The 55127-nt window shown below is 56.3% G+C and carries 57 protein-coding genes; 29 read left to right on the top strand and 28 right to left on the bottom strand.

Going from position 1 to position 55127, the window contains the following annotated elements:
• The 5 genes from B5D61_RS27160 to B5D61_RS00025 form a co-directional block, all read left to right on the top strand.
• Positions 1-326, top strand: a 326-nt coding sequence (locus tag B5D61_RS27160) for a transposase (protein ID WP_139372966.1), incomplete at its 5' end; no start/stop codon positions are given.
• An 83-nt stretch (positions 327-409) separates the two neighbouring features.
• Positions 410-1303: an SPFH domain-containing protein gene (locus tag B5D61_RS00010; protein ID WP_078811248.1), complete on the top strand. Its 894-nt coding sequence runs from the start codon at positions 410-412 to the stop codon at positions 1301-1303.
• Positions 1304-1338: 35 nt separating this feature from the next.
• Positions 1339-1536, top strand: coding sequence for a type II toxin-antitoxin system antitoxin (locus tag B5D61_RS00015; RefSeq protein WP_078811249.1), 198 nt, complete (start codon positions 1339-1341; stop codon positions 1534-1536).
• A gap of 91 nt (positions 1537-1627) precedes the next feature.
• Positions 1628-2002 carry an NADH-quinone oxidoreductase subunit A gene (locus B5D61_RS00020; protein ID WP_078811250.1) on the top strand — a complete coding sequence of 125 codons (375 nt, stop codon included), beginning with the start codon at positions 1628-1630 and terminating at the stop codon, positions 2000-2002.
• A 17-nt stretch (positions 2003-2019) separates the two neighbouring features.
• Positions 2020-2337 carry a Dabb family protein gene (locus B5D61_RS00025; protein ID WP_078811251.1) on the top strand — a complete coding sequence of 106 codons (318 nt, stop codon included), beginning with the start codon at positions 2020-2022 and terminating at the stop codon, positions 2335-2337.
• An 89-nt stretch (positions 2338-2426) separates the two neighbouring features.
• On the opposite strand, the gene B5D61_RS00030 is transcribed toward B5D61_RS00025, so the two are convergent.
• From B5D61_RS00030 to B5D61_RS00045, 4 genes are all read right to left on the bottom strand, one after another.
• Positions 2427-3473, bottom strand: coding sequence for a hypothetical protein (locus B5D61_RS00030; protein WP_078811252.1), 1047 nt, complete (start codon positions 3471-3473; stop codon positions 2427-2429).
• Positions 3474-3716: 243 nt separating this feature from the next.
• Positions 3717-4004 carry a DUF1330 domain-containing protein gene (locus B5D61_RS00035; protein WP_342753350.1) on the bottom strand — a complete coding sequence of 96 codons (288 nt, stop codon included), beginning with the start codon at positions 4002-4004 and terminating at the stop codon, positions 3717-3719.
• A 185-nt stretch (positions 4005-4189) separates the two neighbouring features.
• Positions 4190-4573, bottom strand: coding sequence for a VOC family protein (locus tag B5D61_RS00040; RefSeq protein WP_078811253.1), 384 nt, complete (start codon positions 4571-4573; stop codon positions 4190-4192).
• A 46-nt stretch (positions 4574-4619) separates the two neighbouring features.
• Positions 4620-5429 carry an SDR family oxidoreductase gene (locus B5D61_RS00045; protein ID WP_078811254.1) on the bottom strand — a complete coding sequence of 270 codons (810 nt, stop codon included), beginning with the start codon at positions 5427-5429 and terminating at the stop codon, positions 4620-4622.
• A gap of 134 nt (positions 5430-5563) precedes the next feature.
• Here B5D61_RS00045 and B5D61_RS00050 point away from each other — a divergent pair, with 134 nt between their 5' ends.
• On the top strand, positions 5564-6499 hold the full coding sequence (locus tag B5D61_RS00050) for an AraC family transcriptional regulator (protein ID WP_078811255.1): 936 nt from the start codon (positions 5564-5566) through the stop codon (positions 6497-6499).
• Between the two features lie 353 nt (positions 6500-6852).
• Here the strand turns inward: B5D61_RS00050 and B5D61_RS00055 are convergent, their stop codons facing one another.
• The 6 genes from B5D61_RS00055 to B5D61_RS00080 all read right to left on the bottom strand — a co-directional run bounded on the left by B5D61_RS00055 (position 6853) and on the right by B5D61_RS00080 (position 13760).
• Complete coding sequence (locus B5D61_RS00055; RefSeq protein WP_078811256.1) at positions 6853-8061, bottom strand: hypothetical protein; 1209 nt, start codon at positions 8059-8061, stop codon at positions 6853-6855.
• A complete protein-coding gene (locus B5D61_RS00060; protein ID WP_078811257.1) occupies positions 8061-9776 on the bottom strand; it encodes an adenylate/guanylate cyclase domain-containing protein in 1716 nt (571 codons plus the stop codon). Before B5D61_RS00060 ends, B5D61_RS00055 begins: the two co-directional genes overlap by 1 nt.
• Positions 9777-9793: 17 nt before the next feature.
• Complete coding sequence (locus B5D61_RS00065) at positions 9794-10438, bottom strand: carboxypeptidase regulatory-like domain-containing protein (RefSeq protein ID WP_078811258.1); 645 nt, start codon at positions 10436-10438, stop codon at positions 9794-9796.
• A 118-nt stretch (positions 10439-10556) separates the two neighbouring features.
• Complete coding sequence (gene nagB, locus B5D61_RS00070; protein ID WP_078811259.1) at positions 10557-12443, bottom strand: glucosamine-6-phosphate deaminase; 1887 nt, start codon at positions 12441-12443, stop codon at positions 10557-10559.
• 162 nt (positions 12444-12605) lie between these two features.
• Complete coding sequence (locus B5D61_RS00075) at positions 12606-13244, bottom strand: bifunctional 4-hydroxy-2-oxoglutarate aldolase/2-dehydro-3-deoxy-phosphogluconate aldolase (RefSeq protein WP_078811260.1); 639 nt, start codon at positions 13242-13244, stop codon at positions 12606-12608.
• A gap of 153 nt (positions 13245-13397) precedes the next feature.
• The gene (locus tag B5D61_RS00080) at positions 13398-13760 is read right to left on the bottom strand and encodes a putative quorum-sensing-regulated virulence factor (protein ID WP_245846409.1); all 363 of its coding nucleotides are present in this window, start codon (positions 13758-13760) and stop codon (positions 13398-13400) included.
• A 97-nt stretch (positions 13761-13857) separates the two neighbouring features.
• Here B5D61_RS00080 and B5D61_RS25535 point away from each other — a divergent pair, with 97 nt between their 5' ends.
• Positions 13858-14607: a hypothetical protein gene (locus B5D61_RS25535; RefSeq protein ID WP_139372967.1), complete on the top strand. Its 750-nt coding sequence runs from the start codon at positions 13858-13860 to the stop codon at positions 14605-14607.
• A 16-nt stretch (positions 14608-14623) separates the two neighbouring features.
• On the opposite strand, the gene B5D61_RS00090 is transcribed toward B5D61_RS25535, so the two are convergent.
• The 3 genes from B5D61_RS00090 to B5D61_RS00100 form a co-directional block, all read right to left on the bottom strand.
• The gene (locus B5D61_RS00090) at positions 14624-15091 is read right to left on the bottom strand and encodes a hypothetical protein (RefSeq protein ID WP_078811262.1); all 468 of its coding nucleotides are present in this window, start codon (positions 15089-15091) and stop codon (positions 14624-14626) included.
• A gap of 102 nt (positions 15092-15193) precedes the next feature.
• Positions 15194-15835 carry a hypothetical protein gene (locus tag B5D61_RS00095; protein ID WP_078811263.1) on the bottom strand — a complete coding sequence of 214 codons (642 nt, stop codon included), beginning with the start codon at positions 15833-15835 and terminating at the stop codon, positions 15194-15196.
• Between the two features lie 55 nt (positions 15836-15890).
• Positions 15891-16682, bottom strand: coding sequence for an alpha/beta hydrolase family protein (locus B5D61_RS00100; RefSeq protein WP_078811264.1), 792 nt, complete (start codon positions 16680-16682; stop codon positions 15891-15893).
• Between the two features lie 150 nt (positions 16683-16832).
• On the opposite strand from B5D61_RS00100, the gene B5D61_RS00105 reads away from it, so the two are divergent.
• The 5 genes from B5D61_RS00105 to B5D61_RS00125 are packed head-to-tail and all read left to right on the top strand — an operon-like array spanning position 16833 to position 21282.
• Positions 16833-18473, top strand: coding sequence for a peptide chain release factor 3 (locus B5D61_RS00105; protein ID WP_078811265.1), 1641 nt, complete (start codon positions 16833-16835; stop codon positions 18471-18473).
• Positions 18474-18528: 55 nt separating this feature from the next.
• On the top strand, positions 18529-19071 hold the full coding sequence (locus B5D61_RS00110) for a hypothetical protein (protein WP_139372968.1): 543 nt from the start codon (positions 18529-18531) through the stop codon (positions 19069-19071).
• A gap of 10 nt (positions 19072-19081) precedes the next feature.
• Positions 19082-19408: a putative signal transducing protein gene (locus B5D61_RS00115; protein ID WP_078811267.1), complete on the top strand. Its 327-nt coding sequence runs from the start codon at positions 19082-19084 to the stop codon at positions 19406-19408.
• A gap of 21 nt (positions 19409-19429) precedes the next feature.
• Positions 19430-20656 carry a redoxin domain-containing protein gene (locus tag B5D61_RS00120; protein WP_078811268.1) on the top strand — a complete coding sequence of 409 codons (1227 nt, stop codon included), beginning with the start codon at positions 19430-19432 and terminating at the stop codon, positions 20654-20656.
• Positions 20653-21282 carry a tetratricopeptide repeat protein gene (locus tag B5D61_RS00125; RefSeq protein WP_078811269.1) on the top strand — a complete coding sequence of 210 codons (630 nt, stop codon included), beginning with the start codon at positions 20653-20655 and terminating at the stop codon, positions 21280-21282. Before B5D61_RS00120 ends, B5D61_RS00125 begins: the two co-directional genes overlap by 4 nt.
• 52 nt (positions 21283-21334) lie before the next feature.
• On the opposite strand, the gene B5D61_RS00130 is transcribed toward B5D61_RS00125, so the two are convergent.
• Entirely contained in the window at positions 21335-21991 is a 657-nt protein-coding gene (locus B5D61_RS00130) for a class I SAM-dependent methyltransferase (RefSeq protein WP_078811270.1), read from the bottom strand.
• 123 nt (positions 21992-22114) lie between these two features.
• Between B5D61_RS00130 and B5D61_RS00135 the strand changes: the two genes are divergently transcribed.
• Entirely contained in the window at positions 22115-22615 is a 501-nt protein-coding gene (locus B5D61_RS00135; RefSeq protein ID WP_078811271.1) for a hypothetical protein, read from the top strand.
• Positions 22616-22617: 2 nt separating this feature from the next.
• Here B5D61_RS00135 and B5D61_RS00140 read toward each other — a convergent pair whose 3' ends face one another.
• The 6 genes from B5D61_RS00140 to bamE form a co-directional block, all read right to left on the bottom strand.
• The gene (locus tag B5D61_RS00140) at positions 22618-23001 is read right to left on the bottom strand and encodes a type II toxin-antitoxin system death-on-curing family toxin (RefSeq protein ID WP_245846410.1); all 384 of its coding nucleotides are present in this window, start codon (positions 22999-23001) and stop codon (positions 22618-22620) included.
• 17 nt (positions 23002-23018) lie between these two features.
• Positions 23019-23249, bottom strand: coding sequence for an AbrB/MazE/SpoVT family DNA-binding domain-containing protein (locus tag B5D61_RS00145; protein ID WP_078811273.1), 231 nt, complete (start codon positions 23247-23249; stop codon positions 23019-23021).
• Between the two features lie 60 nt (positions 23250-23309).
• On the bottom strand, positions 23310-24533 hold the full coding sequence (trpB, locus tag B5D61_RS00150; protein ID WP_078811275.1) for a tryptophan synthase subunit beta: 1224 nt from the start codon (positions 24531-24533) through the stop codon (positions 23310-23312).
• A 78-nt stretch (positions 24534-24611) separates the two neighbouring features.
• A complete protein-coding gene (locus B5D61_RS00155; RefSeq protein ID WP_078811277.1) occupies positions 24612-25196 on the bottom strand; it encodes a 5-formyltetrahydrofolate cyclo-ligase in 585 nt (194 codons plus the stop codon).
• 109 nt (positions 25197-25305) lie between these two features.
• Positions 25306-25563 carry a hypothetical protein gene (locus B5D61_RS00160; RefSeq protein ID WP_078811278.1) on the bottom strand — a complete coding sequence of 86 codons (258 nt, stop codon included), beginning with the start codon at positions 25561-25563 and terminating at the stop codon, positions 25306-25308.
• A 126-nt stretch (positions 25564-25689) separates the two neighbouring features.
• Positions 25690-26037 (bottom strand): outer membrane protein assembly factor BamE domain-containing protein, encoded by a 348-nt coding sequence (gene bamE / locus B5D61_RS00165; RefSeq protein WP_176159143.1) that lies wholly within the window; start codon positions 26035-26037, stop codon positions 25690-25692.
• A 171-nt stretch (positions 26038-26208) separates the two neighbouring features.
• On the opposite strand from bamE, the gene B5D61_RS00170 reads away from it, so the two are divergent.
• Positions 26209-27165: an ABC transporter permease gene (locus B5D61_RS00170; protein WP_217698863.1), complete on the top strand. Its 957-nt coding sequence runs from the start codon at positions 26209-26211 to the stop codon at positions 27163-27165.
• Entirely contained in the window at positions 27158-28144 is a 987-nt protein-coding gene (locus B5D61_RS00175) for an ABC transporter permease (RefSeq protein ID WP_078811280.1), read from the top strand. Before B5D61_RS00170 ends, B5D61_RS00175 begins: the two co-directional genes overlap by 8 nt.
• A 640-nt stretch (positions 28145-28784) precedes the next feature.
• Here B5D61_RS00175 and B5D61_RS00180 read toward each other — a convergent pair.
• From B5D61_RS00180 to B5D61_RS00190, 3 genes are read right to left on the bottom strand one after another with little or no spacing between them, the layout of a single operon-like run.
• Complete coding sequence (locus tag B5D61_RS00180) at positions 28785-29699, bottom strand: ThuA domain-containing protein (RefSeq protein WP_078811281.1); 915 nt, start codon at positions 29697-29699, stop codon at positions 28785-28787.
• Between the two features lie 47 nt (positions 29700-29746).
• Positions 29747-30682 (bottom strand): YndJ family transporter, encoded by a 936-nt coding sequence (locus B5D61_RS00185; RefSeq protein WP_176159144.1) that lies wholly within the window; start codon positions 30680-30682, stop codon positions 29747-29749.
• Positions 30679-31236, bottom strand: a complete 558-nt coding sequence (locus tag B5D61_RS00190) for a DUF1990 domain-containing protein (protein WP_078811284.1) — start codon at positions 31234-31236, stop codon at positions 30679-30681. Before B5D61_RS00190 ends, B5D61_RS00185 begins: the two co-directional genes overlap by 4 nt.
• Positions 31237-31325: 89 nt before the next feature.
• Here B5D61_RS00190 and B5D61_RS00195 point away from each other — a divergent pair, with 89 nt between their 5' ends.
• Together B5D61_RS00195 and B5D61_RS00200 are read left to right on the top strand one after the other, a co-directional pair.
• Positions 31326-31988 carry an HAD family hydrolase gene (locus B5D61_RS00195; protein WP_217698864.1) on the top strand — a complete coding sequence of 221 codons (663 nt, stop codon included), beginning with the start codon at positions 31326-31328 and terminating at the stop codon, positions 31986-31988.
• Entirely contained in the window at positions 31985-33406 is a 1422-nt protein-coding gene (locus B5D61_RS00200) for a DUF2851 family protein (RefSeq protein WP_078811285.1), read from the top strand. Before B5D61_RS00195 ends, B5D61_RS00200 begins: the two co-directional genes overlap by 4 nt.
• 24 nt (positions 33407-33430) lie before the next feature.
• Here B5D61_RS00200 and B5D61_RS00205 read toward each other — a convergent pair whose 3' ends face one another.
• Positions 33431-34153 carry a sensor histidine kinase gene (locus B5D61_RS00205; protein WP_078811286.1) on the bottom strand — a complete coding sequence of 241 codons (723 nt, stop codon included), beginning with the start codon at positions 34151-34153 and terminating at the stop codon, positions 33431-33433.
• Between the two features lie 334 nt (positions 34154-34487).
• Between B5D61_RS00205 and B5D61_RS26030 the strand changes: the two genes are divergently transcribed.
• Complete coding sequence (locus B5D61_RS26030) at positions 34488-37124, top strand: hypothetical protein (RefSeq protein ID WP_078811287.1); 2637 nt, start codon at positions 34488-34490, stop codon at positions 37122-37124.
• A gap of 19 nt (positions 37125-37143) precedes the next feature.
• Here the strand turns inward: B5D61_RS26030 and B5D61_RS00215 are convergent, their stop codons facing one another.
• A complete protein-coding gene (locus tag B5D61_RS00215) occupies positions 37144-38079 on the bottom strand; it encodes an amidohydrolase family protein (protein WP_078811288.1) in 936 nt (311 codons plus the stop codon).
• A gap of 147 nt (positions 38080-38226) precedes the next feature.
• On the opposite strand from B5D61_RS00215, the gene B5D61_RS00220 reads away from it, so the two are divergent.
• Both B5D61_RS00220 and rph read left to right on the top strand, forming a co-directional pair.
• A complete protein-coding gene (locus tag B5D61_RS00220) occupies positions 38227-39042 on the top strand; it encodes a hypothetical protein (RefSeq protein WP_078811289.1) in 816 nt (271 codons plus the stop codon).
• A gap of 51 nt (positions 39043-39093) precedes the next feature.
• Positions 39094-39879, top strand: a complete 786-nt coding sequence (gene rph, locus B5D61_RS00225) for a ribonuclease PH (RefSeq protein WP_078811290.1) — start codon at positions 39094-39096, stop codon at positions 39877-39879.
• A 46-nt stretch (positions 39880-39925) separates the two neighbouring features.
• Here the strand turns inward: rph and B5D61_RS00230 are convergent, their stop codons facing one another.
• Positions 39926-40816 carry a polyphosphate kinase 2 family protein gene (locus tag B5D61_RS00230; protein ID WP_078811291.1) on the bottom strand — a complete coding sequence of 297 codons (891 nt, stop codon included), beginning with the start codon at positions 40814-40816 and terminating at the stop codon, positions 39926-39928.
• Between the two features lie 271 nt (positions 40817-41087).
• Positions 41088-42392 (bottom strand): M20 metallopeptidase family protein, encoded by a 1305-nt coding sequence (locus B5D61_RS00235; RefSeq protein WP_217698865.1) that lies wholly within the window; start codon positions 42390-42392, stop codon positions 41088-41090.
• Positions 42393-42496: 104 nt separating this feature from the next.
• On the opposite strand from B5D61_RS00235, the gene B5D61_RS00240 reads away from it, so the two are divergent.
• The 9 genes from B5D61_RS00240 (at position 42497) to B5D61_RS00280 (ending at position 52879) form a co-directional block, all read left to right on the top strand.
• Positions 42497-43417 (top strand): D-alanine--D-alanine ligase, encoded by a 921-nt coding sequence (locus tag B5D61_RS00240; RefSeq protein WP_078811293.1) that lies wholly within the window; start codon positions 42497-42499, stop codon positions 43415-43417.
• A gap of 144 nt (positions 43418-43561) precedes the next feature.
• Entirely contained in the window at positions 43562-44551 is a 990-nt protein-coding gene (locus B5D61_RS00245) for a cell division protein FtsQ/DivIB (protein WP_078811294.1), read from the top strand.
• Between the two features lie 6 nt (positions 44552-44557).
• Positions 44558-45772, top strand: coding sequence for a cell division protein FtsA (gene ftsA, locus B5D61_RS00250; protein ID WP_078811295.1), 1215 nt, complete (start codon positions 44558-44560; stop codon positions 45770-45772).
• A gap of 61 nt (positions 45773-45833) precedes the next feature.
• Positions 45834-47732 (top strand): cell division protein FtsZ, encoded by a 1899-nt coding sequence (locus B5D61_RS00255; protein ID WP_078811296.1) that lies wholly within the window; start codon positions 45834-45836, stop codon positions 47730-47732.
• A gap of 15 nt (positions 47733-47747) precedes the next feature.
• Positions 47748-48560 carry a polysaccharide deacetylase family protein gene (locus tag B5D61_RS00260; protein WP_078811297.1) on the top strand — a complete coding sequence of 271 codons (813 nt, stop codon included), beginning with the start codon at positions 47748-47750 and terminating at the stop codon, positions 48558-48560.
• A gap of 13 nt (positions 48561-48573) precedes the next feature.
• Entirely contained in the window at positions 48574-50577 is a 2004-nt protein-coding gene (locus B5D61_RS00265; protein ID WP_078811298.1) for an ABC transporter substrate-binding protein, read from the top strand.
• A 10-nt stretch (positions 50578-50587) separates the two neighbouring features.
• On the top strand, positions 50588-51505 hold the full coding sequence (locus B5D61_RS00270; protein WP_078811299.1) for a hypothetical protein: 918 nt from the start codon (positions 50588-50590) through the stop codon (positions 51503-51505).
• A 21-nt stretch (positions 51506-51526) separates the two neighbouring features.
• Entirely contained in the window at positions 51527-52372 is an 846-nt protein-coding gene (locus B5D61_RS00275; protein ID WP_078811300.1) for an ABC transporter ATP-binding protein, read from the top strand.
• 45 nt (positions 52373-52417) lie between these two features.
• Positions 52418-52879 (top strand): DUF2726 domain-containing protein, encoded by a 462-nt coding sequence (locus B5D61_RS00280; protein ID WP_078811301.1) that lies wholly within the window; start codon positions 52418-52420, stop codon positions 52877-52879.
• Positions 52880-53302: 423 nt separating this feature from the next.
• On the opposite strand, the gene B5D61_RS00285 is transcribed toward B5D61_RS00280, so the two are convergent.
• Complete coding sequence (locus tag B5D61_RS00285) at positions 53303-55042, bottom strand: ABC transporter ATP-binding protein (RefSeq protein WP_078811302.1); 1740 nt, start codon at positions 55040-55042, stop codon at positions 53303-53305.
• Positions 55043-55127 lie beyond the last annotated feature (85 nt).

The following is a 55127-nucleotide window of genomic DNA, read 5'->3' on the forward strand; positions in this document are numbered from 1 at the left end:
CAGCTTTTGTCACTTACATTGAGCAGGTGCTCTGCCCGACGTTGAGATCGGGAGATATCGTGGTCATGGACAATCTGTCGGTGCATAAGAGTCCAGAAGTCCAGAGGCTTGTCGAGGCGGTGGGAGCCGAGGGGCGCTTCCTTCCAGCTTACTCGCCGGACCTCAACCCGATTGAGAAGATGTGGAGCAAGATCAAGAACTCGCTGCGCAGCCTGGAGGCCCGCACACCGGAGCAACTAGATGCAGCCATCAGCGTAGCGTTCTCAAAGGTCACCGCCAAAGACGCCATGGGTTGGTTCGCTTCTTGCGGTTATAGTATTATTTAATATGCTCTAGGGTAAAAATTATTCTCGCATTCAAATATCAAAGTGATATCACTTTGATATTCAATTCAACCCGACACGCTTTTATGAGCACGCCCACTCCTCGCAGCACGGAACGCACGATTAGCACGGCCAGTGGTTGGCCGGTTTTGTTCTTGGTCCTTTTGACATTGCTGGGCGCGGCCGCGCTGATGCTGGTCAACATTGCGGCGGATAAACCGTCAGCGGGTCAGATCATCGTGGCCATTTTGCTCGTTCCGGTCTTGGGAGTCGTCACCAAGGGCTTTTTTACGCTTCAGCCGAATGAGGCGGTGGTGCTTCTGCTCTTTGGGGCTTATCGGGGCACGGAAAAGCGCGCGGGCTTTCACTGGACGAATCCCTTCTATACTCGAAGCAAAGTTTCTCTCCGCTCGCGTAACCTGAACTCTGAGCGGCTGAAGGTGAATGACAAGCGTGGCAACCCGATCGAAATCGGGGTGGTGGTGGTCTGGCGTGTGGCAGATACGGCTCAGGCGGTTTTCGATGTCGAAAACTGCAACCAGTATGTCTCCATTCAGAGTGAATCAGCTGTGCGTCACTTGGCTTCCACCTATGCCTATGATCATGGGGAGGACAATGAGATTACCCTACGCAATGGTGGTGACGAGGTGGCCCAGGCTCTCCAGCAGGAGCTGCAAGAGCGGCTGAGCAAGGCGGGCGTGAAGGTGGAGGAAGCGCGAATCGCTCACCTCGCCTATGCCCCCGAGATTGCTCAGGCCATGCTGCGCCGTCAGCAGGCCGAGGCCGTGATCGCTGCCCGGCAGAAGATCGTACATGGGGCGGTGAGCATGGTGGAGATGGCGCTGAATGAATTGGCTGAAAAGCAGGTGGTCAGCCTGGATGATGAGCGTAGAGCCTCCATGGTCAGCAATCTGCTCGTGGTGCTCTGTGCCGAGTCAGAGGTGACTCCGGTGGTGAATACAGGCACGCTTTACCACTGATTTAACCTGATCTAATCCGTTCTTTCTATCCCCCCATGGAAAGCCGCAAATCCTTCCTTCTACGCATCAACCCTCAGCTCTGGAAAGAGCTGGAGGGCTGGGCCGAGGCGGATATGCGCAGTGTGAATGCTCAGATCGAATTCATCCTGAAACAGGCGGTGCAGCGGCGGAAAGGGAGCGGAAAACCGCCCTCGCTACAGGAGGGATCAGAGGCAATTCCGAAGGAGAGCTGAGCGGGAAGACCTCCGCGAAAGCCTAAACCGTGGTCGCCAACTTGACGCCTCCTCCCGGTTCGGCTAATACTCCGCGCCCCTTTTCCCCGTCATGACCGAGAATTATCTGCCCGTCCTTTTGCAAGTGCTCATCGCGAGCGGTTTTGCTGGCGCTACCCTGCTGGCATCCGTGATTTTCGGCAAGGCGGCCAAGCGCAACAAGCTGAAGGACAGTGCTTATGAGTGTGGGATGCTGCCCCTGACCGAGGGGCAACCACGTTTCAGCGTGAAGTTCTACATCGTGGCGATGCTGTTCGTGCTGTTCGATATCGAGGTGGTGTTCCTCTATCCAGGTGCCATCATCTATCGGGATTACCTCGCCGTTTACGGCACGGGCATTGCTTGGGCAGCTCTGGGTTTCATCTCCATCTTGGGAGTGGCCTTCCTCTACGCCTGGCGCAAAGGTGCGCTGGACTGGAAGAACTGAACCCGCGCTTTCCTCACATGATCGCTTACCTCAGCCTCTATAAACTTAGACCCGAGGTCACCGAGGAAAAGCTGGAGGACATGATGTCCCGCACGCGCATGGCTCTGCTGCGGGTGCCTGAGGTGCTGACGGTGAAAACCGGCAAGCGAGTCAACCCATCCGATCCCTACCCCTGGTTCGTGTATGTGGAGGTGGAGAGCATGGATAAGCTGGCGATTTGTCAGGACGATCCGCACTACATCAAGTTTCGTGAAGAAGTGATCCGGCCCCACGTGGCGGAGCAGGAGGCGACGGCTTTTGAAATGGAGCCGCGCAAGGATGTGAAATACTCCTGATCCTTGCTCTGACAGGAAACAAAAACCACAAAACACCCCGGCACAGACGTCTGTGCTCGGGGTGCTGGGGGCTCCGGGGGGAGATTCGTTCAGTTAGCGCGGCGGAGCAGCATGGGGGTATCACCGCTGGCTGTAATCGAGCCGATTTGATTGGCGGCTATGACGTCGAAGGGAGAAGCCAGGGACAGGGCAGGACCTGCCAGCACACCATTGCGACGCACACGGAAGCGGATGAGGCCTTTGGTGATTTCGGCGCTGGCTTCGTCGATGGTGAAAACCACGGGAGTCATGTTACCGATCTGGAGGGTCGGATTCACTGTCAGGCGGCCGTCATCGGTCACGACCATGCGGTTGAACTGACCGCCGAACTGAAGATTCCAAGGTGTGCTGGTAGCGTTGCCACCCATGCGCAGAACTTCCGTGACGGTGAAAGGTTCGATGGTCAGATCCACACGTTTCAGGAGAGTGGTGACAGTCGTTCCTGGGGTGGTTGGCAGCTTCACGGATTCCTGAATGGAAAACAGCGGCTGGCGGGTGATTGAGGTCAGAGTGGACTCCGTGACGAAAGTCAGATTCAGGGGCAGAGCGGTGCGGGTGCTGAGCACGCGGGAGATGAAGTGAGCCTGACCCGCCGGGATGACGGTGTTGGCAGGCAGGAGTTCTGTGCTGCCTGTTTTGACACTGCCAATGTCCCACTGGGCGGTATTGATGACGCTAATGCCTGGGGATCTCTTGCTCAGAGACACCACAGAGAAGCTGGACTGCACGCGGCTGCGAAGCTGGCTGCCGCTCATGAGCGTTGTCGGGCCGGTGATCGCCAGATTCGGGATGGTGAAGCGGATCAAGGTGGGTGTGACGTAGATCACCGGGGCTGACACAGGCAGGCCGATGGTGGTGCGGAATTGAATGTGGGTAACGGTCAGAGGCTCTGCAATGACGGCTCCACCGTTGGTGATGCGATCTGAAGCAAGGTTGGCCAGGACGGATTCGCCCACGGGTGCCGAAGCAGGGACGAAGGAGGTGATGACCGGGATGCCGGTGGGCGATACGGTGCTCTGAGCCGATAGAGATTGGCTGAGACCCACGGCGAGCATGAGCAGGGTGTAGAACTTCAGAATGGAGGATGTTGTTTTCATAATCGTGCGCTATTTGAGTGAAGAGGGGCTCATTCATCGAGCGAGCCTTGGTTCACGGGGCAGATGCAAGGCCGCCCACGAACTTGCGCAGATTCTGAAAATAATTTTTTCATAGCCTCATGAGAGGAGCGCGGATGCGCTTATCCGCCTTTTTCACATAGAGCAGAGCCACGAATATCGAAGATGCGGTCAGATCCTCCCTGTTCATCTACGGGATTCGCGTTCACGCTGCCTTGCCAGAACTCAGTCCTGGGGTGTTGTGCCCTCTACCAGAATGCCACGATAGACCGCGCCTTTGACCCGATGCTCCCGGGCTTTTTGGTAGGCAGGGCTGTGATACCAGGCCCGGGCCGCCTCCATGCTGGGAAACTCAGCAATCACGACTCCCTCTGTGCTTTCGCCTTCCCACACTTCATGCGGTCCATATCCGGAGAGCACCTTGATGGGGTGCCCTTCCAGGGTGGCCGGTGCCTCTTTCCAGTAGGCTTCCAGCTCGGCCCGGTCGAGAGTCTTCTCACGGGTGAAGACGATATAAGCAGGCTTCGTGGTAGGGGGCTTCTGCCCTGGCGGCTGTGCTGAGGATGCTTCAGCTCGAGATACTTTCGTGGATGGATCGCAAGCGACCAGTGTCATGGCGGCGAAGATGGTGCCTGCGATGAGGAAGGGTTGTTTCATCACTATCAATGCGTTCAGGGTTCTACAGGGTCCCGGTGGAGTTATGCCACAGGCTCGGTGCACACGGCTTCAATGTTGCAACCATCTGGGTCAAAGACATAGGCGGAGTAGTAGTCAGGCCCGTGGTCGGGAGTCAGTTCCGGCTTCCCGTTATCCCGACCTCCTGCAGCAAGGCCAGCCGCGTAAAATTCCTCCACCTGCACCCGAGTTGAGGCCGTGAAGGCAATGTGGCACCGGGTCACTTGCGTCGCGCCCTCTTGGATAAAGAAATCTAGCCCGCCCTTGATGCCAAAACCAACGCCCTTTGTCCCTGTGCTGGACGTGTACTCCGGGGTGGCCGAGTATCCGAGCGGTGCCAGCGCCTTCTGATAGAATTCCAGACTGGCGGACAGATTGCTGACGGTGATGATGATATGGTCAATCATAAATAAAGTGTTTTATGTTAATAGTTTGGCTGTTGTGCTTTCTTGGTTAGGCGGTCGGGACCGTGCCGCCATCAATGACATATTCCGTCCCGGTAATGGAGGTCGCCCGAGGCGATACGAGAAACGCAATCAGGTCGGCCACCTCCGCTGGCTTCGCCGGACGCCCCACGGGGATACCGCCCAGGCCATTCATGACGATCTGCTTTGCTCCTTCGTAGTCCGTGCCCGAACTCTCTGCGATGCGTTGGAGAAAGGGGTCGGCTGCTTCCGTCTCTACCCATCCCGGCGACACGCGCACCACGCGAATGCCCTTGGGAGTGACTTCCTTCGAAAGGCTCTTGCTGTAGGTGGAGAGCGCCGCCTTGGCCGCTGCATAGGCAGTCGTGGATTCCGGCAGTGGGAGCTCGTGCTGGATGGATGTCACATGCACGATGACACCTGAGCCTTGCTCAATCATCGCCGGAAGCAGCGCCCGGTCTATGCGGACAGCACTCATCAGGTTCAGGTTGAGTTCGCTTTGCCAGACATCGTCATCGAGCTTAACGAAGCCACCGGCCGGTGCGTTTGAGCCGCCTACGACATTGATAATGATATCCACTCCTGCGAGAAGCCGATGCACCTCGCCCGTGACCATGGCACACCCCTCGGCAGTGGCCACATCCGCGGCAACGTAGTGCACACCCGGCACCGGATTTCGCGGTGCCTCACGTGCGGTGGTGACAATCCGAGCCCCCAGACCATGCAGAGTTTCCAAAACGGCGGCACCAATGCCCTTGGTCCCCCCAGTGACAAGGACACGGCGGCCATGGAGATGAAGGTCAAAACTGAATCTAGGATTGTTATTAGTATTGTTCATGAGATAAATCGTTTGGTTGACGGGTGACTTTTATCTCGCCAAGACTGGAAAAACAATGGCAGTAAGTCCTAAATTCTGGTCCAAAACGCCAAAAGAAGATGCATTTTCTGTCTTTTTAGGCAATTGCTAGTCCTATGGATGTTCTCGCTCATATGATGTCCCTCATGCGGACCAAAGCCTCGCTTTACGGACGGCTGGAGTTCACTGCTCCTTATGGATTCCGATTCCCCGCCAAAGACGGCATCTGTCTCATGGTGACACGAGGTTCATGCTATCTGGGTGTCGATGACTCACCGCTGGTTTCTCTGGTGGGCGGCGACTTCGTTCTCATGCCGACTCCTGGCCAATACACCATTCGCAGCAGCCCTGAGGTGTCTCTACGCCCCTGCGAAGAAGTAGCATCTGCGGAGGAGTTTCACCGCACCCGCCTGATGTGCTTTGACGGTGGCCAGGGGCCTTCCACTTCGATCGTTGCGGGATGCTTCTCGCTGTCCACGACGGAGAGCAAGCTACTGGTCAAGCATCTTCCCTCAATCGTTCATCTGCAAGGCTCTGGGAGCCACATTGAACCGTGGTTTCAATCGACCTTGCAATTCATCGCCGCGGAGGTGTCCCAGAAGCTGCCGGGTGGCACTGCCATCGTGGACCGGCTGGCGGAGGTTCTTTTTGTGCAGGCGATGCGATCCCGCATCGGCTCCTCAGCCGCCACGGACAAACCAAGCTGGCTGCGGGCTCTAGATGATCCGCAGGTAGGCCGGGCCATCGAACTCATGCACGCAGAGCCGGAGCGACAGTGGACCGTCGATGAACTTAGCCAGTGCGTCGCCATGTCGCGCTCGGCGTTCGCGGAGCGGTTCCGGAGGTTAGTGGGAGAGACGCCCATGGACCATCTCACCCAGTGGCGTATGGTGAAGGCTGGCCATATGATGAGGGCCAAGCCGACGATAAAGCTCGAGGAAATCGCCCTGGCAACGGGCTACGAGTCGGAGAGCTCCTTCGGCAAGGCCTTCCGCCGAGTCATGGGCGTTTCCCCGGGTAAATATCGCTCCATGAACAACGCTGATATCTAGGCTTCTAATTCCAACAGTGCCTGCCCTTCATCCCTAGATTGTCTAAAAGGGTAAAATGGAAGGCGGTTGCCTTCTTTGGGAGGAATCAAACAACTCTTGTGCCGCTTTGCTGGGGCGCCTATCCGATGATCGATTGGAGAATCTCTATACTTTCAAGGCAACATGGAACGTTACCCATTCCAACTCTTTATACAGCCACTGCCGAAAAACTGGCAAAACAGGCCCACTGACTGCAACTCGTTGCAAAGGCCAAAATGTCGCCGTCCCTTGATCTGCAAGGGATGGCAACAGGTTGCAACACTGTGCAAAAGATGCGCATATAACAAGAGTGCCCGCGCTCCTCTCAGGACACTCTAGAACTTCACCGTGATCTGAGCGGCGAGGAAATGATTACCTTCCTCATCACGGCCTGAACGTTCCGCGATGCTATACTGCAATTTGGCTTGGAACTGACGGCTGAAACGATAGCCAACAGAGACATCCGCGCGCCAGCCATCGAGATCCCAAGCCGTGCCCGTGCCTGGGACATTGCCAAACCAACTTTGATTCCAACGTCCGGCGATCCACCATTGCGAGTTCAGTTTGTATTTGGTTTCGAGAAATCCGCTGAAGACACGCACTCCTCCGACATTGGGAACTTCAAAACGGCTGGTCATGAGTTCACTCCACACCTGCCAGGCTCCATGCGACCATGCGGCATCCAGGCCAAAGGTGGTTTGATCAAAGTCGCGGTAGTGACTGCCCGCAGGGAGGGTGCTTTGGGCTTCCTTCATCAAGTAGGGGCCGTGGCTGAAGGAGCCTCCCAAATTCCACTCCGGTGCCGGACGCCAACCAAGCCGCCCGGTATAAGTGGTGCTGTCCCAACCATTTTCGACGACGTCCCAGGAACGCGGCGCGGATGAGAGAGACGCATTCTTGATTTCAAAGGCATAGTCCACCGGTCCGAGTTGACCGAAGACGGAGGCACCGCTGGCATACGAAGGTCCCCAGATGAGGGGAAGCCAAGTCCGGCGGTTGTCCGGCAGGAAGCGGCGATTGAGAAACCCAGCCAAAGGCACGGCACCATCATCACTGACAGGAAGCATGTCATTGTAAGCCATTGGGGCTGTAATGAAAGGGTTCTCCCAGGAGAGCCGACGCTCCGTCCATGATCCGAAAGCTGTGGCGAATTTGCCTAACCGAAAGTTAATGAGATCATTCGAGGTGGGTTTCCACTCCACAAAATATTCGTCCAACCGTGTTTGCCCATCCGCAGCGAAGCCAGGATCGAAACCCCGATCTGTGCGCATTTGGAGATGAGCCCGCAGATGCTCGGTGGCTTGAAGATAGAGAAAGAGGATCAACCGAGGATTGAAAAACACCTCGTCATCCGTGTCCAACAAACCCATGGCGGGAGTTTCTGGGACATAAAGTTCCAAATCCAGTAACCCTGACAGATCGGTGCGGAACGTTGGATCTGGTGTCGCCAGGGTGAGGGCTCGATCCAGATTTTCAAGCCATCCCTGAGCGCGCAGGGAAGCTGTCGTGAGGGTCAGGAAAAGAAGAATCAGGATTGTTTTCATCACACGGAGGGCGTGGGTAAAACTTGAAAAGCAGGAATGGACTCGGAGAAACCTTTCAGCTTCAGTGGTGAAAGTGCCCGTGTCGAGATCGTGGGTGGAATCAGGGCCTGCGTGGCGACATCGATCACGATTTCACCCGCAGCCGCAGAGCTACAGAGCCGAGCGGCAAGATTCACATGCTCACCGACGACGGTGTAGTCAGCACGCTTCTCGGCACCAATGCAGCCAGCCACGACTTCTCCGGTGGCGATGCCGATGCCGATATTCAGAGGATGGCTGGCCTCAGTGTTGAGGCGCTGTCTTTCAGCCAGCATCTCCACGGCGCAGCGGACAGCATTCTCGGCATCGGAGCCATGTGTGGTCGGCGCACCAAATAGGATCATGATGGCGTCTCCGGCAAATTGATTGATGACGCCATGCCAACGATAAACGATCTGAGTCAGCGCTCCCATGTGGTGATTCAGCACGGCGATGACATCGCGTGGATCGCGCCCGGCACTGAAGGCGGTATAACCGCGGATATCGCAGAAAATGACAGTGACTTTTCTCAGTTCGCCCCCGAGCTGGATGGACCCCGAAATAAGCTGTTCCGCCACTTTGGCATCGGCCACCATACTTAGCACCGAGTGATAACGTTCCTTTAATGCCAAGCCCTCGGTCATGTGATTGAACGAATCATTGAGCTGCGTGAGTTCATCGGAACTGGCTTGCGCCAATCGCACCTGGAAATTACCCGCACGCACCTCTTGGGTTGCTTGAACCAAGTCTTGGATGGGGCGTGATAACTGCTCGGCAAACCAACCGCCAGCCCAAGAGGCCAGCAGCAATGCGACACCGCCGATGCCGATGATCTGCCAAAGCAAGGTCTGCTGGCGCGCCTGAAGATCAGCGAGTGAAAAGACACTGACCAGCCAAGCCGGAGGTAAACGCGAACCTGCATTGAGCAGATGTAATTGCACGAGGTGATCAATGCCTTGATCCCTAAAGGAGAAGCGAATTTGGTGAGACTCCGGCCCGGCTTTGATTTTTTCCGCGAGAGCGTGGGTCAATGATTGAGGAAGCCTCGAGCCAAAGGCTTGCCCATTACTCCAAAGGGCGGATTCCACATGTGGAGCCTGAGGATTGTCTCTGGAAGACTCCGGCATGAATCGGGCGGCATTCTGCCCCAGAAACAAGGTCCCGACGGTTTGATCGAATTTCCGAATCTGCATCCCCAGCACGCGGTGCAGTTGGGCCTTGCCTTGCGCATCTGGCAGGTGGACAAAACCGGCCTGGGCCTCCTCCAGATCTTCCGGGATGGCTTTGGCATAGTCGGTCAGTTGCTGAGCGAGAGCTTTTTCTTGAGCGTCTGCTAGCTGACCACTCCGGCTGTCTTCGGGCGGATGCATGATGCCGCTCTGTGTGCTGGCGAGCCGGAAGAAGTCGAATTCGGCCAATCGCAATTCATCGGCCGCCACATTGTAGGTCTCTGGATCACCCTCTTCCAGGGCTGCGAAGAGTCGCACCGAACTGGCCAGCTGGGCCGCTTGTTTACGTGCGGTGGCAAGTTGAGTGTCTTGTTCCCGACGAAACAGATCCATCTGCTGCTCAAACAAGGTATCGACCATGCCTTGATAGGCAGCGCTGTTCTGAGACTGAGCGACCCACAAAACTCCTGCCGTCGTACCTGCGACCACGACGACGATGGCTTGCTGGAGCTTGGCTCGAAAAGTCATGGGGAGCTGGCGACGAATTAGCGAGCAAGCTGCACAGTGGTGCTCTTCCGGTCGATGACGGTCACTTTTTTCTGGAGGGTTTTTTCTGAAGGCAGCAAGGCCTTGATCTCATATTCGCCTGCGGGCAGGCCTGTAATTTTGAATCGTCCTTGGTTATCCGTGATCGAAAACCAGGGTGTATCGAGAACGAGGACTCGACAGCGCATGTGCTGGTGGATTTCGCAGTAGATTTTGACGAGGCCCGGTTTGTCAAAAGTGATTCGCGGGCTGGGTTCTGATTTGCGAAAGCGTCCAAGGTCGAAGCGCCGAATCTTCGAGAAGCTGAAGACGTTGTGAAATTCATCGTCTTCATTGGGGAATTCCGCGCTGGCACCCGTTTGCAGAGCAACGATGGAGGGGCGGAATTGATAGCCGTTTTGCCGAATGCGCACGACTTCCCCGACACGAGTCCTGGGGTAAGTGATCCCGGGGCTTTCGAGCCAAACGATAGCAAGACCCGACTCTTCCGCCTGCACAGGTTTGAGCGTTTTGGGCTTGTAGCCCGGCTCGACCTCAGGGGGGCGTAGTGAATCGAGAACGACGGTGCCCTCCACAGTGCCATGGGCATGGACGTGGGCTGTGCACAGCAGGAGAGTCAGGAAGGGCAGAAGCAAGGCCTTCATCCTGACCATGAAAGCCGCATTTCTTCAGAATGCTAGCTGACAAGTCTGTGACAGGCCGATGCTTGATGGATGGAGGCTGTCAGAGGGTCGGCAGCCCCGCATCATCGTGCATTCTTCACTAAACACGGCTCCAGCGTTGGAAGGTCTCGATGGCTTCGTATTCGGCGAGGCCAAGAGCGTCATAGTGGCTGGCGTTTTGGCGATTGCTCTCGGGTGAGGAGAGCTCCAGGCTGGAAAGGGAGCCGTAGCGGGAAAGTGCGCGGGCTTTGCGTTCCAGCTGCATGGGGCTGAGAGGAACGGCCATGTCAATCTCATGGGCTGCGAGAGGCTTCTCCTTGCCGCGATAGAGCCAGAGGCTGGCACTACCCGCCCACTCTTCTTTGTGGCAGGCTTTCAGAGAGCTTTCCAGAAGCTTGAAACAAATGCCAGACACGCTGCTCGGATCGGCGGCGTCACCGGTGGCATAAATCTGATGAGGCTTGTGCTCACGAAGTAGCGAGGTCAGCGCTTCGATGTCTGCTTCGGTGCTTTTGAATCTGCGGTAACGCCCTTGTTCATAGAAGGGCAGGCCGAGGAAGGTGACATGATCGGTGCCGACATTGCAGGCGTGGGCTGCATCGCGGAGTTCACCGCGTAGGATCAGGCCCTTCAGTTGACGCAGCATGGGGGTGTCTTCGCCGAACTCGCCCTTGTCTTCCAGTTGCTTCAGCACTTCTCGGGCATAGGCCACCTGGCTCTGCCAAGCGGGGCTATCTTCCACCACACCGGCGAGTTCCTGCAGGGTGCCTGCAAACTTGTCAGCCTCGCTGTCTGAAATTCGCAGACTGCCGCTGGTGAGCGCGACGATACGCACGTCGTGCCCCTGTTCGACGAGACGCTCGATGGTACTGCCCATGGCAACAATGGCGTCCTGGGGTTCGGGGCTGAAAACGAGCACGCGCTTCGGATAAGGCGTGGCACGTTCGGGGCGATAGGTGTCGTCTTCGTTCGGCTTGCCCCCAGGCCATCCAGTAATGGTGTGCTGGAGTTGATTGAAGATGCGGATGTTGAGCTGATACGCAGGGCCCTGCTCAGAGAGGAGATCGCTCAGACCGTGTTCATTGTAGTGCTCATCGGTGAGTTTCAGCACCGGACGATTGGTCTTGAAAGCCTGCCAGCAGACGGCACGGCGGGTCTCACGCGGTGTCCAGGAGACGGGGCCGACCAGCCAGGGCAGCTTCACTCGTGTGAGTTCGCGAGAGGCACCTTCATCAATGCAGAAGCGGGCATCTGGGTGATCCTGAAGGAAGGAGGCGGAGATGGCTTCAGTGACAGGACCTTCGACGGCTTTAGCTACCATCTCGGCCTTGTTTTCACCCCAGGCCATGAGCACCAGCTTCTTGCCACGCAGGATGGTGCCTACCCCCATGGTGATGGCAAAGTGAGGCACGTTTTCCTCACCGCGGAAGTCAGCGGCTGCGTCTTGACGCGTGACGCGATCCAGGGTGATGCGGCGGGTGAGGGAGTCGCGGCTGGAACCGGGTTCGTTAAAGCCGATGTGACCTGTGCGGCCAATCCCCAGGATCTGAAAATCAATGCCGCCCGCAGCGTCGATCTTCTCCTCATATTCGCGGCAATGCGCGAAGACCTGATCCCCCGGCACAGTGCCGCTGGGGATATTGATGTTGGCTTTCGGGATGTCGATGTGATCGAAGATCTGCTCCCGCATGAAGCAGGCGTAACTTTCAGGGTGGTCGCCCGTCAGGCCGTAGTATTCGTCGAGGTTGAAGGTGATGACGTTTTTAAAGCTCAGGCCTTCTTCTTTATGCAGGCGGATCAGTTCCCGATAAAAGGGCACCGGCGTGGAACCTGTCGCCATGCCGAGCACGACGTTTTTGCCTTCTTTAGCGCGCTCTTCAATGAGGGCTTTGACTTCAGCGGCCAGGGCTTTGGCTGCAGCTCCAGAGTTGGGGAAAATGTGAGTGGGGATCTTCTCGTATGACTCGGCAAGCGTGCGGCGGGACATGGTTGGTGGGTGGTGAAGTTGGGGGTTCCTGCAAGGGGGGAACTGACTTATACGCCCATTCTGGCGGCGTTTCATCAGGGCACAACAAGGAACACCGCAGCATCATCCGGCTCGGTTGCAGACACACGTATTCCTGTGACGAAGATGCGTTTCTTTGCGCAGTCAAGCGTCGCTAAAAGAGCGGGCGATGTCGACACTTTGGGCGGTGGCGCTCCGCACTTTGTCCCAAGCCCCCTCTTGGATCCAATCCCGCTGTGTCATCCAAGTGCCGCCACAGGCGAGCACCGAAGGATTGCTGAGGTAGCGGCTCAGGTTATCCAGATTGACGCCTCCCGTGGGCAAAAAGCGCATTTTCGGAAAAGGTGCTGAGAGAGCTTCAATGGCGTTCAGACCGCCGAAGATGTGTGAGGGGAAAAACTTGACCAGATTCACCCCCAAGTTTTGCGCACGCATGATTTCCGTGGGGGTGACCGCTCCTGGAATGACCAGCAGATCTCGGCGCCAACCATGTCGCAGAATGCTCTCGTCAAGACCCGGGGTAACGATGAACTTCACGCCCAGCCGCCAAGCCGCATCGAATTGAGCCAAGGTCGTGACCGTTCCAGCCCCGACGATCATGTCTCGCCGATCGATGATTCGTTCGAGAGCAGAGAGAGACGTGGGTGTCCTGAGCGTCACTTCGACCAGAGGCAAACCTCCTGCCACGAGGGCATCGGTAAGTGGGATGGCTTTTTTAAGCTCATCAAGGACTACGACCGGGATAGCGCGATGGCGGGAGAGCAGCTCAAGAGTTTCATTCATGCGTTGAGGATCAAGGAATTGTCCAAAACTGAATACCGGGACAAATGCATGAAGTTACAACGCGACAGCGAAAAATACTGCGGCCTGCCCTGGAGTGGGGAATGATGAATGATTTTGTTAGGCTAGAAGTGGCTTGAACCCAGGGAAGAGTGTTCAGCGATTTTCAGGGAAATCAAAACTTCGCCTTTTCTCAGGTCGTAGCTGGGTGGGGCCCCCGCGCTGACGGCGAAAAAGATCGAAAACGACGTCCGAGCCGTCCGCCTTCATCTGATGCACCATTTGCAGGAGTTTGCCGAGTCGTCCCTTGGGAAACCCACCTTTGCTGGCGAACCAGCCGAGGTATTCCGCAGGAAGATCATAGATAGGCACGCCGTAAGGCGGATGATTCTGTGGGCCATATTTGCCAAAGGGCATGAACGTCCGTCCAATCTCTTCAAGATCGCGTTGCATCTGAGTGGTCAGGTCGTCCATAGACACATTGTTCGCGAGGTTCTCGCGTTCGTCACGAAAAGACATGGCCACCGATTCTTGAAGCGACAAAGCACACGTCCTTTTCTGGATCTGGGCTCGAATCAATGATGTCTCTATGGAGACATAACCCTTTCGATGTCCTATGAAAACAGGTTCCTCTTGTTTCGTCTGCCGGGTGTGGCTGGGACTTTGTCTTTGCCTGACTTTTTCACCCGCTTTTCTTTCTGCCCAGGAGAAATCCTCACGTGGGCAAAGCATGGCCCTAGGGCGCGGCAAGCCTGAGGTGCGCCGTGGCTCAACCGCTAGGGACCGGTTGCGTCTGCGTCCTCTCCGGCTCGGTTCCGCCTATCCGTCGCGTGGAGCTTCTCCCGCCTACTCTGACCGCATGTCGGCTGAAAGTTCGGCTGCAATGACAGGCGCTGCCTATCCCGCCCACTGGACTCATCCAGGCATGGCGGCCCCGACTGTCACGATCCGGGTGTCATCTTCAGATCGAATGGGACACCGCACCATTCGGGAAGTGGAAGCCAGCCCTTCACGGGTCACATTCTTACCGGATGGCACCGTGATCACTCGAGAAGAATTGTATCCACCTGTGGACCCGGCTCTGGTCGAGATGCAACCCGAACTGGATGCGCTGGGCTTGCAGCCTACGACTTCAGGCATTCAGTTTCCAAATTCCGCCTTAGCTCCGCCGCCACCCCCCACAGCCCCGACGCCGCCACCCGCACCTAAGCCCGATCTCAGTAAGGTCGCTCGGGCAGAGGTTATCACGCCTGGGCTGTTGGTGAAAAGCCCTTATCCCCCCCATTTCTTGCTGGATGTGCGGGGACTACGCTCGGGTTCGTTGGCTCAAGATCCAGCTTCCAAAAAGATCTTCCGCGTGCCTTGATCCTACGAACGGAAGCTCAAGCTTCCGAGGGTGCGTCAGCCAAAGCCCTCTGAGCCACTTGAAGGCGTAAATTTTCCACGAACTGGATTTGACGGGTAGCCCCTGCTTCCAGTTCAGGGAGATTTAGCCCGGTGTCGAGGCAAGAAAGTGAACGCCAGAGCCGCAGCTTACCTTCAATGCCGAGCACGAGCATCTCCAGAACTTCGAGAGTGCCCAATTCTCCTTCCGCCTTCACCTTCGTCATGAAGAGTTTTTCCGCCATCCAAGCCCCTGCTTTTTTCAAGGCGCTTTCATCTTGCACCAGCTTGCTGAGCAAGGCCTTCACCACAGCTTGATCGGCCTCTACCTCCGTCTTAAGTTTGACGATTTGTGTCCCTTCCCGGCAATCTTGGAAAGCAATGATGAGATGATCCAAAGCCTCCAGCGCAACAATTGAACCCGCCAGATGATCTCGTAGATAGGTGGTTAGGTTTTCGAGGTTCATACCGAAAAAATGTCTGAGTGATGAATATCGTGCATCAGCAGCAGAGTAGATGCCTGGATAAGATGGAAAACCATCGTTGAGTTCTGGCAGTTTAACGATCGCTTATTCCAGCGCCCACACCTTAATGTTATCCAGCTTTACCTCGTCGCCATCCTTGCCTCCCATGCGGAAAACAAGGCCTGGTTTTTTGACATGAAAGTCGGGAGCCTTGGCTTTAAGCGGCTCCTTGCCGTTGATCTGAGCCACGACTTCATCGCCTTTGCACTCCAGTAAGAGCGTATAGGTTGTGTCGGGATCGAAATCGGTTTTGGCCGTGGCGTGGACCTTGGTCTTTGATTCAGGATTGGCCTTGTCATTGTGCTCGATCAAAGACCAACTTTTAGGCGTGACCACGACGGAGAAAAGGTGCCCTTTCTTCTTCAATTCACTCGGCGCGGGATCATAACCGAGGTTGATGATCCGCATGGAGCCGAGTTGGAAATCCATCTGCACGGCGCAGTCTTGCACCGGCAGTCGATAGCGAAAGGCACCGATGTGTTGGTCGCTGGATTTTTCTCCGGCCAAGAGCTGTCCGTCTTCCACGCGTAAGGTGCCTGTGTTGGCATTCCAGCCTTTGGGAACGGCTTCGCCCGAGAAACTTTCATCCAGCAATAAGTCACTCTTTTGGCCAAGGGTTGGGCTGAGATCCGCAGCCAGGAGAGGAAGAACGGAGCTGGTCAAAAGCAGGTAGAGAAGACACTTCATGGTGAGCTCGTGAACGATCTCTGTGGGCCCATCTATGCGCTGTTTGGGGTAGGATTTAAGGTTTCTTCAGCACTTCGTGTTGGGTGAACCAATCGCGAATGAGTTTAAAAACTTCGGTTCGCATAGTCTGATCGATGGGGTGTCCTTGGCCATCGGCGACGAGGCGGTCATTGGGGACTTTTTGTTGGTCCAAAACCTTTTTCAGCATCTCGGATTGTTCGGGACGGACGACGTTATCGTCCATGCCATGAAGCATGAGAAAGGGCGTGAGGATTTTTTCGGCCGCCTCAACGGATGGAGCGGGGTAGCCGTCTCGCGGGGCTAAACCACTCCCGGTGATGGCAGCGGCTTTGATTAGGCGAGGTTCGAGGGCCGCGAGCCCGATGGTGACGAAGCCTCCCACGCTGTGCCCGTAGGCACTGATTCGCTGGGGATCGACCTCCGGCAGCGACTGGAGAATTTGAATGCAGGCGCGTGCTCGACGGATGTTTTTGTCGCTGGCTCCTTGATCAGAACTGGATTGCGGATTCCCTCGCATGGCTGAGCTGGCATGTGTGTAATCGGGGGCGATGCAGACCATGCCCCAGGCCACCATTTCACGGGCTTTTTGCCGGCCGAAGCTGGTCGCACTGCCTCCCTTTCCATGACTGATGAGAACAGCAGGGAAGGGGCCTTTCCCTGCGGGCTTGAGGAGGATGCCGCTGACCTCATCACCGTCCACCACGCAGGTCCAGCGTTCACCTCGGAGCACAAATTTCTCGGGCGGTTTCGTGGCACGAGGAGTTTCAGCGTGGAGCAGGCACGGGAGGAAAACGGCGAGACTGGCGAGAAAGTGACTGCGTTTCATAACGGCGGCTTCGGGAACAAATACAGAGCTTAAACCCAGAAAATCGCGGTGGTTGCGTCGTGGGGCGATGCCGTTGAATTCGCGCCTGCCAGGAATCGTCCTTGAGAAAAGGCGCCGGGGAGGCGATGGAAACCACCCGTTTTTTCTGCTATGTCCGAAGTCGCCGCCAAAGCCCCCCACGAAGTCAGCCGCCGCCGCACCTTCGCGATCATTTCCCACCCTGACGCCGGTAAAACGACGCTGACGGAAAAGCTCCTGCTCTATGGGGGTGCCGTGCAACTCGCGGGTAGTGTGACGGCGCGTAAGAATCAGCGGGCGACGACCTCGGACTGGATGGAGCTGGAAAAGCAGCGTGGTATCTCGGTGTCATCCACGGTGCTCCAGTTTGAATACAAAGATTGCGTGGTGAATCTGTTGGATACCCCCGGTCACAAAGACTTCTCGGAGGACACTTATCGCGTGCTCACCGCCGTGGATGCGGCGGTAATGGTGATTGACGCCGGTAAGGGGATCGAGAGCCAAACGCTGAAGCTCTTCGAAGTCTGCCGCCGTCGTGGCGTGCCGATTTTCACTTTCATGAACAAGCTGGATCGCCCGGCTCGTCCACCGCTTGAACTGTTGGATGAACTGGAGCGCGTGCTCGGCATCGCCGCTTGTCCGATGAACTGGCCACTGGGTGATGGGGTGGATTTCAAGGGGGTGTTTGATCGTGAATCGAATCAGGTCCACCTCTTTGAGCGAACCGTCGGTGGCAAGTTCCGTGCGCCGGTGAATGTGAAGGGCATCGAAGACGACAGCGTGCGGGATGCCCTGCCACCGTTGGTCTATCAGCGTGTCTGTGATGAGCTGGATCTGCTGGAGGGCGGAGGCTCTCCGTTTGATTTCGATCAAGTTCGTAAGGGTCAGCTCTCCCCCGTCTTCTACGGCAGCGCGATGAATAACTTCGGCGTGCAGATGATGCTGGACGGCTTCCTCAAAATTGCGCCACCTCCCGCGCCACGCATGTCAGGGGATCAATTTATCGAGCCTGCGAGCCCGAATTTCAGCGGCTTCGTCTTCAAAATTCAGGCCAACATGAACCCGAAGCATCGTGACCGTGTGGCTTTCATTCGCATTGTCTCCGGCTGCTTCCAGCGTGACATGAGCGCCACCAATACCCGCACGGGAACACGCATGCGGTTAGGTAACTCGCAGCGTCTGTTCGCTCAGGAGCGTGAAACGGTCAATGAAGCCTGGGCGGGTGATGTGGTGGGTCTGGTGGGGAACTATGATCTCCAGATCGGTGATACCTTATCGGAGGAAGCAGGCATCAAATTCGACGAGATGCCGACTTTCCCGCCGGAGTGTTTTGCGTATCTGCACAATGAAAACACCTCCAAATTCAAACGCTTCCGTGAAGGTCTGGATCAGCTTCTCAAGGAAGGTGTGGCTCAACCCTTCGAGCTGCCCGATGCCGCCGTTCGTGTGCCTTTGTTAGGCGCCGTGGGACCTCTTCAGTTCGATGTGCTGAAGTATCGCCTGGAGAGCGAATACAACGCGGAGGTGCGCCTGGAATTTGCGCCCTGGAGTTTAGTGCGCTGGATCAAAGAGAAAAACCCAGAAGACGCTCCCAAGCCTGTTCGCGGACAGGTGGGGCCCTCCCGCCCTAACCTCGTGGCCTCCTACGACACGACTTTGGCTCAAGATGTCCACGGCAATTGGGTCGCGCTCTTCGGCGACAAAGTCAGCCTCGGTTACTTTGAATCCAAGAACGCCGAGAAGTTCCACATCAGTCCATTTCCGGTGAGTTAAGAAGAAACGTTTCCGAGCTTTCCAAATCTTACCGTAGCCCTCATTCTGATGGGATATGCGTCAAATATTGTATTCCGTCCTCTTTGCTGTCGTCTCACTCACTGCCGCTGTTGCGGAAACTGTGGACCTCGGGGCTTATGGAAAAGTGAGTCTAGATGTGCCTGAGGGGTGGACATCTGAAGTGCAGAGACATCCTGCGGGTGTCAACCTGACCGTGCGGCCCAAGGGCGAAGCGAATGCAGCATGTAAGGTCACCGTGATGCTGCTGGATGGTGAAAACGATGTCCCATTTGCCGAAATGGAAAAACGTTGGGTGGGCACGTTGGCTCCCTTTGCCGAGGGATCGGTCGAGAAATCGTCTGAACCAGTGAAGCTCCGCCTTAAGTCGGGTAACGGCATGTATGCCGTTTTTACAGATGCCAGCTTGGTGGGGAAACCTGTGCAGCCCGAGAATTACAAGGTGATGGCACCCGGAATGATTAAGCTGACGAAAGAAGTGATTGTTGCGACGACCATTTTTTGTGATGATAAAGACGGCAAGGAGTTTGCGGATTTGGTGAAAATGCTGGAATCGCTAAGCCTCGATAACACGTTGTAATCGTTGCCGCATGAAACAGATTTTCGTCGATCCTGACCTGACACGCGTGAGCTTTGCTCGGAACGTCCTGGAGGCGGAGGGGATCGCTTGTTTCATCCAGAATGAAAACACGCGCACCCTCGGGCCAAGCGTCGCAGGCTACAGTTACACGCAGCTCCTGGACCCCGCCCTATGCGTCCTGGATGAGACGCAGTGGGAGAAGGCGGCGGAAATCATTCAGACGCATTTCAAGAACTCGACTGCGGACGGGCCGGAGTGGCAATGCAAAGGCTGCCAGGAATTGAATCCTGCGGCGTTTGATCTGTGTTGGAACTGCGGTGCCGAGCACGTCGTTTAGCCTTTCTCATCTCATCCTGCCATGAAACCCTGCTTTTTAGTCTTTGCAGCTTTGTGCGCTTTGCTTGTCTCGCCGCTGGCTCATGGAGCCCCGGCTAAAAAAGGCAGTTTCATGCCTGAGGGGTTTCATGAACTTCAGATCGGTGATCAAGCGCCGGACTTTGAATTGTTAGGCATCGATGAAGAGATGCATGGTCTCAGCGAGTATGCCGAAGCTAAGTATCTGATGATCGCTTTCATCAGCAATCATTGCCCGACTTCTCAAGCTATGGAGGGTCGCCTCAAGAGCTTGGCTAAAACCTACAAGAGCAAAGGGTTGAAGGTGGTGGCAATCAATCCGAATGACCCGGCGGCTTTGCGTCCTGATGAGTTAGGCTATTCCCAATACAACGACAGCTTTCCTGAAATGAAGCGCCATGCGAAGGAGCAGGATTTTAACTTCCCTTACCTTTATGATGGCGAAACACAGAAGGTGGCACTGGCCTACGGTTGCCTTGCCACGCCTCATGTCTTCCTGTTCGATCGAGAGCGTAAACTTCGATACCAAGGGCGGTTTGACGATTCTCGTTTTGCCGATCCCCAAACGGTGACCAGCAATGACGCTCAAAACGCTCTGGACGCCATGCTGGCAGGGGCTGAAATCACAGTGCCTGTGACCAAACCTCATGGCTGTTCCACCAAATGGATCTCCAAACGCGATCAGGTAACTGCCGACAATGAGAAGTGGGAGAAAGGCGAAGTGGATGTGCAATTGATCGATGCCAAAGGGGTCGCTGAACTGCGTAAAAATGACACGAAGAAGGTTCGCCTCTTCAACGTCTGGGCCACTTGGTGTGGTCCCTGTGTGAAGGAGTTTCCCGAGCTCGTCGCTACCTCTCGCAAGTTCGGTCTGCGTGATTTTGAGTTCATCAGCGTCAGCCTGGATGACCCTGAGACGGTGGCCGATGTGAAGGCCTTTCTAGAGAAGAACAACGCTATTGTTCCGGATAAACTCAAACCCAGTTTGAAAGCCGAAGGTCGCAGTGGAAATGCCTACATCTTCAATGAAGCCAACAGCGATGCCTTGATCCAAGCGCTCGATCCGGAATGGCCAGGACCGATTCCACACACCTTGGTCGTGGCCCCAGGCGGCGAGGTGATCTTTCGCCACAATGGTCCAGTCGATGGCGATGAACTCCGAGCCAAGATTCTCGATCACATGGGCCGTTTTTATGTGCCGGAATCGGAACCTGCTGTCACTGCCCCATGATTCGTCTTTTACTTCCTTTGTTTGTTTGTCTGGGCACGACGTGGGCCCAAGATGGCGTGTCGCCTAACGAGTTATTTCGTGAAGGTGTGAAAGCCTTTTATGACGCTAAGCCGAAGGAGTCGGTGCAGGCGTTTGATCGCTTGATCGAAAAGGCTCCTCAAGCGAAACCCCAACTCTGGCAGCGCGGGTTATCGCTTTACTACACAGGGGATTTTCAGGCTGGGCGAGAGCAATTCGAGGAGCATCAAACGGTGAATCCTGCGGACGTGGAGAATGCGGCTTGGCATTTCATCTGCGTGGCGCGAGCGGAGAATGTGGAAGCCGCGAGGAAAGCCCTGATCCCGATCGAAGGGGACTCGCGCATTCCCATGAAAGAAGTACATGACTTGTTTGCGGGGAAGGGCACCCCTGAAGAAGTCCTCAAAGCGGCTGAAAGTGGCGACGGGGACGATTTAAGAAACCATCGCTGTTATGCTCATCTCTATCTCGGCCTTTATTTCGAGGCCCTCGGGGATGAAGCCCAAGCCAAGAATCATATGCTCAAAGCCGCGCGTGATTACTCGATGGATCATTACATGGGCACCTGCGCTCAGGTGCATGTGAAAGTGCGAGGCTGGGATCAGTAATGTAGAGCTGTTGCGCCGAAACAGCTTTTTCCGTTGGTGCCCAACGGAGCACTTAACCTTTCCTTTTCAGCACTGCGACCCAGCGATCTACCGATTTACCGGGAGCATCGGAAAGCTCACGAGAGGCCTTGTTGCGCTTGTTGCTCACCACTTCCATGCCGAGGGCTTCGAGAGCTTTCAGCGCTAGCTTATGCTCCACATCGAAGTAGCTGGTAATGACCAACATTCCATCGGGGCGAAGTTTGGCGATGCCCTGATCGAAGATCTTCTTCCAGAGTTCCTGACCGTGCCAGAAGTTCTGATGGCGCAGGAAGACGAGATTGAAGTCGTCACCTAACTCCTTGTGCTGGTCAATCTTGGTGGCGTCTTCGATCAGAAATTTGGCGGGGAGATGAGCGTGCTGATCTCGAGCTTGGCGGATTTCTCGGATGCGGATGTCGGCCCCGACCATTTCCACCTGACCACCCGTGGCGAGTTCCTGACCGACGCAAACCAAGGTTTCGGCTTCGTCACAGCGTCCACAAGCTAGGTTGAGGATGCGCATGTCGGGCTGGGGAGCGAGATTTGGCTTCAACCCGTCGTGTAATAGAGCTTTCAGTTTGGCCATGTCTTGGGCCAGCGCCGGAGGGAGAGGCGCGTCGGCCGAGGCTTGCACGAGGAGAGGGGCTCCTTCGTTCAGGATGAGGTCGGGGCGATCTGACGGGCTCATGGGAACTGAGAATGGATCATGATTTGCGAGTTTTGGCAAGATGGGGAGGATGACGGAAATCGCCCCAGGTAGAATTGATAGTCGCAAATCTGGCATGAATATGGCATATTCAGACCTCCGGATATGAATCGTCGTCTCTATTCGCTCGCTCTGCTCGTCGGTCTGCCGACGCTTTCCTCCGTTGGCGGGGACGTGATTGAGGCACCGCGTGCGACGCCCTGGGCTTCCCGCTGCCAGATTTTGTGCGCGAATTTAGTCACTGCGATTCGGGAGCGTCCCGATACCCTGGAGATGCGCTTGGAGGACGCTTTGGTGATCAATGAATCCTGTGCACCGGAGATCATTACGGCAGCCATGGATGCCGTGCGGGCTAAGCCAGCGCTCGTGCAGAAGATCCTAGAGACCGCCATCAAGATGGTGCCGTCTCGGACCACGATGATGATGGAGGTGGTGCATTCCTACGTCCCTGCCTCGGAGATCCGCCCGGCGATCATTGAAGAAATCCGGACCGCCATTGTTGAGGACGCCCCACCCTTGCAGGAAGAAATCCGCCGAGCCGAGCTGCCCACAACGGCGGTCTCCACGCCCATTGAGGAAATTCGCCGGGCTGAAGTGGTGCGTTAAAGTTAAAGCGTTTGAGCGTCCAGGTTCACGGAATTGGCCTCCAGCCAAGCTGCGTAGCCTGACTCAGTCATTTCACCTGCGGCGAGAGCAAGCGTGCGTATCGCCGCATCCGCTTCAGTGGCTTGAAAACAAAAGCCGTTAAGCTCTAACATCAAAACAGCGGTGACAAAGCCTGTTCGCTTATTCCCATCGAGAAAGGGATGATTTTTCACTAAGCCATAATATGCATAGCCGGCTGCCAAATCGAACAAGTTGGGATGCCCGTAAGCAAAGAGATTTTGTGGCTTGCCTAACGCCGAGTCAAGCAGCCCATCGTCTCGAATGCCAGAGGAACCGCCGTGTTCGTGTAGCGACTGCTCGTGGAGAGCGAGAACGGTTTCTTTCAAGATCCATTCGGGCTCGTTCATTTGGCCAATTCTCGGAGAGTATTGCGGTAGCGCTCCATGATGCTTTGAGCCGCCTTCATTTGGGGACTGACGTCAGGTCTTGCTGTATTTAGGCGCAGGCTGCCATCGGGACCTTCACTCAAAAGCACGGTTTCACCCTCTTCTGCTTTCAAATGAGCGAGCGCTTCTTTGGGCAGAACGAGACCCACAGAATTGCCTATTTTACGTAGTTTGAGTTCAAGAACCATAGGCCCACTGTATCCACGGACGTTATAACATCCACAGAATAACAGTGACTGCTGTAGGCCTCAGAACTTCAATTCTTCGTTGAAGATCATGCGAGCGGCTTGAGCGACATCCTTGTCACCGCGGCCCGAGAGATTGGCGATGATGACTTGGTCCTTGCTCATTTTGGGGGCCTGTTTGCGCACTTCGGCCATGGCGTGGCTGCTTTCGAGGGCAGGGATGATGCCTTCGATTCGGCTGAGTTCCTGGAAGGCTTCCAGAGCTTCGTTGTCGGTGGCGTAGTTGTATTCGACACGACCTTCGTCGTGCAACCAGGCGTGCTCAGGGCCGATGGCCGCATAGTCGAGACCGGCGCTCACGCTGTGGGTGAGTTCGATCTGGCCGTCTGCATTCGCGAGCAACCAAGTCTTGGTGCCTTGCAGCACGCCGAGGCGTCCACCCTGGAATCGAGCGGCATGACGTTCGGGGATGATGCCGTCACCGCCAGCCTCCACGCCGATCATGCGCACATTGGCATCATTGAGGAAGGGGTGGAAAAGGCCGATGGAATTGCTACCGCCACCCACACAGGCGACGAGGAGGTCTGGGAGGCGCTCCTCGCGCTCCAAAATCTGCTGGCGAGCTTCCAGACCGATCACGCGGTGGAAATCACGCACCATCATGGGGAAGGGATGGGAGCCGAGGGCGCTGCCGAGGATGTAGTGGGTGCTACGCACGTTCGTCACCCAGTCACGCATGGCCTCATTCACGGCTTCTTTCAGCGTGGCCTGTCCAGCGGTCACGGCGACGACTTTGGCCCCCAGCAAACGCATGCGCGCCACGTTCAGGGCCTGACGCTCCATGTCCACCTGGCCCATGTAAATGGTACATTCCAGGCCGAAACGAGCACAGACCGTGGCGGTGGCCACACCGTGCTGACCCGCGCCGGTTTCTGCAATGATGCGCTTTTTGCCAAGGCGCAGGGCGAGCAGAGCTTGGGCAAGGGCATTGTTGATCTTGTGGGCACCTGTGTGGAGCAGGTCTTCACGCTTCAGGTAAATGCGGGCACCGCCCAGAACTTCCGTCCAGCGTTCGGCAAAGTAGAGAGGGGTAGGCCGGCCCACGTATTCATGGAGCAGGCGGTTCAGTTCTGTATGGAAAAGCGGATCCACCTTGGCGCGCTCATATTCCTCCGTCAGTTCGTTCAGCGCAGACATGAGTGTCTCCGGAACAAACATGCCTCCATAGCGGCCAAAGTGGCCGTGTTTGTCAGGCATCACAGGGAGAGGGGCAGCAGTGGCAGTCATGGCGGGGACGAAAAGGATAGAACAGAACTACGAATTGGCAAAGGGCGGCGTGAGTAAATGCCGTCCTAAAACATCGCATCACCAGCGATACTCGGCGGCTTCGGTCAGCAGGGCTGGGACTGACAAGTCGTGGCTTTCATGCGGGATGGTTGGGAATAATTGTGCCTCGTAGGCCAGTGCTTGCCGTTTTGCCGTGACCTCGGGGCGTGCGAGAAATCGGTCATAATACCCCCCGCCACGGCCTAAACGGGTTCCATCTTGCCTGCTGAAGGCCAGTCCAGGGACCAGGATGAGGTTCAGTTCGCCCGGCTCAACAGCGTGTTCGAGAGTGGGAATAGGCTCCCAGACACCGAGAGGCCCCCGCTGAAGATCCTCTAGCCCTGTGACTTCATAAGCATGCAGGCCCATGCCTTCGACAAAGAACAGGGCGACTCGCCAGCCACGCTCGCGGAGCCAAGGCAAGAGCCCCGTGATGAGATCCGGCTCGTTTCGCAAACCACCAAAGAGGGCCACGGTGCCCGGGGGCTCCCAGAGATCGTCCCGGCTTTTGAGCCTTTCGATGAGCTGATCCGACCATTGTTTGAGGTCGGCGGGAGTGACCGCACGCAGTCGGTCCCGCACTTGGAGGCGCAGTTCGGCTTTGGCTTGAGCAAGAGGAAGCATGGCTAGTCATACGTCTGTTCCCCTGCGGTGACACAATCTCGATGATCCAAAATGCGTGCTGGGGGAAGCGCGAGCTTGGTGGCTCATCATCTGCAAGTCATAGGGGTAATCACTCGGCAGGCGGCGTGGGTGGCATCGATGACTCCCGCACTGGCGGCGGGCACATCGCATGAAACGTGATCAATCCTAAAACCGGTGCCAAGGTGATAACCAGAAACCAGAGGATTTTATCCTGGCTATCGAATTTTGACGCGCGGAGGATCTGCACCATCGCTCGCCAGTAGAGCGCCATGTAAACCAGCCACAGCAGCATGAGTACCAGCGCAAACAGGGAGGAGTTAGGAAAGGTAAAATTAAACGGGATCATAGGCGTGATTTGGATGCACTAACCTGACTTACTTCTTCCGCGGCACTGATTGGTGCACCTGAACGGATGATCGTTGTTAGAGTTTGAGGGCGCCCCGTGGCAGGACGGTTGAATCAGCAATGTTTATCATCTCCAGACCGTGCCTCCGACTGGGTTGGATTGACTCCAATTGAAATCACGAACACGGCCGTTAGAGTCAAAGTGGACGATGCCACTATGGCGTTGTTTGAAAGCATTGTGGAACGCTCCGTAATAGGGAATGAGGGTTCGGCTGTCCCAGTTGTTGAAGACATAGACCCATGTTTCACCCCGAGAGTTTACGGACACATTGACGGGGGTTCCGTATTTAGCTTCGACTTGAGCCTTAGTCATGCCAATGCGAGGCGGTGTGGAGCCTTCTTCGGGAACCTCTTCTTCTACTTCAGCCTCCTCAGCCGTTTCCGAGGTGGCGTCTGTGCTACAGCTTGTGAGCATGAAGGTGGAGGTTAGTAGAAATAAAAATAATGCTTTCATGGAGCCGGATTGAGTAAAATACCGATGTGAACTGCGCCTAGAACTCAATTTCAAAAGACTTTGTCAAGATCATTCCTGCTGGGATGAAGTCTCGGGGACGTGGAACTAAGTCTTCACCAATCGGTCCAGCGCTTGCTTGATCTCGAAAGCACCTGCATCATCCGCGCAATGGTTATCTTCCTACTCCGCCGTCTTTTGAGCAGCATCGTGGTGCTGTTCTTTGCGGTGTCACTCACCTTTTTACTGACGCGCTCGCTGCCGGGCGGGCCGTTTGATCGGGAGAAGGCCAGTTCGGCTCAAGTGCAGGAGGCGCTTTTGGAGAAGTACAAGCTGAATGGCAGCCTCTGGCAGCAATACACAGCTTATTTGCGAGACCTCATGCACCTTGATCTGCGGGTTTCCTTCAAATACCGCGACTGGAGTGTGGCGGAGATTCTGGGGCAGAAAATGCCGACCTCGATCAAGCTTGGCGGCGTGGCTTTTTTGATCGCCAGCATCGCGGGTGTTTTTATCGGGGCCCTGGCGGCCATGCGGCGGAACACGGTCCTGGATTGGAGCGCCATGTTTGGGGCCATCGTGGCTATTTCGATTCCGTCGTTTATCACGGGGCCGTTCCTCATCGCTGTTTTCGCCTTGTGGTTAGGGTGGTTGCCTGTCGGGGGATGGGGGCGTGTGGATCATTTGATCTTACCGGCGGTGTGCTTGGCTGCGCCGTATGTGGCGTACGTCGCGCGCTTGATGCGCAATAGCCTGCTGGATGTGTTGAAGAGTGACTTTCTGCGCACGGCGAAAGCTAAAGGGTTGACCGAATCGCAAGCGTTGGTGCGTCATGCGATGAAGGTGGCGATCCTCCCGGTGGTGACCTACCTCGGGCCGCTGGCCGCGCATTTGCTCACCGGTTCGATGATCGTCGAAAGCGTTTTCAATATCTCCGGTGCGGGGAGCATTTTTGTGAATGCCATTCAGAATCGCGATGCCTTCCTGCTCTGCGGTGCGGTGGTTATCTACTGTACGCTGTTGATCGTCTTTAACCTCATCGTGGACCTGCTCTACAGCGTCCTGGATAAACGCATCCAGCTCCATGCCTGACGCCGCTGCCACCATATCTATCACACGGCCCGGCGGTTGGGCGATCGTGCGGCGCAACCGGCCCGCCATGATCTCGCTAGGATTTCTCGTTCTGCTCGTCTTGGTGGCCTTCACTCTGCCATTCACTTTGGATGATGGTTTAAAAGCCACCAGTGACAGTGCTTTCCTTGCACCTTTTTCCAAAGATGGCACGACGGGGCTTCTGCATCTGTTGGGCACGGATGTGAATGGGCAGGATCTCTTCTATCGTCTCCTGACAGGAGCCCAGGTTTCTCTCGGTGTAGGGATCATCGGGGCACTGATTTCGCTCTTCATCGGCACGGCTTATGGGATGATCAGCGGCTACTTCGGCGGGCGTGTTGATGCAGCGATGATGAGGCTGGTGGATATGCTGTATGCCGTGCCGCGGATCCTGTTCATCATGATCTTCATTGCGGCTTTCGACAGTGTCTTTAAAGACTGGCTGGATGGAATTCGCCTCGGGGCTCAGGCTCAGCATTGGCCACGGATGGAGGAGGTGGCGCGCTATCTCATCCCATATTCCAAGATCCTGGTGATGATCCTTTCGTTGGGATTGGTTGAGTGGCTGACCATGGCTCGCATCATTCGTGGGCAGGTGCTGGTGCTGAGAGAAATGACCTTTGTGACCGCTTCACGGGCCATGGGGCAGAGCCGATGGGTGATTCTGAGAAAACATCTATTGCCTAACCTCAGCACGATCATCCTGACCTATCTCACGCTGACGATCCCGGCGGTGATTTTGGATGAGTCGTTTCTGAGTTTCTTGGGGCTGGGAATTGAAGACCCGGCCGCCAGTTGGGGATCCCTGCTGAAGGATGGCGCTCAAGTGATCAATCCCATCGAAAGCAAATGGTGGCTGCTGGCTTTTCCGGCCTTGCTGATGTCGAGCACGCTGCTGGCGCTCAATTTCCTGGGGGATGGCCTGCGCGACGCTTTCGATCCGAAATCTACGGATTGAGAAAGTCTGGTTTTCGCGGCCTTCGCTTTGAGTGACTAGGACGTTGACTTTAGTCCTAGGTGCGCCTTGTTTCAAATGTCGGAGGCCCCCGCGTCTGACTGGTAACAAGCTCCTGTCCTCATGGCAAATCACAGCCAGCACCAACAGGGAAACTCCGCTAGCAAATGCAGCGGGGCTGGGCAAGCTATCGTCGAGCTCTGCGCTGCATCGGAGGGGGGGCTCACGTTTTGGTCGCGGCAGCGGTTCGATATTGGCGCAGAATTACAGATACGCGTGCGACGAGACGCCATTCCGAGCTTGCATCACGAGAAGATGGAAGTGTCCGAATGGATTACCGTCCGAGGATTTGTGGTGGCATGTTCGGCGATGAGAAAGCCCAATGGCGAACATGGGTTCCAAGTTTCATTGCTGTTGGAGAGTGCCTTGAATAGCCAATGTCAGAAGCATAAACCACGCGTTATGGGATCGGCGGTGGCCTGTCCAAAAATGAAACCTCGTTTTGCTTGGCTTAAACGAGGCGGATTAAATTGAAGGCTTTTAACGAGAAGGCTCCCGAAGCTGAATCGGTAGTTAGTTAAATAAAAAAGGCACCCGGAATATCCAAGGTGCCTTTCCCTGTGTGAGCGTTAGCGAGGGCCGACTATTTCTTCTTGGCGGCCTTTTTTTCAGGGAGGCCCTGGCCAGGCTTCAAGTCCAGATTGGCTTGTAAATCGGCATCGGTGATGGTGGATTCCACTCCTGTTTCAGGAACATCCATCTTGGCTGTCCAAAGGATGGCATTGAGTACCAGTTTGCGTTGGTCATTGTTAGCCCAGCCTTGATGGAAGTGACCGCCAGTGAAACCAAACCCACGCCCACCGTTTTCATTTTCAGCGGCCCAAGCCACATGCTGTTTCACTTTGTTTTTGACGGATTCACGCACCGTCGGGTTACCGCTGTGGTGACCATCGGGGCGCTCCATGGTGGAGTCTGGAGCCACGGCGCTGAGGATCGGTGTCACGCCCTGCATGCCCTTGCGAAAGCGCATGTAGAAATACCACTCGTCATTGGTGGTGAAGGGCTTCACACCGCTGGCGATGGCATGGGCAGGGAATTCAGTGAAATTGGCATCCCAATGCGGGTTGACGCTCCAGTTGATCTCAAAGCAGCCACCCATCCAGTCGATGAATTCCTTGCTGCCTGATTCAATGGTCGGCTCGACGGCATAATGAAGTGTGAGAAAGCCGCAGCCACGTTTCATTTCCTTATCCAATTGCTGGAGACGATCTCCTTGCAGGGCAGGGTGTTTGGGACCGCCATCGGCGTAAATGACCACGGTGGAGGTTTCTGCCAGTTCCTCAGCGGCAGGCCAGCCTCCGTTTAGGTGGACGCGCACATCCACTTGATCACCTGCTCCCAACTCCAGGCATTTTTTCAGCAGAAGGATGCCTGCATTGTGCTCATGCTGGCCAGGGCCGTGGGAAGGCTTACCGGCGATCATCGTGATGATCTTTTTATCCGCCGCCTGGAGGGTGACAGCAAAAGCGAGGGTGAGAGTGAAAAGAAGAAACTTCATGGGGGTTGGCAAAGTGAAATGCTAACGACCAAAAACCAGGCTTCATTTCAGAAACCGAATCGCCGACGCCAAGCCAGGATGCCGCAGAGACCGAAGCCAAAGCCATTGAGAGTGCCGTGAATCGCCCACATGGCTGGCATCGGGAGTGCCCACTGGGGCAGATAGGATCTCAAACCGTAGCCGAGAGCCAGAAGCATGGCGACCAAGAGGCTCAACCCAGACAGCACGAAGAGGGATCGAGTCATCCAAGATAAAGCCGGGGCCGAAGCCATCCGCATTTGCAGGCCACCGACGATGAAGGCTCCCAGAATCAAGACTGATACTCCCAGCGGCTCCATCCAAGGCAGGACGCCGAAGTGCGTGCAGGTGATACCCGTAGCCACTAGCGGAACTCCAGCAATCACGGCTAGGCAAGCCAGTTTCGATAGCCGACTGGGAGATGCGTTGGAACAGCACCCGGTGATCAGAGGCAGTGTGAATCCGGCATGATGAAAGTGAGCGGCAGTCAGCAGCACCATGAGTGAGTCGAAACCAAAGGGCATCCAATTCAACCGATGTGCTAAAAGCCAAGCAGCCCCAATCGAAGGAAACACAAAGGCAAGCCGATGGCACAAGTAGGCAGCAGTGGGGGGCGGCGTGGTTTTCCATCTCCAAACGATCCAGGTGGCATCCCGCATCTGATGAATGAGCCAAAATCCGACACCGACAGCGCCCAGAACTGCAGGAATCGGTGAAAGCAAAGCGGGCACCAAGAGCAGACCTGCCATCAATTCGGTTTTGGCTCCACTCGGGTTCAAGGGGCCATGATGATGCCCGAGATGACGCGCCAACGGCATCAGGATCAAGACCGAAGCCATCAGTAAGATTTCAATCCAAGTGGCAGCTTGGGGTTCGAGCCCCTTGGCCCATGCAAAGCCAATCCAGGCCAATACGCGCAGCCCTAGGCTGATGCGAAAAGATGAATTTCCGAGATCCTTCTTCATGCAGAGAAGCTTTTCATGGCAGCTTGAGAGTCCTGCACGAATCGGAGCTGCCACCAACGAGCCAGAGGAAAAGCCAGCCATGCCATCCAGTGTCGTGGACGCGAGAAGGCACGGATCTCATACCACACAGAATCATCCGGCAATTTCTCGACCATGAACCGTTCCTCACCGCACTCGGCATGTTCGGGCAGGGTGCCATAGCTGAAGCCATGAAGGGATGGGCTGTCCCACCGAGTGAGGATACGGCAGGGATTGATCAACCACAGCCCGAAAATTTGGATTACCATGGCGACAACGGCTCCCGGTGTTTGTTCCGCCTTCGTGCGGTGAACTTTTGCCCAGGAGGGGAACATCATCCAACGATCGAGGTTTGTGCAGGCTTGTCGATAGACGGCCTCTCCCTGGCCTAGCTTGATGCGATGAATGTCCTCGATGAAGCCTTTCTTTGGAGGTTTTTCGACACCTCCCTGATGGGTGTAACTCAAGGGTTCTCCAGCCCATGCGGAGAGCAGAGTTTGCATGAGGTCGTCACGAGGAGTTTGGAGGCGAACCATACGGAATCATGGCGATGAAACTTCGTTGAAACAACCCTAGGATAGGAATCTCTTTTGCGTCATTCGATCCTCTTGCCATAGTCGTCGTGATGCCCCCCATACGCGCCATCATTTTTGATTTCGACGGACTCATCGTGGACACGGAAAGTGTCGGTTATCTGACATGGAAAGAGTTGTATGCACGGCATGGGCATGAGTTGGCTGTGGAGACGTATGCGCAAGCGATTGGCACTGAGTTCAATGATCTCTATGACCCACGTCGTGATCTCGATGCACTGACGGGGCAGCCATTGATCTGGGAGGAACTTGAACTGGCAAGGCTGGAACACGAGCGTGAGTTGAGGGCCACATTGAGCACCCTTCCGGGTGTTGTGGATCGATTGGAAGAAGCGCGTGCGTTGGGAATCCCCTGCGCCGTAGCGAGCAGCAGCCCTCTGTCTTGGGTGGGCACTTGGATCGATCAACTGGAACTCCGAGGCTACTTCCATCATCTCACGACCGTGGACGACACAGGCAAGGTGAAGCCGGACCCAAGCCTCTTTCTTCACGCCGCAGAGCGATTGCAGGTCGATCCTGCGGAGGCCCTGGTTTTTGAGGACTCACTCAATGGCCTGCGTGCGGCAAAAGCGGCTGGCATGCGCTGTGTCGTGGTGCCAGGGCCGATGACAAGGCATCTGGATTTTGAAGGTGCTTTCCACCGGGCGAAATCGCTCGCGGAAGTTTCAGTTCGTCAATTCATGGAGCCTCTATGACCGTATCCAATTCCACCCTGAGTCTGCCGCTGGCGGATCGTTATGCACGATTCAAGGAAGCTGTATTTTCGGGATTGGAAGAGATCACATTGCCCGGCTTCGATCAGCCGGTGAACGAACTGGATTTGCAGAGCTTATGGTTCGGCGGTGCCTTCGGGCAGGAGTTCATCAGTCTGGATGGCAAAAAGGTCCAGGTGGTCGATTTCGGGGTATGGAATTCTGGACCCGGGCCAGACTTCACTGACTGCACGGTCAAAGTGGGAACCCAAACCCTGAGAGGGGATATCGAACTGGACCCAGATGCTCGAGATTGGGAGCGGCATGCGCATGGAGGAAATCCGGATTACTCCCGGGTCATTCTGCATCTATTCCTGGATGCTCCAGACGAGCTATTTTTTACCCGGACCCATGAGCATCGTGAGGTGACTCAGGTCTGTCTCAGCCCGTCGGCCTTGCCGGAGAAGTCGAAACCTGATCGTGGCCTGGCTGCCGCTCGCCTAGGGCGTTGTCATGCTCCGCTCAAGGACATGCAGCCGGGTCATATCCAATCGATGCTGGAAGCTGCCGCTCAATATCGACTGGAAAAGAAAAGTGTGCGTCTGCACCGATGCGCTGCGGCCCAGGGGCGCGAACAAACGATTTATCAAGCGCTTGCGCAAGCATTGGGGTATCGGAATAACCAACAGCCGTTCAATATTCTAGCGCAGAGGCTTCCTCTCAAGCGGTTGCAAAAGTTGTCTGGAGAAGAACGGGAGTCTCTGCTTTTCGGAGTCAGCGGATTTTTGGAAAGTGTACGATATGAGGACACACTGCCTGAGACGAGGCGCTATCTTCGTGGTTTGTGGGAATCGTGGTGGAAGCAGCGTGACTCTTGCCGTCGCTGGCTGGATCCCAGGCAGGCTTTACGATGGAAGCTGGCGGCTGTCCGCCCCGGCAATCATCCCCAGCGTCGGTTGGGTGCCTTGACTGCCTTGTTGAGTCGATGGAATTCTGTTTCAGGTCCTCTGTTCGAGGCAGGTCGTTGGTCCCGTGATGCCTGGTGTGAGACGATGCTGGCCATCGGCCATGACTATTGGTCCGGCCGTTACACCTTGCTTTCTGCGCCTACGGTCAAGCCCTTGGCTTTGATCGGAGCCACGCGGGTTCAGGAGATGCTGGCGAATGTGGCTTATCCGTTACTGATCCCTGAACGGACACGACTTTGGGCCGAATACCTGGAATTACCGGCTCTGCTAGACAATCAAAAGGTGCGACGTGCCGTTTTGCGTCTGTTTGGTAGCGATCCGAGAGGCCTTGAGTTCCAGAAAATGCTGCATCATCAGCAGGGGCTCCTCCAGGTCTATGAAGACTTCTGTCTGGAGGACGACTCCGCTTGTGCCGAGTGCCCGTTTCCAGAACGGCTCAAAGAGTGGTCCTGAAAAGCAAAAGCTGACCTGCGGGGATCACGCGGCAGGGCAGCTCAACCACAGTGTGGTGGTATTGTTTTCGGAGGCAATGCCGATCTGGAGATTCATCTGGTGGGACAACATCGCGGCAATGGTCAAGCCAAGGCCCAGATGATTGCTATTCTTCGTGCCATGGAAGGGGCGGAAGACTTCAGCCAGTTTCTCGGGCTGGATTTGCGAACCTGTGTTGCTGACCAGGATATCCACACGGCGCTGCTCAGCCGGGGTGATCACGCCTGGACCGGCGATTTTCAGCATGGCTCGCCCACCAGTCTTGCCTGCGGCTTCGGCGGCGTTTTTTAGCAGTTCAATCAGGATGTCCTTAAACTTGGTCGGATCGACCTGAATCGGAGGGAGGCCTGCTTGCACATCGGCTTCCAATTGCACACCATTCTTGGTGAAGGGCTCGAGCAGAGCGGCTTCGACGACTCCCAAATAGTCATTCAGGCCCAAGGGTTGCACCGTCAGCTTGGCGCAGCCGCCTGCGGAGCGAATGCGCTCGCTCAGAGCAGAGACATTGACGGAAGCTTCCCGGATGTGCTGCATGTTTTCAGCCACTCCTGGGTCCAGATCGTCCGTCATCAGGATGAGGCTGCTGAACCCCTGGATCACTGCCAGCAAGTTGTTGAGCTTGTGAGTCAAGCCCCGCAGTAATTCCTGATGAAACCCCTCGCTGTGTTCATGACCGAGCTGAAGATTGGTAGGGAAGACAAATTGCATGGGGGAGGGACGGATGGCTCAGATATAACCAAGGACAGGCCGGGGCAAACGTAATTTCGGCCCGCCGCGCAGTTCGAGAGAGGGAAATTGTCAAAGTAGCGAAAAAGCCACCGGGATTGACTTAGCGGGGAGTGAAAGTTCTGCGAAAGTTCCTATTTTTTACATTTTTTAGCGGTCCTTGAATATGCTGGGGGTCATAATTATTAGATTTTCTGGAAATTTTTTGCCAAATGACTACGAGGGCTTACAGTATTTTGCAATTTGTGCGGGTTTGGTGTAGATTTAGCTCATTCTGAGCTTGGGTCGAACCGCTCGCTGATGCCCTTGTCATTCAATGATTCCTGAAATTGAAAGCTTCGGTCACCTGATGATCGCTCGCCGTGCTGGTGGAGAACCAGTGGGGTTGGTGCGTTCACCCGATGAGGTCGTCTTTCTAGCTTTCGACGCCTCCATCAAACGACTGGTGGAGTTGCACATCCTGCGCAGCGGTCGCACTCTGGACTCGGTGGCGAAGAAGTCGGCCTTTGAACGGGCGAAGCAGGCCTCGGAAGTCCGTGGGCCTACCTTCATGCGCATTTTGGAAGTCGGGGAGGACCAAGGACTGGTTTATTACACCAGCAACTTGAATGATGGGGAGTTCATTGAGGACTACATCCAGCGTCGGGGCCCGCTACTACCGGCGATTGTGTTTTCGCTGGTTTTCCAGATGCTGGATGATCTGATCCAACTCAAGGATTACCAGCGGCTGGTCGCTCAAATGCGTCTGGATCGCGTGGTGATGACCACCTTGGAAGATACCTTCCTGCATTTGCGGATATACGATTACGGCCTCTCCGCGAATGAGAGTGAGGAAGCGCCACGAGCACGGTTGGTGATCCAGGTATGTCAATTGATGTTCCTGATGCTGACGGGTAAAAAGCATGCCGGGGACAATCCAGATCGTTACCCCTCCCTCACGGCCTTGCCCATGAGCTTACGGATGGCGATGCGTGCCGCCCTCACAGACCCTGAACACTGCCCGAGTTCGCTGGAGCGTTTGCGTGATGATGTGCGTGAGGCGATCGGCGCCTTGGTGAGCGGTATCCAAGCCCGCAATACACGTAAGCAACTCGTCGTCATCGCAGCCCTGCAGCCGCGTTCAGCGCTGCAAGACCTGCTTCTGGAGAACGTGCCCGTGGAGATCATTTTGGGCAATCGTTTCCGAGTGGAGGGTGAAAATGACGCCCGCCGTTATCCCTTCTCTATCCCGTGTTTCAACACGAAGAACGATCAGCCTGTAACGGTGCACCTGCTGCCGCCCTCACGCATCGTGGATAAGACGCAGTATGAAGCGGTGCCCCTGCAGATGTGGCGTTTTAATGCCGATAAGCATCCGAATATTTTACGCAGCCTCAGTCTCTGGGAGAGTCCAGATTGGACATTCCTGACGGAGGAGCGTGAACCTGGATTTGCCCTCAGCCGTTTGCTTGCGGAGCGCATCACTCTGAATCCTCAAGAGGTCGCTATTTTGCTCCGCCAAGTGCAAGCGGGCCAGGAGCAGGCCTTGGAGTGTGGCGTGCAGCGTCTGGATCTCCATCCTTCGAATATCCTCCTACGCGTCGGCAAAAACGGTCCCACAGCCAATCGGGAGCACGAGCGCCTCATGCAGAAGCGGCTGGATGCTTGGCCGCCTTTCCAAGTCAAGTTGCGTGCCCACCTGACCATGCGGAATCTCTACGAGCCGCCGCTGGTGGATAAACCGGAACACGGTGAACATGGAGAAGCGCATCTGGCAGATCGTGATTATCGGCATCGTTCGTTTGTGGCGCTAGCAGCGTATCTTCTCACCGGGCAACGCCAAACGGGTGGAATGCCTCGTTTCCCCGATGCTACACCAGAGCCTTTGGCTGAGTTTATCCGTGAATGTTTAGAGAAGTCTCGGGATCACGGTCAGACACCCACTCCGCTGGACTTTCTGCTGCAATTTGAAGGCCTGATGAATGGCACCCAAGTCCGAGGCAGCGATTTGGCCTCTCGATTGAAGGGGACCGCCGTGCCCATCGAGGAGATGGAGAGTGTCGGTAGCGTGTCCGATTTTGAAGACGATTGGGATGGTGGTGGTGATTTGCCCGAGCATGCGCCTTCGGCACCGATTGCACGACAACTAAGGGCGGTGGATTTTTCGAAACGGCGATCCCAAGGGACCACGGGAATAATCTGTTCGGGTGCAGCCCTAGTGGTGTTTGGTTTGTTAGGCTGGTGGCTCTTTAAAGGCGGCGAAACGCCTCCATTACGCAGCTCGATGCCTGCGGCTATTGGGGATGCGCCTTCGCCAGCTCCCCAACCAGCGGCCATCCCGCCCGCGGAACGCGAAAAAAAAGTGATCGCCACGCAAGCCGAAGCCAAAGCTGAACCTGCGCGCGCGGTTATTGCTGAGCCCATTCCGACCCCGATGGCTCCTCCTCAAGTGGAGACTCCTCCTGCGGCTAAGCCCGTCGTTGCGGTCGCTCCTGAGCCCACTAAGCCTAAAGTTGAGGCTACAGCTACACCGCCACCGCCAGCCCCGATGAAGGCCGAAGCGACAGTGACTGGTGTCGGGCCCGCGCCGACGACAAAGAGCTCAGTCAAAGCCTCGGAGGATCCGCCTCTGCCACCGTCGGGTGGGCTAGCACCCTCCGTGACGGCTTCGATGCCAACGATTCCTGTCAATAAACCGACTCCTCCTGCAGCCGCCCCGGCACCGACTGCCACACCTGCCTTACCTCCCGCACGCCAGCCCGTGCCCAATTCTGAAATCATCCGGAAGGCCATCGTTCCGTCTGCGGAGGAGATTGCGCGATTTAAGCAAGGCCAAGTCAAACCACCGCAACAATTGCCAGCTCAAGTCCAGCCTAAGCCAGTGGATCCACAAGAACCACCGCTTCGTTCAGGGGCGATGCCTACACTTAATGTGGCGCAGCCTCTGCCTGACGAACCAAAAACACGTCAATGAAATGACGGTCGTGGAAAACTTAGGTGCGTTCTTTCCAGCGATAGGCGGTCTGTGAGTTTCGCCAAAAGTATTTTTCAGTGGCCTCGGCCCCTTTCGATTGGAAGAAGTCAGAGACCAATTTGAAAACCGACGCGTAGGGTAAGCCCCGGTCTGAAACCGGCCAATTGCTGCCATAAATGAGGCGATCCGGACCAAAGTGGGACCAGAGATGCTCCAGCACAGGCAGATAATATGAGAGGTCCTGAGGTGTATTGCCATCTTCAGGGCGAGTTTGTTCCGGCATCCCTGAAACTTTCATGAAGACATTCGGACATTGAGCGACCGCTTGAATATGGGCCTGCCACTCCGGCTTCAGTTTTTGCGGATCTCCTGCACCTCCGACATGATTGATCACAATACGCAAAGAGGGGATGGCCTGGGCCAGTTTTTCCACCTGAGGCAGAGTCGAAGATGGGCCGTTAAGATCCAACTCAAGATCATGCTCAGCTAGTGATCGGGCACCTGAGAGAACTTGATCCTGACTGGCATCCAGCTTCACCAAATCACCACGCCAGCGGACGCCTCGGAAGATGGGGGTGGCCGAGAAGCGCTTCAAGTTAGACCTAAATGCTGGATCATTCGGATCGAGATTGCCGACAAAGCCGATGATGCACGCATGGTTTGATGCGAGGTCTAAAATCCATTGGTTGTCTTCGACCCAAGGGCTGGCTTCCACGACGATGGTCTCTCGGATCCCGAGGGGTTCGGCTAAGGCCATCCAATCTGGAGGCAGGACGGTGCGATAAAGCGGGGTGTTTTCCTTGGGCCAGGGCACACCTTGGGGGCGGCGAGGATCATAAAAGTGCGTGTGGGTATCGATCACGCGCGAAGGCTTGATCGCTTGACCGAGGCTGTTTGAGGTGGCTATCGACAGGCTTCCGGCAAATGCAGATTGGATCCATTGACGTCGATTCATAGGCCCTGAGTATGCGCAATGAGGCACCGAGCGGAAAGTCAAAACCCAGGCCGAGTGCTGGAAGATTGAGCGGTTGCCGAGTCCTCAGCGTCAGTTTATAAATGTCTAGGCAAAGTCACCCTTCAAGTGATCTGCCGCTAACCCGCAATGGAACTTCAGCAAATCCTTTACCTTGCCGCGACGGTGGTCTTCTCCGTTGCATGCCGGACCTTTGACAACCGCTTCCTTCAGAAGCTGGGTTGGCTGGGGTATCTGGGGGCGTCGTATTTGGGAGGCTACTTTTTGACAGGCAGCCATGCCGCCGGTGCTTTTGGCATTGCCCTTTGGTTCATGCTGCCTTGGTTGGAGATCGTGGGTCGAGTCAGGCAACTCCGCTTTCCGCTTAAAAGTGAAGTGAAGCATCGTTTTCCGCCCTCCCGAGAAATCTTTCCCGATCTGGATGCCCTCACGAAGGAGACCGAAGCGACTGGTTTCGTCGAAGTGGGGGACACGGGTTGGAAGTGGAGTGAAACAGACCACTTCATGCGCCTCTTCTATCATAAGGAAATGCGCACTCAGGCGTCGATAGCGCTCGCTCAGCAGGGTGAGTTTTCCTTCTCATATGTGACCCTGACTTCCCGCACTCAGGAGGGGATAACCTTGACCACAACGAATTACCCGTTTGCACCGACGATGCAGTTTTCGCCTCAGCAGCGAGTGAACCGCTTTGTTTATGCCCAGTCCATGGAGGAACTCGTGGCATCCCATCAGGCTTTCTTGACCAAGCGTCAAGCTGTCGGGCATCTCGTGGATTTGGATACTGAAGAACTCCCCGCTTACATTGAGAAGGATATGAGCGCTCAGATCGATCATAACATTCACATTGGAGTGATTGAGCCCGCCGGAGAAGGCGTGTTCCGCTACTCCTGGCGTGGATGCTTCTACCTCTGGTTCCAGGTGGTGAAGGACATGATCCGTGTTTGACTTACAACGCTGGCCTCTTGACCACGCGGGCTCTCCGTATTACCACCGACCATGCCCAGACACGACGGCCGAGCCGCTGACCAACTCCGTTCCATCGATTACGTTCTTGATATCGCACCGCATGCCACGGCCTCGGTGTTGATTGCCTTCGGGAACACTCGTGTGATTTGCGCTGCCACCATTCAGGATGAAGTCCCGCGTTGGATGAAGGTGCAGAATGTCCAGGGTGGCTGGCTGACTGCAGAATATTCGATGTTGCCGTACTCCACGCTGGATCGCAAAGATCGCGATAGCAGCAAGGGCCGTCCCGATGGACGTAGCATTGAGATTCAGCGCCTGATAGGCCGCAGCCTGCGTGCCGTGGTGGATCTGAAGAAGCTGGGGCAAAGAACGCTGAGCATCGATTGCGATGTGCTTCAGGCCGATGGCGGCACGCGCACGGCTTCCATCACGGGTGCTTGCATTGCGGCTTCCATCGCCTTCAATCGCTTGCTGGAAAAAGGTAAGATCACCCAGCAGCCGATGACCAAGAAAGTGGCCGCGATCAGTGCCGGTATTCTGAGAGGCGAGGCCCTGCTGGATCTCTGCTATGTCGAAGACCGGGATGCCGATGTGGACTGCAATCTGGTGCTGACGGACACGGGTGATTTTGTGGAGATCCAAGGCAGTGGTGAAGAAGCGACCTTCACTCAAGCTCAAATGGATGCCATGCTCGCAGTCGGTCGCAAGGGCATCGCGGAGCTTTGCGCGATTCAGCAACAGGCTATCGAGAGTGCGATGAAGCCTGCCGAAGCCAAGGACCTGCAAAAGCTGGCGGCCTTCTTTGGTAAGAAATAAGAACCATGCGTGAGCCACGTTTTAAAAGAACGTGGCTCGCTGTGATTCAGTCTTTCTCTTCAAGCAGCATTTTTTTAGCGACGGTTAAATGTGCTTTTTGTTCGGCGGGTAGCTCAGGGTATTTAAGCTTCATGTCCTGCATTTCATGCAGAATGGCAGCACTGACGATGAGGCGCATGTTTTTCTTATCGTCCGCAGGCACCACATACCAAGGGCAGTCCTCAGTGGCGGTCTTGCGGATCGCATCCTCATAAGCGTGCATGTATTCCTTCCAGAAGCCGCGCTCTTTCACATCGCCTTCTTCGAACTTCCAGTTTTTGCTGGGGGTATCGATACGAGCGAGGAAGCGTTTCTTCTGTTCAGCCTTGGATACATTGAGGAAGAACTTTACGATCCGGATGCCGTTACGGTGGCTGTATTCCTCCATGTTGCGGATGTCCCTGAGGCGATCCGCAAAGAGGGTGTCCAGATTTTTGGTGGTCTTAGCAGGGAGACGCTGAATCTGCGTGACAATCTCAGGGTGTACACGGCAGCAAAGCACCTCCTCATAATAGCTGCGGTTAAAGATGCCAATGCGTCCTCGCTGAGGCATGACGCGATTGGTGCGCCACATGAAGTCGTGATCCAATTCCGCACTCGTGGGGCGTTTGAAACTATGCACCTCCACGCCTTGGATGTTCACGCCGCTCATCACATGCTTGATGGTGCTGTCCTTGCCCGCCGCATCCATGGCTTGAAAGACGAGCAGCATGGCTTGTCGATCCTGGGCATACATCTTTTGCTGGAGATCATCGATTTCTTCCCGGAACTGGGCGATCAAAGTTTCATAGTGACCATTGTCCAGATACAGATCTTTGATCTTGGTCTTTGCCTTTGCGATATTGAATTTCTTGTGATTCGGCACGCGGAAGGCACCCAGATCGATCTTGAGTTTCATAGGCTACCTGTAACAGGAAAGGTTCTCCATGAACAGGAAGAGTTTGGTAAGAATTGTGCGTTCTGCAGTGTAGCTTGGCCTTATGCGAGTTCTTGATTTTGTGGCCTTGCTTTGGGCTCCCACGCGTTTCAAACACAAGGCAGATCCTGAAGACACCCGTGAAAGCGCGGGGATTGTTGAGCTGGCCAGATGAGGATGAGTGGTCGCAGGAGAACCCTTCACATTCGGAAGATCGTGGATGCGGTGCTGGCGCGTTCGAAGTGAGAAGATGCTACTTGGCCAAAAAATCACACACGGCGGCCGACATGACTTTCACGCCAACTTTGAGGCAGTCTTCATCCACATCGAACATGGGCGTATGCGCTCCATGGATGATGCCCTTATCTTCATTCGCGACGCCTAACCGAAAGTAAAAACCGGGGGTGACTTGGGCGAAGTAGGAGAAGTCCTCGCCGCCCATGCCTGGGATCACTTCCCAGACATTGGCCTCACCCACTATGCGCCTGAACGCAGGAAGCGTGGCTTTGACGAGCGCTTCGTTATTGATGATGCTGGGGTAGCCGATGCGGTAGTCCATCTCATAGGTGGCTCCGTGCGCTTCGGTGATGCCTTTGAGGATGCGGTGCATCATTTCCACGACCTTATCGCGGAAGGCTGCATCATAGGTCCTCACCGTGCCTCCCATCACCACTTTTTCCGCGATGATATTCTCCCGCTGACCTCCCTGGATGGTGCCGATGCTGATGACCAACGGTTGGCGGGTATTGGTCATGCGGCTGCGGATGGTTTGCAGGGCATTGATGGCCTCAGCGGCCACGACGATGGCATCCACCCCGTAGTGAGGCGCGGAGCCGTGGGCCATCTTGCCACGGATGGTGATTTGAAAGCGGTCGCTGTTGGCGTTGTCCGGGCCGATGGTGTAGGCGAGTTGACCCGCTTGGAGATAATGGGTTTGGTCATCGATCAGGCCGACTGGAGAAACTGAAGTGGAACAGTGAAGCCCAAAAACAGCATCGGGGCGTGGATTGTCCATCGCGCCTTCGGCGACCATTAGCTTGGCACCCCAATCCTTCTTGTAGGTGTTAGGCATAGCTTCCTCCGCCGGTTGAAAAAGGAATTTGACGCTGCCTTTGATCTGGTCGCGATGTTTGGCCAGCAGTTCAGCGACGCCGAGAGCCACAGTGGTATGTACATCATGACCGCAGGCATGCATGACGCCGGGGTTTTGGGAGCGATAGGGCACGGCTCGCAGTTCTTTGATGGGGAGAGCATCCATATCCGCCCGCACGGCCACACATTTGCCCTCCTGGCCTCCTTTTAACAGGGCGACCACACCGTGCTTGGCGACTCCGGTTTGCACGTCCAGCCCGAGCGCTCTGAGTCGGTCGGCCACCAAGGCGGCCGTGCGGTGCTCTTCATTGGAGAGTTCGGGGTGGCTGTGAATGTCCCGTCTGGTTTCGACAAGCTTGGGAAACATCTCTTCCACCGATTGCGCAAACAAAGCATCTCGGACTTCGTCGGCCCAGACCGAAGTCGCAAGACCCATGACCAGCAGCGGCAGGATTTTCAGGCTCATTCTCGGTAGGCTAGAAATGCGGCGTTCGTCTGGCAAGCCTGCTCGCAGGAATTTCTCTGTCACGCTCTTGCGTGTTGGCTGGAGTGAGCGCATATCTGCGCACCATGCTCGACATCACAGGCAAGAAAATCGCCGTCCTTTTTGGCGGTCCGGGTAATGAACGCGAAGTGTCTAAAAAGACGGCGGAAAGCGTCGTCGCGGCTCTGAAAACGAAAGGAGCGGAGGTGGTGGAGGTGGATGTTCACGGGCCTGATTTCGTCGTGCCTGAGGGTGTCTTCATCGCCATGAACCTCATTCACGGCACCTTTGGTGAAGACGGACAGATTCAGGCGATTTTGGAAGAGCGCGGTATCCCCTATACCGGAGCTGGTGTGCAGAGCAGCCGCATTGCTTTCGACAAAGCTTTGAGCAAAGAGAAATTCATCGCCGCAGGGGTGCCTACGCCGCGCTCGCAGAACTACAAACTCGACGGCAGTGAGCCTCTGAGCATCACCATTCCTCTCGTTTCCAAGCCGCCTCGTGAAGGATCAAGCGTGGGCGTAAACATCTGCCGCACGGGAGAAGAGTGGGCCAAGGGGATCGAAGAAGCGCTTAAGTACGGAACGACCACGTTGGTGGAGGAATTCATCGACGGAAAGGAACTGACGGTGGGCGTTTTGGGCGATCAAGTCCTGCCGATCATTCACATCGAGCCCGTCGAGGGCTTTTACGATATCAACAACAAGTATCCATGGATGACGGGCACGGGCAAAACGCTCTACCATTGTCCGGCTGAACTGGATGAGGCCACCACCAAGCGGGTGCAGGATGCAGCACTTGCAGCTTTCCAGTCCTGCGGCACCGAGGTTTATGGCCGTGTGGATGTGATGCTGAGAAACGACGGCGAACCCTTCGTTTTGGAGATCAATACGATTCCAGGCATGACGAGTAGCAGTCTCTTGCCCAAAGCAGCGGCGGCGGTGGGCATCGATTTCCCAGACCTGTGTGTGCGCATCATTGAGTTGTCTCTGGCGGCTCGCCCCTAACCTCAGGAAAACTTCGCGGTTTTGTAGGAAAACCCGCAAGAGTTCCTTTTTTCTGGAAAATTCATGGCATTTAGAGACTGTTTCGGGTATTTAAGATAAGCTAAACATCAAGATCTTTGTGATTTTGGCGAGCAGCTCCCGAACATGGTCACTCCCAAAAATGCTTCTGCTGCGGCTTCGAAGCCGAAACGCCCTGCTAAAAAGCGGCGGGTTCAGGCTGCTGTGACGACCGTGGAAGTGTGCTTGAATGTGGACTCCCCCAAGATCCGCGAGATGGAAAAAAAAGCCGCCCAGCGTCGTGGTTTTAAATGGGCTTTGGGGCTGATCATCATCATCTGCTTTTTAGCTTTGCTGAAAGTGACGGTGCAGGAGGCCATTCTGAAAAATCCCCAGTTTGCTTTGCGGGATGTGGCAGTTCAGACCACCGGTCCTTTGACCGTCGAAAAGATCGTCCGAGCCACCCAACTGACTCAGGGAGAAAATCTGCTGACGATCAACATGCGAGCCCTGCACACGCGGCTGCGCCAGCTTCCTCCGGTGAAGGACGTGTCGATCGAGCGGGATTTTGATGCGGGTCTGATGACCCTTCGCATCAGCCAACGCCTACCTGTCGCTTGGCTGGATTGTGCCAAGCTGGGCATGATCGCAGGTAGGCCAGAGGTGGGTTATCTGTTGGATCATGATGCGGTGCCTTTTCCGTGTGATGTGGTCTCCGAGGCGCTCGCCGGTCTTCCGGTGATTCGTTACCCAGGACTAGCCCAGAAAACGGCCGGGGTGGCGCTTCAGGATTTGCAACTGACAGCCGCACTGACGCTGTTGAAGGAACTCGAATCCCGCTTTGAAAACGGTCAGCCCCAGGTTCGCATCATCGAGATTCAGACGCCGTATTCCATGGTGGCATCCTTCACGGACAAATCAGAAATCACTTTCGGCGTGGATGATTTGGATGTGCAACTCGCCCGCTTGGATCGTGTGAGGATCGAAGCTCGGCAGCGTGGCTGGGAGATCGAAAGCTTGAATCTTCTCGCCCGTCAAAACGTCCCAATCACTTTTCGCCAACCCCCGGACCTCGCTGGCCTTCAGCCCGAGCCGACCGTGCCCGTTTCCCTCCCCAAAACCCCCTCTGTTCGTTGACCTACTATGGCGAAGACCACCATCTATGCAGGCCTGGAAATCGGCACCAGCAAGATCTGCGTCGTCGTCGGCGAGGCAAAGCGTGATGGCACCATCAAGATTCTGGGTGTCGGCACGGCCCCTTCCCGCGGCGTTCGCAAAGGCGAAATCGTGGACTTTGATACAGTCCATACCTGTCTGAATGATGCCCTCGTGCGGGCTGAGGATTATAGCGATGTGATGATCCGCAATGTCTTCCTGGGCGTTAGTGGTGGACACATCGAGAGCGTGAATAACCGGGGATGTTACCGGCTGCCAGCCGATCAATCGGAAATCACCGAAGATGATGTGGAAGAGGTGAAGGAGATTGCTCGGAATGTGCCTGCGCCTCAGGACAGCATCTCCATGCACAGCGTGACCCGCCAATACATCGTGGATGGAGTCGAGGCCGTGCGACAGCCGATCGGCCGCCAAGCCCGCCAACTGGAGGCGGACTATCACATTGTCCATGGCAGTCTGCCGCGGATTCAGAATTCGATCAAATGCGTCAAAGAAGTGCCTTTGGAAGTCGAAGACGTGGTCTTCAACGGTATCGCCGCAGCCCAAGTCGTCTTGAATCGCGAAGCGAAGCGGGAAGGGGCTTTGATGATCGATTTAGGCGGAGGCACGGCTGACTTTGTGCTGTATGAAGATGGCATGCTCACCATCTCAGGCTGCGTGCCACTGGGCGGAGATCACATTAGCCAAGATATTGCCATGGCTCTCCAGATCCCCCACGGCAGAGCTGAGGCCCTGAAAATCACTGAAGGAAGCTGCGTGTATGAAGACGTCCCGCCTGGGGACATGGTGCGTGTGGAGGACGACACGGGCTATGTGCTGGGCGAGGTGGAGCGCGCTTTCCTGAATGAGGTGATCTACCTGCGAGTGAGAGAAATCTTGGAGCAGGTTCACCAGAGGTGTGAGGGGCACATCGGGCGTCTTGCAGCAGGAGTTTATCTCACAGGTGGCTCTAGCCTGCTAAAAGGTATTGACGTAGTGGCCCGGGAAGTGTTTGGAATGAAGGTAACGCGGGCCGGGTCAGCTCCCGTCAGTGGCGTCACTGCCACTTTCGAGAATCCTCAATTCTCCGCGCCCATCGGTCTCATTCGCTATGCGCAGATCTTGGATCAAGAAAAGCCATTCCTCTCCCCGCTTAAACGGCTGGCGCATCGGATGGCTGACCTCTTGTCCGTGGCCATCTGACATAGCTTTTTTCTTTTCATCCCCCCTTTCGTTATAACCCTTCATTCATCCCATCCGTCCTATGGTTGAATACGATCGCCAATCGCTGCGAGAAGAGCCCAATAAACCCGCCCTCCGCACCTGCATCGTCGGCATCGGCGGCGCGGGTAGCAATGTTCTGGATCGCATCACCCTGGACCGCACGGTGGATGCGCAATTGGTGTGCATGCATACGGATATTCGTGTGCTCGGTCATGCCATGGCACCCACGAAGATTCAGCTCGGGGCTGAACTCATGCGGGGCGTCGGTGCCGGTGGTGATCCCGACCTTGGGCGTGAAGCGGCCATGTACTCCCGGGATGAAATCCGGCAGGCCATTGAAGGGCACGACATCGTCTTCATCTGCGCCGGTCTTGGCGGAGGAACCGGGTCGGGTGCCGCGCCCGTGGTCGCAGAAATTGCCAAATCCACCAATTCTCTGGTTTATATCACGGCGACCATGCCTTTCAGCTTTGAAGGTCGCCGCCGTCTCAATCAGGCTGAGGAAGCTTTGCAGCAGCTTCAAAAGCGTGCGGATGCGCTCATCCTCTTTGAAAATAATCGCATGGGGGAACTGACCCTGCCGAAGGATGGTATTCAGAAAGCCTTTGCTCAGGCGGATCAACTGATCGCTCAGAGCTTGCGCGCTGTTTCCACCATCGTCAGCATGCCAGGTCTCGTGAAGCTAGGTCTGGATGACCTCACCAGTGCTCTTAGTACCTCGAATGGTCGTTGCTTGTTCGGCTTCGGTGAGGCCCGTGGTCAGAACCGTGGCACGGAAGCTCTCAAGCGTGCACTCAAAAGTCCGCTTATCGATCAAGGCCGTCTCCTGCACCAGACTAAGACCCTGCTTGTGCACATCGCTGGTGGGGAGACGCTCACGCTCATGGAGGTGGATGCCATCATGAAGCAATTGGGCCGCCATGTGCCAGACCATACGCACATCCTGTTCGGGGTGGCTGTGGACGCTAAACTGGGAGAAACCATTTCCGTCACACTCATCAGTTCCTTGGGCCTCGCTCAGCTGAACACCATTGCTGCGGCTGCGCCGCCTGCCAACATGCTGCCACTGACGGATCGCCCCATGCCCAGCATGGCCGATGCTGTCGCAGCCCCACCGGCTCCTGCGCCTGCACCGAAAGTTCGTGCCCCGGCTTCTCGCCCGACACCCCCTGTCGCTGCAGCTCCAGCCATGTCCCCGGCTGCTCCTGCCACATCGCCAAGCCCAGTTCGCGCCGGTCCTCCGCCTTTCGAAGACTCCATGGACATGTTGTTCAAGGAGGATGAAATCATCTCTCAATCTTCGCTGACCCATTTGGAATCTCAGGGCAGTTATAAGGCCGAAGCGCCTGAGCTTTTCTCTGAAAGTTTCGCTCCTGCTCCCGCTGCTTCGGTTTCGGCCCCCGTGGCTCCTGCCTCGGTGGCAGCTTACACGACTGCTCCAGCCCACAACTCACCTTTCCCACCTGCGCCTGCGGCTGAGATGGTGCCTGAGCAGCCTCCGGTCGCCTACGAGGAAGAGGAGTATTACGAAGAAGAGACGCAAGTGGTGAGCAGCACCTATGAGCCGGAGCCTGAACCTCCTGCTCCCGAGCCAGCCCCAGCCCCGGCTCCTGTTGTGCGCGATCGTCCGCGCATCGAAGACTTTATCCAGGCTGCACCGCCTCCGCCTCCGCAGCCCCAGCAGCCCGTTTCTCGTCCTCCGACATCGCCTTTGGCTGCGGTCGTGGCACGTACCAATCTTCCGCCGGAAGACATGGCTTACGCACCACCGCCTAACATGGTGATGCCGAAGAAGCTGGCAGGTGAAGCTCAATCGGATCTGGGTTTCTCCAACCAAGATCGTGGGCGTTTCAAAGACACGGAGCCCGCGTTGGCCTCTGGGGGTGAAGACCTGGATGTGCCGACATGGATGCGCCTGAAACGGAAGCTGAAGCGCTAGTAAGGCTCTCTCGGAATGGCTTTGCCTGCGCTTGAGCAGCCTGCGGAATGTCGGCGTGAAAATGCGCGCCGATTCGTCGTCAGTTTGTTGCCGGGTACGGCTGTCGTCCTGCTTTTGACGTTCGGTCAATGGGGCTGGGCGGCTATCGTTTTTTGGACGGTTTTCGCCATCATTGGTTATGGCAGCACCATTCCTTCATCGCGGTTGTTCGGGCCGCATGTCACGGAATTACCGGAGCCGCAGACGCAGCAAAATCAGGTCTGGATCACCCTAGACGATGGGCCTGATCCAGTGATCACTCCTCTGCTTCTGGATATCTTGGATCGCCATCAAGCTAAGGCGGGTTTTTTCTTGATAGGAGATCGAGCTCAGAAGCACCCCGATCTCGTGCGGGAGATCGCCAAGCGTGGGCATTTGATTGGCAATCATAGCCAAACCCATCCATCCGCTAATTTTTGGATTTTGCGGCCCAAGCGGATGTGGGCGGAGGTGGCGGGTTGTCAAAAGACGCTCGGTGAGATTTTGGGAACGCCACCGACGTGGTTTCGCCCGCCTGTAGGGCATCACAATCTGTTTCTGTCTCCCCCCTTGCGTGCGCTCGGCCTGACAATGGCCATTTGGAATTGCCGGGGCTTCGATGGCGTGATCCAAGATCCGGCTTTGATTCTGGAGTTAATCGGGAAGCAATTACGTCCCGGCTCCATCATCCTCTTGCATGACGCCGTGCCGAGTGGTCCTGACGTGTTGGAGTCCACTTTGAAGCTGATCCAGGCACGAGGATTGCATCCAGCTTTGCCTGAGATTGCATCCCCCGATACACGCGCCTAGTCTGGCAGACTCTATGAAGCGGACTCTTATCTTTGGCATTCCCCTGGTGGCGATTGGTGTCGCCTTCTGGGCGGTATGGCAGGTCCGCCAATTGCAGACACCTTCGGAAGCGGTCGTGATGATGTTACCCGACGGCATTCCTGCTCTAAATCCTTTTTTACCGACCTCGGAGGCAGAGCGGCAGTTGCTGGACCTTCTGCACGAGCCGCTGGTTCGGTTGGATGGACAGGGAAGGCTCAGCCCGGGGCTTGCCTCCACCTGGGGCTGGCACCAGCGGGTGAGTTGCATCTACGCGTCTTCCCAGGCTTTGCAGGCGGCTCAGAGAAGATTGGCTGAGGTTTCAGAGGAGTTGAGGCAGCTTTGGGGATTGGAGGAGGTGACCACGGAGGGGCAGATCTTGTCTCTACGCTTTGCCAGCCCAGCTAGCGCCCGGGTGGATGATGCCTTGCAAGCCTTGAAAGAAGACCCGCCTCAGCCCTTGGCCTTTTTGCGAGTGGAGGGGTCTTCTCGACCTCTGCTGGAAGAGTTTTTTCAGTCGTCGGGTCGGGCTCTGCGTCTTTGGTTTGATACCAACGGCGCCTGCGAGGTAGTGACTTCTCGTTCACTCTATCAGCTCAGAGAGGCCGCTGCGGCTTTCTTTGCAGAGAAAAAACAAGAGACGCCCAAATTGACCGTCTTCGCTGAGGTGGCTGCTCTGGTGGAGCCCGTGCTGGACTTCGAATTGAATGTCAACCGGGCTACCTGGGCGGATGGTTCACCAGTGACGGCTGCGGACGTGGATGCCACCGTTCAGCATGTGAACCGTGCGGGTTATCCCGTGGCGGGACGGGAGGGATTTCAGCACATTCAGTCCATCGCGGCGCAGGGCAGCCGTGGAGTGCGTGTCACTTATCGGCGCAGTTATGGCGCGGCTTTGGCCAGTTGGGTTGGGTTGCCGATTTTGCCTCAAAAATGGTTAGCCGCCTCGCAAGATGTTGAAGGGCCTCCGCCTGGGGCAGGGGCTTGGCAGATTCAGTCCCAGTCGAGCCGACAGCTTTCCCTAGTGCCGAAGACGGATGCTGAGGCTGCTACCGGAAGTTCGCTGCAGGTAATGGCGGCATCTCCGGCGCTTCAGGCTCGGGTGGCTCTGGCGGCGGGGGCCTTAGACATCGTCTGGCCGGGGAGTGATGGCGCTGAGCTGTATCAGGAATCTCTGCTGACCTTTCAACCTGCGCCGCCTCACAATCGTTTGTTAGCGCTATGCAATGTCCGCTCGTCTCGCCTTTCCGAGTTGCCCGTGCGTGAGGCTTTGTTCTTGGGGTTGAATCGTCACGCTCTGCTTTCAGAAGGCGCAGATGGTGTGGCACGGCTGGCCGAGATGCTGTTTCCGCCGGGTTTGTGGCTTTCACCGGCCCCGGAACCGGCGGCGTATGATCTACAAGCCGCGCGGCAAAAGCTGGAGTCGGCGGGCTGGTTGCCGGATGTTACAGGCGTGGCGAAAAAGGGAGGTCAGGCTCTGAAGTTCAACCTCCTCGTTACGACGGGCAATCCCCAGCGTGAGCGTTTGGGCCGATTGATCGCCGAGCAGTGGGCGGAGTTGGGGGCACAAGTCACGGTGCAGCTCGTGGCTCCAGAGGATTTCGTGGGCGACCATTTAGCGCCAGGGAAGTTCGATGTGGCTCTGGTGGGGTTGGATTATGAATTGGCCTGGGATCAAACGGCGTTTTGGCACAGCGCGCAGATCGAGTCGGGTCTGAATTTCTCTCGGGTGGCCGATGCTCAGCTTGATCTTCTATTGGAAGCTTTGGCAGCGGAGTTTGATGCCAGTCAATTGCCGGCTCGCGCACAAGCGGTGCAAGATCGACTCATGGCTCTCCGCCCCGCGTTACCGTTGATTGGTGATCTCCAGCAGATGGGCCTTCGCAAGAGCCGCTTTCCTCAGCTTGAGAAACCCGATCCGTATCGCCCCATGACCTTGCGCGGTCTTTTGCGGGATAATGGCTCATCCAGCCTGCAAATGCGGCCGCCGGATGAATGATCTTTTCTGAATGAATGCCTCTTTGCCATCCTTCCTGGTTAGCCTCATCCTCGTTTCGGGGGGGATGCTGCTGGGAGTGACGTCAGGGCTGGCGCTGGATCGGCTCACCCATTCCTGGCCGAGTTGGGCGCGACGCAGCTTGGCCGTCCTGGGCACAGGCGTGACCTTGATTCCTCTGGCCGCGTTGATCTGGTCCTTTATTGGCATCTGGACAGGCCAGTGGAGTCTCCCGGTCTCCAGCCTCATGCCGGAGCTCGGTCAGGCGGTCCCGGCCAGCTTCCAGGCGAGGCTGGCAGAGCGGATCTGGTGGTGGTTACCCCCGGTCTTTGCGGTCAGTCTGCCCGTCGCATTGCTGCTCTGGACCACTCGTGTTTACGGCTGGGGAGATGAGCAGGGGCAGGTGCGGCGGGCGGGTCTCGTGGGGCTCTTGCTTTTGCCGGTGGTGGAGGAGGTGTTTCAGATGCCTGGTGCCTTTGCCAGCCTCGTGCCGCTGCTGCATGGTCGGGGAGGGCAGTCGGCGTCGGTATTTCTCGCCCTCTTGCCGCTGATCGTTGGAGGCGCGCTTTGGTGTTGGGCCGTCTGGGCTTGGCCTTGGCAAACCGGTCCCTTTCAGTTGAGCAAGCGGGATCAGGTGAGGGAGGGGGCCGTGGTCATCGGCTTGAGTCCGGCTGAGGTCTGGCGTCGTTACGTGCTGCCGGTCCAGGTTCAGCGGGCTGTCGCCATCCTTTGTTATGTCGTTGCTTGGGGCACCAGCCTATGGGCGGCCTATGGATGCCCGGGCAATGCCGCCCGTGGGCAGGACTTCCACACCGCCTACCGCGCCGCTTTGGCGGACCCTCTCACTCCCCTACAGACGGCGCTCCCGCTCACGCTTTGCGCCTTGTTTTTCTGGTTCTTGGGCCGCATGGTTCATCCGCGCCAGAGTTAAAACCCTCTCGCTTCATTACCCATGGCATCCCTCCTCAGCATCCGTGACCTGAAGATCGAGTTCCGCCGCCATGGAGGACCTCCCGCTCAGGCGGTGAAAGGACTCAGCCTGGAACTCCGGCAGGGCGAGTCCATCGCCATTGTCGGGGAGAGTGGCAGTGGTAAAAGCGCCACCGCCTTGGCCCTAGCACGCTTGCTTCCCGAGCCCCCCGCCAGCATCACGGCGGAGCATCTCAGCATCGCTGGACACGAGGTGCTGAAGATGAGTGAAAAGGAGCTGCGTAAAATCCGCGGCAAGGAGATCGCCTACATCTTCCAAGAGCCCACCACTTCACTGAATCCCGTCCTCACTGTCCGCACCCAGATCGGTGAGGCTCTGGCTCTCCATCGCCCCGAGGTGAAGGATCGCGATGCCGAGATCCTCAGTTGGCTGCGCCTCGTCGGCATCACCGAGCCGGAAAAACGTCTGCGTGCCTACCCGCACGAACTCAGCGGAGGCATGCAGCAGCGTGTGATGATCGCCATGGCCCTGTGCTGCCAGCCCAAGCTGCTCATCGCTGACGAACCCACCACGGCACTGGACGTCACCATTCAGAAACAGATCATGGAACTCCTGGCTGATCTGCGAAAGCGCCTGGACATGAGCCTGATCCTCATCACCCACAACTTTGGCATCATCAAAGACGTGGCGGATCGGGTGGCGGTCATGTTCCGTGGCGAGATCGTCGAAACCGGGCCCACCGCCGAGATTCTCACGAATCCCAAACACCCCTACACCCAGGCTCTCCTGGACTGCGTGCCACGCATGGGGCAAAAACAGCCCCGTCTGCGCACCATCGACTATGCAGCGTTGACACCAAAGGCATGAGATCAAGCCTCGGTCTTGCCCAAAATCGGCTCCAATTCGTCCGCCATGCAGCTCATCGCACCGAATACGGATACACGGATCGCTCTCGAGTGGAAGTATCAGGCCAAGCCGCTCCTCAGCTCCACTGAGGCCCACTTTCACACCGTCCTCGCCAGTCTTTCGGATGGCCGCTGCCACATCTTGTGTAAGCCGCGCCTGGCGGACTTCCTTGATCATGGGCACGACAAGGTTGCCTTCAATAAAATCAGCCAAAAGCATGTGGACTTCCTCGTCTGCCGCACCGGAGACTGGATGCCCATGCTCGCCATTGAGCTGGACGACGCCAGCCACGAGAAAAAAGCCGCGAAAGAGCGGGACATGCTCGTCAATGCCATCTTTGCCCAGGTGGGCATCCCCCTCGTCCGCATCCATTGCAGCGAGGTCCAGCAGGTGGATCAGCTCGTACAAAAGCTCTCCCACGCCTGGCAGCACCGCTGGCAGCTCCTGGAGAAAAACCCCATGCCGTAAGGGAAAACCAAGGCGTAAGCCCAACACACCCTCCTGCTAGGCCAAGCCCGACATCCTCCGGGCCCCACTCCTCCCCAGGCTCTAGAAATCCGACAGGATGCGCCCGGAAGCTGATTCTAGCTGGCCCGAAGCCTTTTCCAGTGACCCTGAAGTCCCTTCCAGTCGGTCAAAAGCTCTGTTCGGTGCCTCGAATGATTCATATTTCTCCCCAACGAGTCTTTTGAACACCTGGAGTCCGATGTCTCCAGGGACGGAGATTCATTCGATCTCCGGTGGATAAAAGCCTGGGTCCAAAAAGCGGGAACCCAGCGCAGGCTTTGGCGTTTTTGCTGGGAGACACGAAGCCGAGGGCTGCGCTCACGGTCTGTGGCCCAAGTGTCTTGGACTCTGTTTCCCCAGTCTTGGAGGGCGAGGTCAGTCGCTTCACAATAAAGCTAAGCTGGCGAGCTCTCGGTAATAGGCACAGGATTCCAGCAACTCCTCATGCCGTCCGTGAGCCAGCACCTCGCCTTGGCGCATGACGTAGATGACATCGGCGCTGACGACGGTGCTGAGGCGGTGGGCGATGACGAGGCAAGTGCGGTCCTGGCGGAGGGTTTCCAGCGCTTGCTGGATGAGTTGCTCGGAGCGGTTATCCACGGCGCTCGTGGCCTCATCCAAGAGCAGAATGGGAGCGTCCTTCAAAAACGCCCGAGCCATGGCGATGCGCTGGCGTTCGCCACCGCTGAGCATGACCCCACGCTCGCCCACCTGGGCATCAAGTCCATTGGGATGCTGCCGAACAAACTCTTCCGCACAAGCGTGACGCAGGGCGAGCCAGAGTTCCTCCTCGGTGGCATCGTGTTTCCCTAGACGCAGGTTTTCCCGAATGGTCCCAGCAAAAAGAAAGGCGTCTTGAGTGACGTAGGCGATGGAGTCGCGCAAGGAGATGCGGCTGTAGGCCGTGATGTCCTTGCCATCCAGGGTGATGCTGCCGGATTGAGGATCGTAAAAACGCGTGAGGAGTTGAAACAGGGTGGATTTGCCCGATCCCGTGGCCCCGACAATGGCGATCGTCTGGCGTGGGTGAACGGTGAGGTGGAGATGTTGGAGAACGGGCTTTTCAGGCTGATAACCGAAACCGATATCCTGGAACTCGATGGCCCCTTGAGCCCGGATGAGGGCCTGGCCGCGTTCAAGATCTTCCTCGCCTTCTTGATCGAGAATCTTGAAGACACGTTCCGCACTGGCGAGTCCCGTGACGAGGGTTTGATTCACCCCATGCAGGCGGGCGATGGGTTCGAAAAAGAAGCCTAACAAGAAGATGAATTTGAAAAGCTCGCCCGTGGTGATTTCCCCCTGGATGGTCCCATAGGCCCCTAGGCTGAGCAGCATGACGAGGCCGAAACTGCCGAAGAAACCCATGAGCGGACTGTAAACCGCCCAGGCGGTCATCAGCCGCTGTTGAGACTGTCTGAGTCGGTGACTGGCTTCATTGAAGTCTTCCTGCTTGGTGTCTTCCGCCGTGTAGCTTTTGATCTGCCGGATGCCCGTGATGGTGTCATGCAGGAGGGAATTCATGTGGCTGCTGGCCTCCCGTGCCAGTTTGGCCCGAGGCGCCACCCAGCGAGCGAACAACCATCCTCCGGCGGCAATGAAAGGAGTGGGGATCATGACGATGAGTGCGAAGGCACTGTTCGTGTAAAACATGACCACTGCGCTGATGATGATCTGAAGGATGGAGGTGAGGCCTTGCTCAATGCCTTCCAGGATCACGCGCTGAGTCGCGGGCACGTCATCGGCCATGCGCGTGAGGATATCCCCCGTGCTTTGTCGATCGAACCAACTCAAAGGCAGGCGGGCGATCTTGCGATGGAGCTGACCCCGCAGGTCGAAAATCATCCGTTGCTCAAAGACACTGTTTACCCGCGTGCGGACGTAGAAGAGAAACTCGCGCAGAAAAAAGGCCCCCACAGCGAGCCCTCCCGCCTTCCAAATGCCCGCGATGTCTTTACTCGGAATGATGTCATCCACAAACCACTGCACCACGCCAGGGAAGACAATGATCAATGAGGTGCCGAACACGGCCAAAACGAACTGCAACAAGGCCATGCGCCAGTGCGCCCGCGCAAACTGAAGCAGGCGGCGCGCGGCAGACAGGGATGAAGAAGGACGATCGGGCATGAAGGGCGAGTACAAAAACCAATGACGACAACAGGGGCAAAAACTCAGACGGTTTGACCCGCCAGATTCGTCATGGAGATTTCGA

The organism is Prosthecobacter debontii, from assembly GCF_900167535.1.
GTDB classification, from domain to species: Bacteria; Verrucomicrobiota; Verrucomicrobiia; order Verrucomicrobiales; family Verrucomicrobiaceae; genus Prosthecobacter; species Prosthecobacter debontii.

Coding starts and splice junctions, on each gene's coding strand:
- B5D61_RS00010 (WP_078811248.1), top strand. CDS start 410: ATGAGCACGCCCACTCCTCGCAGCACGGAACGCACGATTAGCACGGCC.
- B5D61_RS00015 (WP_078811249.1), top strand. CDS start 1,339: ATGGAAAGCCGCAAATCCTTCCTTCTACGCATCAACCCTCAGCTCTGG.
- B5D61_RS00020 (WP_078811250.1), top strand. CDS start 1,628: ATGACCGAGAATTATCTGCCCGTCCTTTTGCAAGTGCTCATCGCGAGC.
- B5D61_RS00025 (WP_078811251.1), top strand. CDS start 2,020: ATGATCGCTTACCTCAGCCTCTATAAACTTAGACCCGAGGTCACCGAG.
- B5D61_RS00030 (WP_078811252.1), bottom strand. CDS start 3,473: ATGAAAACAACATCCTCCATTCTGAAGTTCTACACCCTGCTCATGCTC.
- B5D61_RS00040 (WP_078811253.1), bottom strand. CDS start 4,573: ATGATTGACCATATCATCATCACCGTCAGCAATCTGTCCGCCAGTCTG.
- B5D61_RS00045 (WP_078811254.1), bottom strand. CDS start 5,429: ATGAACAATACTAATAACAATCCTAGATTCAGTTTTGACCTTCATCTC.
- B5D61_RS00050 (WP_078811255.1), top strand. CDS start 5,564: ATGGATGTTCTCGCTCATATGATGTCCCTCATGCGGACCAAAGCCTCG.
- B5D61_RS00055 (WP_078811256.1), bottom strand. CDS start 8,061: ATGAAAACAATCCTGATTCTTCTTTTCCTGACCCTCACGACAGCTTCC.
- B5D61_RS00060 (WP_078811257.1), bottom strand. CDS start 9,776: ATGACTTTTCGAGCCAAGCTCCAGCAAGCCATCGTCGTCGTGGTCGCA.
- B5D61_RS00065 (WP_078811258.1), bottom strand. CDS start 10,438: ATGAAGGCCTTGCTTCTGCCCTTCCTGACTCTCCTGCTGTGCACAGCC.
- nagB (WP_078811259.1), bottom strand. CDS start 12,443: ATGTCCCGCCGCACGCTTGCCGAGTCATACGAGAAGATCCCCACTCAC.
- B5D61_RS00075 (WP_078811260.1), bottom strand. CDS start 13,244: ATGAATGAAACTCTTGAGCTGCTCTCCCGCCATCGCGCTATCCCGGTC.
- B5D61_RS00080 (WP_245846409.1), bottom strand. CDS start 13,760: ATGTCTTTTCGTGACGAACGCGAGAACCTCGCGAACAATGTGTCTATG.
- B5D61_RS25535 (WP_139372967.1), top strand. CDS start 13,858: ATGAAAACAGGTTCCTCTTGTTTCGTCTGCCGGGTGTGGCTGGGACTT.
- B5D61_RS00090 (WP_078811262.1), bottom strand. CDS start 15,091: ATGAACCTCGAAAACCTAACCACCTATCTACGAGATCATCTGGCGGGT.
- B5D61_RS00095 (WP_078811263.1), bottom strand. CDS start 15,835: ATGAAGTGTCTTCTCTACCTGCTTTTGACCAGCTCCGTTCTTCCTCTC.
- B5D61_RS00100 (WP_078811264.1), bottom strand. CDS start 16,682: ATGAAACGCAGTCACTTTCTCGCCAGTCTCGCCGTTTTCCTCCCGTGC.
- B5D61_RS00105 (WP_078811265.1), top strand. CDS start 16,833: ATGTCCGAAGTCGCCGCCAAAGCCCCCCACGAAGTCAGCCGCCGCCGC.
- B5D61_RS00110 (WP_139372968.1), top strand. CDS start 18,529: ATGCGTCAAATATTGTATTCCGTCCTCTTTGCTGTCGTCTCACTCACT.
- B5D61_RS00115 (WP_078811267.1), top strand. CDS start 19,082: ATGAAACAGATTTTCGTCGATCCTGACCTGACACGCGTGAGCTTTGCT.
- B5D61_RS00120 (WP_078811268.1), top strand. CDS start 19,430: ATGAAACCCTGCTTTTTAGTCTTTGCAGCTTTGTGCGCTTTGCTTGTC.
- B5D61_RS00125 (WP_078811269.1), top strand. CDS start 20,653: ATGATTCGTCTTTTACTTCCTTTGTTTGTTTGTCTGGGCACGACGTGG.
- B5D61_RS00130 (WP_078811270.1), bottom strand. CDS start 21,991: ATGAGCCCGTCAGATCGCCCCGACCTCATCCTGAACGAAGGAGCCCCT.
- B5D61_RS00135 (WP_078811271.1), top strand. CDS start 22,115: ATGAATCGTCGTCTCTATTCGCTCGCTCTGCTCGTCGGTCTGCCGACG.
- B5D61_RS00145 (WP_078811273.1), bottom strand. CDS start 23,249: ATGGTTCTTGAACTCAAACTACGTAAAATAGGCAATTCTGTGGGTCTC.
- trpB (WP_078811275.1), bottom strand. CDS start 24,533: ATGACTGCCACTGCTGCCCCTCTCCCTGTGATGCCTGACAAACACGGC.
- B5D61_RS00155 (WP_078811277.1), bottom strand. CDS start 25,196: ATGCTTCCTCTTGCTCAAGCCAAAGCCGAACTGCGCCTCCAAGTGCGG.
- B5D61_RS00160 (WP_078811278.1), bottom strand. CDS start 25,563: ATGATCCCGTTTAATTTTACCTTTCCTAACTCCTCCCTGTTTGCGCTG.
- bamE (WP_176159143.1), bottom strand. CDS start 26,037: ATGCTCACAAGCTGTAGCACAGACGCCACCTCGGAAACGGCTGAGGAG.
- B5D61_RS00175 (WP_078811280.1), top strand. CDS start 27,158: ATGCCTGACGCCGCTGCCACCATATCTATCACACGGCCCGGCGGTTGG.
- B5D61_RS00180 (WP_078811281.1), bottom strand. CDS start 29,699: ATGAAGTTTCTTCTTTTCACTCTCACCCTCGCTTTTGCTGTCACCCTC.
- B5D61_RS00185 (WP_176159144.1), bottom strand. CDS start 30,682: ATGAAGAAGGATCTCGGAAATTCATCTTTTCGCATCAGCCTAGGGCTG.
- B5D61_RS00190 (WP_078811284.1), bottom strand. CDS start 31,236: ATGGTTCGCCTCCAAACTCCTCGTGACGACCTCATGCAAACTCTGCTC.
- B5D61_RS00195 (WP_217698864.1), top strand. CDS start 31,326: ATGCCCCCCATACGCGCCATCATTTTTGATTTCGACGGACTCATCGTG.
- B5D61_RS00200 (WP_078811285.1), top strand. CDS start 31,985: ATGACCGTATCCAATTCCACCCTGAGTCTGCCGCTGGCGGATCGTTAT.
- B5D61_RS00205 (WP_078811286.1), bottom strand. CDS start 34,153: ATGCAATTTGTCTTCCCTACCAATCTTCAGCTCGGTCATGAACACAGC.
- B5D61_RS26030 (WP_078811287.1), top strand. CDS start 34,488: ATGATTCCTGAAATTGAAAGCTTCGGTCACCTGATGATCGCTCGCCGT.
- B5D61_RS00215 (WP_078811288.1), bottom strand. CDS start 38,079: ATGAATCGACGTCAATGGATCCAATCTGCATTTGCCGGAAGCCTGTCG.
- B5D61_RS00220 (WP_078811289.1), top strand. CDS start 38,227: ATGGAACTTCAGCAAATCCTTTACCTTGCCGCGACGGTGGTCTTCTCC.
- rph (WP_078811290.1), top strand. CDS start 39,094: ATGCCCAGACACGACGGCCGAGCCGCTGACCAACTCCGTTCCATCGAT.
- B5D61_RS00230 (WP_078811291.1), bottom strand. CDS start 40,816: ATGAAACTCAAGATCGATCTGGGTGCCTTCCGCGTGCCGAATCACAAG.
- B5D61_RS00235 (WP_217698865.1), bottom strand. CDS start 42,392: ATGAGCCTGAAAATCCTGCCGCTGCTGGTCATGGGTCTTGCGACTTCG.
- B5D61_RS00240 (WP_078811293.1), top strand. CDS start 42,497: ATGCTCGACATCACAGGCAAGAAAATCGCCGTCCTTTTTGGCGGTCCG.
- B5D61_RS00245 (WP_078811294.1), top strand. CDS start 43,562: ATGGTCACTCCCAAAAATGCTTCTGCTGCGGCTTCGAAGCCGAAACGC.
- ftsA (WP_078811295.1), top strand. CDS start 44,558: ATGGCGAAGACCACCATCTATGCAGGCCTGGAAATCGGCACCAGCAAG.
- B5D61_RS00255 (WP_078811296.1), top strand. CDS start 45,834: ATGGTTGAATACGATCGCCAATCGCTGCGAGAAGAGCCCAATAAACCC.
- B5D61_RS00260 (WP_078811297.1), top strand. CDS start 47,748: ATGGCTTTGCCTGCGCTTGAGCAGCCTGCGGAATGTCGGCGTGAAAAT.
- B5D61_RS00265 (WP_078811298.1), top strand. CDS start 48,574: ATGAAGCGGACTCTTATCTTTGGCATTCCCCTGGTGGCGATTGGTGTC.
- B5D61_RS00270 (WP_078811299.1), top strand. CDS start 50,588: ATGAATGCCTCTTTGCCATCCTTCCTGGTTAGCCTCATCCTCGTTTCG.
- B5D61_RS00275 (WP_078811300.1), top strand. CDS start 51,527: ATGGCATCCCTCCTCAGCATCCGTGACCTGAAGATCGAGTTCCGCCGC.
- B5D61_RS00280 (WP_078811301.1), top strand. CDS start 52,418: ATGCAGCTCATCGCACCGAATACGGATACACGGATCGCTCTCGAGTGG.
- B5D61_RS00285 (WP_078811302.1), bottom strand. CDS start 55,042: ATGCCCGATCGTCCTTCTTCATCCCTGTCTGCCGCGCGCCGCCTGCTT.